Origin of the sequence: Massilia agilis (genome assembly GCF_024756255.1) — a bacterium.
GTDB classification, from domain to species: domain Bacteria; phylum Pseudomonadota; class Gammaproteobacteria; order Burkholderiales; family Burkholderiaceae_D; genus Telluria; species Telluria agilis.
This window is the reverse complement of the sequence record NZ_JANUHB010000009.1, coordinates 1-51,389: the sequence shown is the minus strand read 5'-3', so window position 1 is coordinate 51,389 and position 51,389 is coordinate 1. Positions and strand designations below refer to the sequence as shown.

General features: G+C 67.5%; 36 protein-coding genes and 2 tRNA genes. 18 read left to right on the top strand and 20 right to left on the bottom strand.

The features are described 5' to 3' along the window. From NX774_RS23125 to NX774_RS23115, 3 genes are all read left to right on the top strand, one after another. The coding region (locus NX774_RS23125; protein ID WP_258824654.1) for a tandem-95 repeat protein at positions 1–2,904 on the top strand (2,904 nt) is incomplete at its 5' end. 6 nt (positions 2,905–2,910) lie between these two features. Continuing rightward, positions 2,911–4,281: an efflux RND transporter periplasmic adaptor subunit gene (locus tag NX774_RS23120; RefSeq protein ID WP_258824653.1), complete on the top strand. Its 1,371-nt coding sequence runs from the start codon at positions 2,911–2,913 to the stop codon at positions 4,279–4,281. A 2-nt stretch (positions 4,282–4,283) separates the two neighbouring features. After that, a complete protein-coding gene (locus tag NX774_RS23115; RefSeq protein ID WP_258824652.1) occupies positions 4,284–6,398 on the top strand; it encodes a site-2 protease family protein in 2,115 nt (704 codons plus the stop codon). A gap of 19 nt (positions 6,399–6,417) precedes the next feature. Here NX774_RS23115 and NX774_RS23110 read toward each other — a convergent pair whose 3' ends face one another. Further along, positions 6,418–6,816: a group III truncated hemoglobin gene (locus NX774_RS23110; RefSeq protein ID WP_258824651.1), complete on the bottom strand. Its 399-nt coding sequence runs from the start codon at positions 6,814–6,816 to the stop codon at positions 6,418–6,420. Between the two features lie 235 nt (positions 6,817–7,051). On the opposite strand from NX774_RS23110, the gene NX774_RS23105 reads away from it, so the two are divergent. Next, complete coding sequence (locus tag NX774_RS23105) at positions 7,052–9,583, top strand: bifunctional diguanylate cyclase/phosphodiesterase (protein ID WP_258824650.1); 2,532 nt, start codon at positions 7,052–7,054, stop codon at positions 9,581–9,583. An 89-nt stretch (positions 9,584–9,672) separates the two neighbouring features. Here the strand turns inward: NX774_RS23105 and scpC are convergent, their stop codons facing one another. The 8 genes from scpC to NX774_RS23065 all read right to left on the bottom strand — a co-directional run bounded on the left by scpC (position 9,673) and on the right by NX774_RS23065 (position 21,887). After that, a complete protein-coding gene (gene scpC / locus NX774_RS23100; RefSeq protein ID WP_258824649.1) occupies positions 9,673–11,178 on the bottom strand; it encodes a succinyl-CoA:acetate CoA-transferase ScpC in 1,506 nt (501 codons plus the stop codon). A 34-nt stretch (positions 11,179–11,212) separates the two neighbouring features. Further along, complete coding sequence (locus tag NX774_RS23095) at positions 11,213–12,148, bottom strand: bestrophin family protein (RefSeq protein ID WP_258824648.1); 936 nt, start codon at positions 12,146–12,148, stop codon at positions 11,213–11,215. Positions 12,149–12,365: 217 nt separating this feature from the next. Beyond that, positions 12,366–13,466 (bottom strand): alkene reductase, encoded by a 1,101-nt coding sequence (locus tag NX774_RS23090; protein WP_258824647.1) that lies wholly within the window; start codon positions 13,464–13,466, stop codon positions 12,366–12,368. 86 nt (positions 13,467–13,552) lie between these two features. Next, positions 13,553–15,265, bottom strand: coding sequence for a ClcB-like voltage-gated chloride channel protein (locus tag NX774_RS23085; RefSeq protein ID WP_258824646.1), 1,713 nt, complete (start codon positions 15,263–15,265; stop codon positions 13,553–13,555). Between the two features lie 64 nt (positions 15,266–15,329). After that, a complete protein-coding gene (locus NX774_RS23080; protein ID WP_258824645.1) occupies positions 15,330–16,565 on the bottom strand; it encodes a glycosyltransferase in 1,236 nt (411 codons plus the stop codon). 124 nt (positions 16,566–16,689) lie between these two features. After that, positions 16,690–18,156, bottom strand: a complete 1,467-nt coding sequence (locus NX774_RS23075) for an amidohydrolase family protein (RefSeq protein ID WP_258824644.1) — start codon at positions 18,154–18,156, stop codon at positions 16,690–16,692. Between the two features lie 83 nt (positions 18,157–18,239). Then, positions 18,240–20,675, bottom strand: a complete 2,436-nt coding sequence (locus NX774_RS23070; RefSeq protein ID WP_258824643.1) for a sensor histidine kinase — start codon at positions 20,673–20,675, stop codon at positions 18,240–18,242. 3 nt (positions 20,676–20,678) lie between these two features. Beyond that, positions 20,679–21,887, bottom strand: coding sequence for an ABC transporter substrate-binding protein (locus NX774_RS23065; protein WP_258824642.1), 1,209 nt, complete (start codon positions 21,885–21,887; stop codon positions 20,679–20,681). Between the two features lie 166 nt (positions 21,888–22,053). On the opposite strand from NX774_RS23065, the gene NX774_RS23060 reads away from it, so the two are divergent. Next, positions 22,054–22,254 carry a DUF2905 domain-containing protein gene (locus NX774_RS23060; RefSeq protein WP_258824641.1) on the top strand — a complete coding sequence of 67 codons (201 nt, stop codon included), beginning with the start codon at positions 22,054–22,056 and terminating at the stop codon, positions 22,252–22,254. A gap of 4 nt (positions 22,255–22,258) precedes the next feature. Here NX774_RS23060 and NX774_RS23055 read toward each other — a convergent pair whose 3' ends face one another. Beyond that, positions 22,259–23,140, bottom strand: a complete 882-nt coding sequence (locus NX774_RS23055) for a CAP domain-containing protein (protein WP_258824640.1) — start codon at positions 23,138–23,140, stop codon at positions 22,259–22,261. An 11-nt stretch (positions 23,141–23,151) separates the two neighbouring features. Beyond that, positions 23,152–24,045, bottom strand: a complete 894-nt coding sequence (gene uvsE, locus NX774_RS23050) for a UV DNA damage repair endonuclease UvsE (protein WP_258824639.1) — start codon at positions 24,043–24,045, stop codon at positions 23,152–23,154. A gap of 157 nt (positions 24,046–24,202) precedes the next feature. Between uvsE and NX774_RS23045 the strand changes: the two genes are divergently transcribed. Next, positions 24,203–25,780 (top strand): EAL domain-containing protein, encoded by a 1,578-nt coding sequence (locus NX774_RS23045; RefSeq protein WP_258824638.1) that lies wholly within the window; start codon positions 24,203–24,205, stop codon positions 25,778–25,780. 270 nt (positions 25,781–26,050) lie between these two features. Here the strand turns inward: NX774_RS23045 and NX774_RS23040 are convergent, their stop codons facing one another. Both NX774_RS23040 and NX774_RS23035 read right to left on the bottom strand, forming a co-directional pair. After that, positions 26,051–26,395, bottom strand: a complete 345-nt coding sequence (locus tag NX774_RS23040) for a zinc ribbon domain-containing protein YjdM (RefSeq protein ID WP_258824637.1) — start codon at positions 26,393–26,395, stop codon at positions 26,051–26,053. Between the two features lie 79 nt (positions 26,396–26,474). Continuing rightward, positions 26,475–26,550 (bottom strand) — tRNA-Phe (locus NX774_RS23035). Positions 26,551–27,048: 498 nt separating this feature from the next. On the opposite strand from NX774_RS23035, the gene NX774_RS23030 reads away from it, so the two are divergent. From NX774_RS23030 to NX774_RS23020, 3 genes are all read left to right on the top strand, one after another. Next, a complete protein-coding gene (locus NX774_RS23030) occupies positions 27,049–28,707 on the top strand; it encodes a methyl-accepting chemotaxis protein (protein ID WP_307731430.1) in 1,659 nt (552 codons plus the stop codon). An 85-nt stretch (positions 28,708–28,792) separates the two neighbouring features. Further along, positions 28,793–32,524 (top strand): bifunctional diguanylate cyclase/phosphodiesterase, encoded by a 3,732-nt coding sequence (locus tag NX774_RS23025; RefSeq protein WP_258824636.1) that lies wholly within the window; start codon positions 28,793–28,795, stop codon positions 32,522–32,524. Positions 32,525–32,675: 151 nt separating this feature from the next. Then, positions 32,676–33,857 carry a hypothetical protein gene (locus NX774_RS23020; protein ID WP_258824635.1) on the top strand — a complete coding sequence of 394 codons (1,182 nt, stop codon included), beginning with the start codon at positions 32,676–32,678 and terminating at the stop codon, positions 33,855–33,857. Positions 33,858–33,890: 33 nt separating this feature from the next. On the opposite strand, the gene kefC is transcribed toward NX774_RS23020, so the two are convergent. The 3 genes from kefC to NX774_RS23005 form a co-directional block, all read right to left on the bottom strand. Continuing rightward, positions 33,891–35,672: a glutathione-regulated potassium-efflux system protein KefC gene (gene kefC / locus NX774_RS23015; protein WP_258824634.1), complete on the bottom strand. Its 1,782-nt coding sequence runs from the start codon at positions 35,670–35,672 to the stop codon at positions 33,891–33,893. A 110-nt stretch (positions 35,673–35,782) separates the two neighbouring features. After that, positions 35,783–36,154 (bottom strand): carboxymuconolactone decarboxylase family protein, encoded by a 372-nt coding sequence (locus NX774_RS23010; protein WP_258824633.1) that lies wholly within the window; start codon positions 36,152–36,154, stop codon positions 35,783–35,785. Then, positions 36,093–36,545, bottom strand: a complete 453-nt coding sequence (locus tag NX774_RS23005; protein ID WP_258824632.1) for a MerR family transcriptional regulator — start codon at positions 36,543–36,545, stop codon at positions 36,093–36,095. Before NX774_RS23005 ends, NX774_RS23010 begins: the two co-directional genes overlap by 62 nt. A gap of 139 nt (positions 36,546–36,684) precedes the next feature. On the opposite strand from NX774_RS23005, the gene NX774_RS23000 reads away from it, so the two are divergent. After that, the gene (locus tag NX774_RS23000) at positions 36,685–38,757 is read left to right on the top strand and encodes a M13 family metallopeptidase (RefSeq protein WP_258824631.1); all 2,073 of its coding nucleotides are present in this window, start codon (positions 36,685–36,687) and stop codon (positions 38,755–38,757) included. A gap of 60 nt (positions 38,758–38,817) precedes the next feature. On the opposite strand, the gene NX774_RS22995 is transcribed toward NX774_RS23000, so the two are convergent. Then, a complete protein-coding gene (locus NX774_RS22995; protein ID WP_258824630.1) occupies positions 38,818–39,558 on the bottom strand; it encodes a hypothetical protein in 741 nt (246 codons plus the stop codon). Positions 39,559–39,798: 240 nt separating this feature from the next. Between NX774_RS22995 and NX774_RS22990 the strand changes: the two genes are divergently transcribed. Continuing rightward, positions 39,799–40,359, top strand: a complete 561-nt coding sequence (locus tag NX774_RS22990) for a hypothetical protein (protein ID WP_258824629.1) — start codon at positions 39,799–39,801, stop codon at positions 40,357–40,359. Between the two features lies 1 nt (position 40,360). Here the strand turns inward: NX774_RS22990 and NX774_RS22985 are convergent, their stop codons facing one another. After that, a complete protein-coding gene (locus tag NX774_RS22985) occupies positions 40,361–41,158 on the bottom strand; it encodes a mechanosensitive ion channel family protein (RefSeq protein ID WP_258824628.1) in 798 nt (265 codons plus the stop codon). A gap of 114 nt (positions 41,159–41,272) precedes the next feature. After that, complete coding sequence (locus NX774_RS22980) at positions 41,273–42,793, bottom strand: M48 family metallopeptidase (protein WP_258824627.1); 1,521 nt, start codon at positions 42,791–42,793, stop codon at positions 41,273–41,275. Between the two features lie 122 nt (positions 42,794–42,915). Between NX774_RS22980 and NX774_RS22975 the strand changes: the two genes are divergently transcribed. Continuing rightward, positions 42,916–43,911, top strand: coding sequence for an extracellular catalytic domain type 1 short-chain-length polyhydroxyalkanoate depolymerase (locus NX774_RS22975; RefSeq protein ID WP_258824626.1), 996 nt, complete (start codon positions 42,916–42,918; stop codon positions 43,909–43,911). A 49-nt stretch (positions 43,912–43,960) separates the two neighbouring features. Here the strand turns inward: NX774_RS22975 and NX774_RS22970 are convergent. Then, positions 43,961–44,036 (bottom strand) — tRNA-Phe (locus NX774_RS22970). Between the two features lie 110 nt (positions 44,037–44,146). Between NX774_RS22970 and NX774_RS22965 the strand changes: the two genes are divergently transcribed. From NX774_RS22965 to NX774_RS22940, 6 genes are all read left to right on the top strand, one after another. After that, positions 44,147–45,379: a UbiH/UbiF family hydroxylase gene (locus NX774_RS22965; RefSeq protein ID WP_258824625.1), complete on the top strand. Its 1,233-nt coding sequence runs from the start codon at positions 44,147–44,149 to the stop codon at positions 45,377–45,379. 21 nt (positions 45,380–45,400) lie between these two features. Beyond that, on the top strand, positions 45,401–46,120 hold the full coding sequence (locus NX774_RS22960; protein WP_258824624.1) for a DsbC family protein: 720 nt from the start codon (positions 45,401–45,403) through the stop codon (positions 46,118–46,120). Positions 46,121–46,148: 28 nt separating this feature from the next. Then, complete coding sequence (locus NX774_RS22955) at positions 46,149–46,607, top strand: (2Fe-2S)-binding protein (RefSeq protein ID WP_258824623.1); 459 nt, start codon at positions 46,149–46,151, stop codon at positions 46,605–46,607. Between the two features lie 9 nt (positions 46,608–46,616). Continuing rightward, the gene (locus NX774_RS22950) at positions 46,617–48,830 is read left to right on the top strand and encodes a xanthine dehydrogenase family protein molybdopterin-binding subunit (RefSeq protein WP_258824622.1); all 2,214 of its coding nucleotides are present in this window, start codon (positions 46,617–46,619) and stop codon (positions 48,828–48,830) included. A gap of 10 nt (positions 48,831–48,840) precedes the next feature. Continuing rightward, positions 48,841–49,431, top strand: coding sequence for a nucleotidyltransferase family protein (locus tag NX774_RS22945; RefSeq protein ID WP_258824621.1), 591 nt, complete (start codon positions 48,841–48,843; stop codon positions 49,429–49,431). An 84-nt stretch (positions 49,432–49,515) separates the two neighbouring features. Beyond that, complete coding sequence (locus NX774_RS22940; RefSeq protein ID WP_258824620.1) at positions 49,516–51,336, top strand: M61 family metallopeptidase; 1,821 nt, start codon at positions 49,516–49,518, stop codon at positions 51,334–51,336. The last annotated feature ends 53 nt before the right edge of the window (positions 51,337–51,389 follow it).

Below are 51,389 nucleotides of genomic sequence, written 5' to 3'. Positions count from 1 at the left end.
GTGGGCACCGGCCCGACGCACGGCACGCTGGTCTTGAATGCGAACGGCAGCTACGAGTACACGCCTGCAGCGAATTACAACGGCCCGGACAGCTTCACCTACACGGTCAGCGACGGCTCGGGCAGCAATACCTACAACGTCAGCATCACGGTCAATCCGGTGAACGATGCACCGGTGCTGGCGGTTTCGCCCGTCACCGTGGGCCAGGGCGCGACTATTACGCTTAGCACGAGCTACCTGAACGCGACCGATGTCGACACAGGCAACGGCAGCCTGACGTACACCGTCACCAGCGCGCCGGGCAAGGGCACCATCACGGTCAACGGCACGGCTGCGACCACGTTCACCCAGCAGGACGTCATCGACGGCAAGGTGAGCTACACGGCCAACAGCTACGGCAGCGATCAGAGCGACAGCTTCAGTGTGTCGGTTTCGGACGGTGCCCTGACGGATGCGAAGCCGGTCGCCGTGACGATCACCTCGGCCAACGTGGCGCCCACCAGCACTGGCGGCGCGGTCACCACGGCCGAGGATACCAACTACGTCTTCAGCGCGTCGGACTTCAACTTCAGCGACTTCAACACCGGCGATGCGATGACCAAGGTCAGCATCTCGGCCGCGCCAGGTGCCGGCAAGCTGCAGGCATTCGTCAGTGGTGCATGGCAGGACGTCGGCGCCAGCGCCAGCGTCACCACAGCGGAGATCAATCTCGGCCATCTGCGCTTCGTGCCGGTCGCGGATGCCAACGGTGACCCGTACACCACCTTCACCTACAAGGTGTATGACAACGCCAGCGCCGCATCCAGCGATGCGACGATGACGGTGAAGGTCACCCCGGTCAATGACCTGCCAGTGGCCGCTGACGGAACGATCACGACCAACGAAGACACCAGGGCGACTGGCAACCTGCCGGCAGCCACCGACGTCGATCACGATGTGGTCACCTACGCCAGCGCGACCGGCCCGTCGCACGGCACGCTGGTCGTGCATGCCGACGGCAGCTACGAATACACGCCGGCCGCAGACTACAACGGCCCGGACAGCTTCACCTACACGGTCAGCGACGGCTCGGGCAGCAATACCTACAACGTCAGCATCACGGTCAATCCGGTGAACGACGCGCCGGTAGCCCACGGCGGCGCGAGCGGGACTGGCACCGTCGGCGAACCGCTGACGCCAGTGTCGGTACCGGCCTTCACGGACATCGATAGCCCGACCATCACCTACAGCGCGACCATGGCCGACGGCAGCCCGCTGCCGGGATGGCTCAGCTTCGACCCCGCCACGCGAACGTTCTCTGGAACGCCGCCTGCGGACGCCATCGGCGCGCTGCAGTTGAAAGTGCTGGGCAGCGACGGACAGTTGTCGGCCAGTGCGGCGGTCACGCTGACCGTGCTGAACCCGGCTGCACCGCAGCAAACGGTGAGCATCGCGACGATGACGAAGGACACCGGCGCATCCGCCACCGACTTCATCACCGCCGACGGTTCGGCCAACCGGACCGTGAGCGGCACCTTGAGTGCGCCCCTCGGCACCAACCAGGTCGTCCAGGTGTCGTTCGACGGCGGCGCAACCTGGACGAACGCCACGACGGACGGCACCAGCTGGAGCGCGGTCGATGGTGGCGCCCATACGGCCGGCTGGAAGATCGTGGCCCGGGTCACCAATACCGCAGCGAACCTGCACGGCGCCGCGGACAATCGCGACGTTGTCCTCGACACGACCGTACCCGCAGCGCCGACCGTCAATGACGTGGTCACCGAATCGACCAGGCCAGTGTTGACCGGATCGGCCGACGTGGGGCAGGGCGAAACCTTGCGCATCACCATCAATGGCGCAAGCTATGACGTGGTGGCGCAAAACGGCAAGTGGACACTCGACCTGTCCGCTGTGTCGGCGCAGCCGCTCAATGTGGGCCAGTCCTACGACGTTACTGCGACCGTGACCGACCTCGCGGGCAACCATCGCGATGGCAGCGGCAAGGTCATCGTGAACGAGAAGCCGCAACCGACACAGGCACCGACACAGGCGCCGACGTCGGCACCGACGCAGGCGCCGACACCGGCACCGACCGAAGCGCCGACGCAGGCGCCGACCCCGGCGCCGACCGAAGCGCCGACGCAGGCACCTACCCAGGCACCTACGCAAGCGCCTACCCAGGCCCCGACCCCGGCGCCGACGCCGGCCCCGACGGCGCCACCGCCGCCAGTTGTCGAGCCGGTGCCCTCGGCGCCCCAGCCCACTGCCGCGCCCACGCCAGTGGAAGCGCCGTCGGCTCCGCCGGTGGCTACGACGCCGTCGCAGACCACGACCGTTCCGCTGGACCAGCCGGCGCCCGGCAGTGTGGTCGGCGCGGACGCGCAGCACCTCACCTCCGGCCAGGGGACCCGCGCGCTCGAGACCAGCAGCGAATTGCAGATCACTCGCAGCGCAGAGCTGAGCGACGTGTACACCCGTTCCGAAGGTTTCCGGACCGTGGTGGCCAAGGCGGACGAACCGGCGCTGGTGCTGTTCCAGGGCGTGCCCGACCAGTACGTGGAAAGCGGGACGCACCTGTCGCTGACGGTGCCGGCCGACGCGTTTGCGCACACCCAGCCCAAGGCCATCGTGCGGCTCGCCGCCCAGATGCAGGACGGCCGCCCGCTGCCAACCTGGGTGCAATTCAACGGTCAGACCGGCCAGTTCACAGGCGACGCGCCGCCGGGCATGCGCGGCGAGCTGCGCATCAAGATCATCGCGCGCGACATGGACGGGCGCGAGGCAGTGGCGCTGTTCCGCGTGAACGTGGGCCAGGGCCGCGTGGCCGGACAGGTCGAAAATGCCCCGGTGGGCAAGCCCGGCTTGTCGCAGCAGCTGCGAGCCGCCGGTTCGCGCCCGGCCGCGACACCGCCGCAATCACGATAGGTTTGGATGGACAGGCAAAATAACGCCGTCGCGAATCCGTTCGCGACACTGGTCGACATGGCGCACCGCGCGCGCCACGTCGAGTCGGCTGTGGAACTCGATTTCCTCGCCGTGAACGGAACGCATGCGCTTGCGCCATACCGGCAGGCTGCGCTGTGGTTCGAGGACCGCCACGTATGCGCGCTGTCGGGCGTGGTACAGATCGAGGCCAATGCGCCGTACGCGCAGTGGATCGGACGCCTGTGCGGCGAGCTGCGCCGGGCCGGACCGGTCGGCGCATTCGACGTGCCCGAGCCGTTCGCCCAGGAATGGGGCGAGTGGCTGCCGGCATACGGCTTGTGGCTGCCGCTGCCGGTGCCCGGCGAGACTGGCGAGGAGCTGCGCGGCGGCTTGCTGCTGGCGCGCGACATCCCGTGGATGGACCACGAGGTGGCGCTCTTGAGCGAATGGGCCGATATCCTGCGCCATGCGATTGCGGCGCGCCGGCGCCCGGTGCGCTGGACGCCGACGGCGATCCGCAGCCGCATCCGCCAGCGGATTGCTGCCGACAAGGCCGCCGGACTGCCGTGGTGGCGCCGCCGGGCGGTGCAGGCTTCGCTCGCGCTGGCCGCGGTCCTGTGCATCCCGGTGCGGCTGACCGTGCTGGCGCCGGGCGAGCTGGTGCCTGCCAATCCGGCCGCGATCCGCTCTCCGCTCGAAGGCGTGATCGCGCGCTTTGATGTCAAGCCGAACGACTTCGTGAAAAAGGGCCAGCCGCTGTTCGAGTTCGACGAAGCCGAGCTCCTGTCACGCGCGGCCGTCGCGGCACAGGCGCTCGCCACCGCCGAGGCGGAATACCGGCAGGCGCTGCAGCAGGCGCTCACCGACGGAAAGTCGAAGGCGCAGCTGGCCACCTTGCAGGGCAAGATCGAGGAACGGCGCGCCGAAACCGACTACCTGCAGGGCCAGGCCGCGCGCGCCCGCGTGACCGCGCCGCGCGACGGCATCGCCTTGTTCGACGAGCCGAGCGAGTGGGTAGGCCGCCCAGTGCTGACGGGCGAGCGCATCATGCGCATCGCCGAACCGCGCGACGTGGAGGTCGAGGCGTGGCTTGCGGTGGGCGACGCGATCCCGCTTGAACCTGGCGCGCCGGTGAGCCTGTACCTGGCCTCCGGCCCGCTCGACGCAGTCGATGCGCGTGTGCGCTACGTGGGCTACGAGGCGGTGGCCCGACCCGACGGCAGCTACGCCTACCGCGTGCGCGCCACGCTCGACGCGCCGAGTGGCCAAAGGGTGGGGCTGAAAGGCACGGCCAAGCTGTCCGGCGGCCGCGTGCCGGTGGTGTACTGGATCTTGCGCCGTCCGCTGGCGACGGTCCGCCAGGCGCTGGGATGGTAGCGATGGAACAAGCGTTGCGGCTGCCGCCGCTGCGCGAGGAACTCAGCCTGCATGCCGGGCCCACGCTTGCCAGCGGGGAGCCGAGCCACACGCTCGAGGACCCGGTGCGCAACCAGTTCTTCCGCATCGACTGGGTCACTTTCGAGATCCTCAAGCGCTGGTCGCTCGGCAACCCCGATGACATTCTGCTGTCGCTGCGCGCCGCCACGCCGCTGGACCTTGGCGTGGCCCAGGTCGAATCGGTGCTGCGCTTCCTGGTCGACAACCAGCTGGTGCAGCCGGACCCGCTCGGCTCGGTCAAGGCCATGGCCGCGCGCCACAAGGCCGCGCAGGGCAAGTGGACCACCCAGCTGCTGCATCATTACCTGTTCTTCCGCATCCCGCTGGTCAAGCCGGACCGCTGGCTCACCCGCGTGGCGCCGTCGTTTGCATGGCTGTTCTCGGGGGCCTTCATGCGCCTGACGCTGCTCGCATTCCTGGTTGGCGGCACGCTCGTGTGGCGCAGGTGGGACGAATTCGCCAGCACCCTTGCCGGTTCGTTCACCACCAGCGGCCTGCTGGCCTATGCGCTGGCGGTTGTGTTCGTGAAGTGCGCGCACGAGATGGGACACGCGCTGACCGCCAAGCGTTACGGCTGCCGCGTGCCGGCGATGGGCGTGGCCTTCTTGGTGCTGTGGCCCGTGCCGTACACCGATACCAATGACGTGTGGCGCCTGTCGAACAAGCGCCAGCGCTTGCGGGTTGCGGCGGCCGGGGTGGCGACCGAACTGACGGTCGCGGTGTGGGCCACGCTGGCGTGGGCCGTGCTGCCCGATGGCGTGCTGCGCTCGATCGCGTTCCCGCTGGCCACCACCACCTGGATCGCCACGCTCGCGATCAATGCCAGCCCGTTCATGCGTTTCGACGGCTATTTCGTCGTCTCGGACTGGCTGGACATGCCGAACCTGCATGGGCGCGCGTTCGCGCTGGCGCGCTGGCAGCTACGCGAGTGGCTGTTCGCGCTGGGCGGGCCGCCGCCTGAATTTTTCCCGAAGCGGCGGCATTGGGGCCTGGTGCTGTTCGCATGGGCGATCTGGCTGTACCGCCTGGTCCTGTTCCTCGGCATCGCGGTGCTGGTGTATCACTTCTTTATCAAGCTGGTTGGCATTTTCCTTTTTTGCGTCGAGATGAGCTGGTTCGTACTGCGCCCGATTTTTACCGAACTGCGCGAGTGGTCGGCACTCTGGCCCGCCCTCAAACGCAGCCCGCGCGCGCGCCGCAGCGCCGCGCTGGCCGCCCTGGTTGCGCTGCTGTTCGTGGTGCCGTGGCCCACGCGCGTGCAGTCCGGCGCCGTGCTGCGCCCGGCCGACGTGTACCCGATCCACGCGCCCGAGCATGCCCAGGTGGTCGTGCTGCCGTTTCATGAAGGAGCCCAGATCAAGGCCGGGCAGGTGATGGTGCAGTTCGCCGCGCCCGAAACCAGCAGCCGGCGCGAGGCACTGCAGGCGCAGGCCGAGCGGCTGCGCTGGCAGCTGGGCGCGTCCGGTTTCGATGCCGAGCAGCGCGCGCAGAGCGGCGTGCTGCGCGAGCAGCTGGCCACGGTCGAGGCCCAGCTCGAGGTGCTCGATGACGAAACCGCGCGCTACACGCCGGTAGCCCCGTTCGACGGTACGTTGCGCGACGTGCAACCGGAGCTGGCGAGCGGCGTCTGGGTCGGCAAGCGCGAGCGCGTTGCGGTGCTGGTGAGCGACCGCGCGCACGAAGCGAGCAGCTACCTGGACGAGGATACGGTGCGGCGCGTGGCGGTGGGCGACAGCGCGCGCTTCTACGCCGACGGCCTGGCCGGCCCGGCACTGCGGCTGACCGTGACCAGCATCGACCGCGACGCCAGCCGCACCCTGCCCAGCGGGCTGTGGTCCGCGCAGCAGGGCGGAACGGTGCCGGCGCGCGAAAAGCAGGGCGAGTGGTATCCCGAGCACGCGGTGTACCGCGTCACCTACCGGGTGGACGAGCCGGCGCAGGAACTGGCCGGGCATGCGTGGCGCGGCAAGGCCGTGATCGACGCGAAATGGGAAGCGCCGGGCGCACGCTTCGTGCGCGCACTCGCGGCGCTGGTGTGGCGCGAAGCCGGGTTCTGAGCGGCGGGCCGCTGGCGAATCAAGCGGTGGCCGGCGGCGCGTCCGGCACGATCACCTTGCCGAAGTAGCCGTACTGGAGGCTGGCCGCGATGCGCTTGCCGACCAGCTGGAACTCATGCGCCACCGGCGGCTCGAACAGTCGCTCGGTGGTCTTGAAGAACATGCCCAGCCACAGGCGGAAGTGGTCCGGCTCCACGCCCGACAGCGCCATGTGGGTGCCGAACACGTTGCCCTGGAAGTTGTGGGTGCCCAGCATCACGGTTGACCAGAACTCGACCATGCGCTCGAGGTGCGCATCCCAGCGATCGCCAATGGCTTTGTCGAACACCGGGCCGAGCACGGCATCGGCGCGCACGTCGTCATAAAACTCGTGGACCAGGGTATGGATGGAAGAGCGGTTCAGCGGCAGCGAGGACATGGTGCAGTGCAGTAAAAGATGATCACCGAATGCTACTCCTCGGGCACGCTTAAATCAACAAAGCGAATGTATGTTTTATGCGAGGATGCGGAACAAACGGCTGCTCGCTCATCATTTCTGTGCGACAATCCATGTTTCCCGGCGGATACATTGATCCGCACACTGCGACACACGAGATGGACAGCTTTCGAATACCGCGGCCACACCGGGGACGAGCCCGGCCGCGTCGCTTCACATGAGTACTTCGTTCGGCGCATTCAGCAAGCGCGCCGCGGCGTCCCGTGGCGTGCGCCAGCGCAGCCCAAGGAACGAGCGCGAGCAGGTCGATCGCCTGCGGGCGCGCTTTGACCTCATCTGCCAGGCCACCTCGGATGGCCTGTGGGACGCCGAGGTCGATCCCGACCCCGCGCGCCTGACCGATCCGGCCGCACCGTTCTGGTGGTCGCAACAGTTCAGGAGCCTGCTCGGGTTTCGCGACGAGCGCGAATTCCCCAACGTGCTGGGCAGCTTCCTCGCGCGGCTTCACCCCGAGGACCTGGAACCCACGCTCAACGCCTTCCGCGCGCACGTGCAGGACCGCAGCGGGCAAACGCCCTACGACGTGGCGTGCCGGCTGCGCTGCCGCAGCGGCGAATACCGCTGGTTCCGCGCGCGCGGCCACACCCGGCGTGCGGCGGACGGGCGCGCGCTGCGCGTCGCCGGCGCAATGACCGACATCACCGACCGCAACACCCTGGTGACGGTGCGCCGCAACGCCGAAACCATCATCGCCAGCCTGCCGGCAGGACTGCTGATCCTGGACGAACTGCTGCGCGTCGTGGGCTCCAATGACGTCATCCACCAGATTCTGGGCCTGGTCGGCGCGGACGACATCCGCGGCCTGCCGATTGGCACCGTGCTGCCACAGGAAGCGGTGGCGCGGCGCGCGCGCGACATGCTCGAACGCGGCGGCACCTCGCATGGCATCGAGCTGCGGCTCGGCGACAAGTGGCTGCGGCTCGCGATGACGGGCGTCGCGCTGGACGACGGCCGGCGGGTGCTGATCGTGGCCGAGGACGTGACGGCCGAGCAGCGACTGCGCAAGCAGGCACGCGAGCACGCAACGCGCCACCGCGACCAGGCGGCGCTGCTGGACAAGGCGCGCGACGCGATTGTGGTGCGCGGCATGGACGGGACCATCCAGTTCTGGAACAAGGGCGCGGAGCGCATGTACGGCTGGAGCGCAGACGAAGTGCTGGGGCGCCAGTCCGACCCCTTGCTCTACCCGACCCCGGGCGCCGGCTCGGCGCTGGCGGCCGACGCGGCGCTCGCATCGGGCGAATGGAGCGGCGAGCTGGAACAGCGGCGCAAGGATGGCAGCGTGCTCACGGTCGAGGGCCACTGGACGCTGGTGCGCGGCGAGGACAACGAGCCGAAGTCCTTCCTGGTCATCAATACCGACGTCACCCAGCGCAAAGCCAGCGACGAGCGCATTCGCACGCTGGCCCTGTACGACACGCTGACCGGCCTGCCGAACCGCTCGCTGTTCGCCGACCGGCTGAGCCAAGGGCTGGCCGCGGCGGCACGGGAAGGCGGCGAGCTGGCGGTGCTGTTCATCGACCTGAACCGCTTCAAGGAAATCAACGACACCCAGGGCCATGGGGTCGGCGACGAGGTGCTGGTCAAGGTGGCGCGCCGCTTCCAGGGCGCGCTGCGCGAGCACGAAACGCTGGCGCGCCTGGCCGGCGACGAGTTCGTGGTGATCGCGCAGGCGGCAGGCCGCCACGCCGCAGCCGCGATCGCGGGCCGGCTCGAACAGGCGCTGGCCGAGCCGGTCGGCGCGCGCGGGCACACCTTCTCGGTCGGCCTGTCGATCGGCATCTCGATCTATCCCGAGGACGGGGCCAGCATCGACGACTTGCTGCGTTGCGCCGACATTGCGATGTACCGCGCCAAGGCCGGCGGCGGCGGCCACTTGTTCTACCAGCCGCAGATGAGCGTGGGCCTGGCCGAGCGTATGGAACTGGCGCGCGACCTGATGCGGGCGTTTAACCAGGGCGAGCTGCAGTTGTACTACCAGCCGCAGGTGAGCCTGGACAGCGGCGAGCTGGTGGGCGCAGAGGCGCTGGTGCGCTGGCAGGACCGCGAGCGCGGCTGGGTCAGCCCGTCGGTGTTCATCCCGATCGCCGAGGCGCGCGGCATGATCGGCGCGCTCGGCAGCTGGGTGCTGCGCGAGGCGTGCCGCCAACTGGGCAGCTGGCGCCAGCGCGGCCTGCGCTTTCCGGGACGGCTGTCGGTCAACCTGGCGGCACAGCAGCTGGAGCAGGCCGGCATTGCCGAGCGCATCCAGCAGATCGCCGGCGAAGCCGGGGTCGAGCCGGACTGCCTGGAGCTGGAGCTCACCGAAAGCGGCCTGATGGCCAACGTCGAGCGCGCGATCGGCATCATGGGCACGCTCAAGGAGGCCGGCTTCTCGATCGCGATCGACGACTTTGGCACCGGCTACTCGTCGCTGGCCTATCTCAAGCGCCTGCCCGCGGACAAGCTCAAGATCGACATCTCGTTCGTGCGCGAGATGCTGACCGACCGCCACGACTACACCATCGTCAACACCATTATCGGCATGGCGCGCAACCTGCGGCTGAAGGTGATCGCGGAAGGGGTGGAGCAGCCGGCCCAGGCCGAAGCGCTGCTCGCGCTGGGCTGCGACGAGGCGCAGGGTTACTACTACGGCAAGCCGGTGCCGGCGGAGGAATTCGCGCGCCAGTGGCTGGCCGCGCACGCCTGATGGACGTAGGGTGGGCACTTGTGCCCACGCGGGCAAGCGTCGGCTGACGCGCCGCGTGGGCTCGAGAGCCCACCCTACGAAAAGCGCCGTTATCCGGCCTTCAGCATGCTGCCGCTCTCGCGGTAGCGGGTGTGCCAGTCGAATGCCTTCTCCAGCACGTGCGGGGTGTGGCCGCCGCGCTGTTTGGCTTCCGCCACGTACTCGCGCAGCATGTCCTGGTAGGGCGCGGCCACGCAGTTGGCGATGATGACGTCGGCGCGTTCGCGCGGCGCCAGCCCGCGCAGGTCGGCCAGCCCCAGTTCGGTGACGATGATGTCCACGTCATGCTCGGTGTGGTCCACGTGGGTCACCATCGGCACGATCGACGACACCTTGCCGCCCTTGGCAATGGACTTGGTGGCGAACACCGACAGGTAGGCGTTGCGCGCAAAGTCGCCCGAACCGCCGATGCCGTTCATCATGTGCGTGCCCAGCACGTGGGTCGAGTTGACGTTGCCGTAGATGTCCGCTTCCAGCGCGGTGTTGATTGCGATGATACCAAGGCGCCGGATCGCCTCAGGGTGGTTCGACACTTCCTGCGGGCGCAGCACCAGGCGGTCCTTGTAGCGGCCGAAGTCGCTGAACACCTGCTTGCTCTTGCTCGGGGAGAGCGTGATCGACGAGCCGGAAGCGAAGTCGAGCTTGCCCGCGTCGAACAGGTCGAAGGTCGAGTCCTGCAGCACCTCGGAGTACATCGTCAGGTGCTCGAACGGGCTGTTGGCAAAGCCGGCCATCACCGCGTTGGCGATGGTGCCGATTCCGGCCTGCAGCGGCAGCAGCTGGCGCGTCAGGCGGCCGGCCTCGATCTCGTTTTCAAAGAAGTTGACCAGGTGCCCGGCGATTGCAGCGGTCTCGCTGTCGGGCGGCTGGATCGACGAGGTGCTGTCGACCTGGTCGGTGATGACCACTGCAACGATTTTCTCGAACGGGATGTCGATATAGGGCACGCCCACGCGCTGGTTTACCGACACCACCGGCAGCGCTTCGCGCGTCGGGCGCGCTTTCGGAATCCAGATGTCGTGCAGGCCCTCGAGGTCGGGCGTCTGCGACAGGTTGATCTCGACGATCACCTTGTCGGCCAGGATCGCGAAGCTGGCGCTGTTGCCCACCGAGGTGGTGGGGATGATGGCGCCGGACTCGGTGATCGCGACCGCTTCGATGATCGCCACGTCCACCGGCTTCATCTGGCGCGAACGCAGGGTTTCCACCGTCTCCGACAGGTGCTGGTCGATGTACATCACTTCGCCGCGGTTGATCGCCGCGCGCAGCACGGGGTCGGCCTGGAACGGCATGCGGCGCGCCAGCGCGCCCGCTTCGGTGAGCAGCTTGTCCGTGTCGTTGCCGAGCGATGCCCCGGTCAACAACGTAATGCGCAAGGGCTCGTGGCGTGCGCGTTCGGCCAGTGCGGCGGGCAATGCTTTGGCATCGCCTGCACGGGTAAAGCCGCTCATTCCGACGGTCATGCCGTCCCGGATCCAGCTTGCTGCCTCCTGCGGGCTGGTCACGCGTTGCATCAGGCGCGGGCAACGGATGCGGTCTTCGTAGTTGTCTTTCATGGATGTCTCTAGTTGTGATAAATGGTTTGGTGCTTCAGTTCAGGCAGTAGCCCGTTGGCGCCAGTGGCGCCGGAATGTCGTCGTCCCCGAGCGATTCGCGCAGGTCGATCTCGATGGTGCGGCATAGCGCATCGAGCGGCAGGTCGTTGGCCGAGGTGCCGAACGGCTCCTCGATCTCGTCGCCCAATGCGTCCAGGCCGAAGAAGGTGTAGGCCACGATCGCCACCACGAACGGCGTCATGTAGCCGATCGAATCGACCAGGCCGAACGGCAGCAGGAAGCAGTACAGGTAGGCGGTACGGTGCAGCAGCAGCGTGTACGAGAACGGGATCGGGGTGTTGCGGATGCGCTCGCAGGCGGCGACCGTGCCGGCCATGTGCGCGAGCGTGGCGTCGAGCGCGGGGACGATGCAGTGTTCGAGCCGTCCCTCGCGCGCGGCGCGCGCAAGGTCGGCACCCATTTCGAGCATGAGCAGGTGCGGCAGGTTGGCGCCGCGCTGCAGGCGCTGCCATTCGGCCGGGTCGAGGAAGGGCGCAAGCTCGGCGTCGGCGCTGGAGCCGCGCAGCCGGTGCTTGAGCGCGTAGGCGAACGCGATCGCGCGGCGCACCATGCGCGCGCGCAGGTCGGCCGGGTCGCGCGCGTAAGGCAGGTGGGGGTCGATCAGGGTCAGGCACTGGCGCGCCAGGTTGCGCGACATGAGCACCAGCTCGCCCCACTGCTTGCGGCCTTCCCAGTAGCGGTCGTAGGCGGCGTTGTTACGAAAGCCGAGGAAGATCGCCAGCGGCAATCCCATCAGCGTGAACGGAATGCTGGTGAGGGTGATCTTGTGGTGCCACAGCGCGCCGTCAGTCCAGGTGACGACGACCGCGAGCAGGGTGGTGACGATCAGGCTGTTCCTGATGGACGGCAGGATCGAGCCGCGCATGACCAGGAACAGACGCAGGCCGGACGGGCGGTCGCGGACAATCATGCGCGGCCCCGCGCGGACACCCGTGCAAAATGTCTTCGATCGGTCATGCGTTCCAGTTGACGTAATTGCACGGAGCTGCCGTATCATGCGGCTGCTCCGGGCAAGACTTTGATTGTGCACGCAAGAACGGGAAGATTTCTAATTCAGAGTGCGAATGTCCGTCATCCTCGCGGTGAATCATGAACAAACATCAAGGCGCCTGGCGTAACAAAGCGCCTCAAGCTCCGGCCAGCGCCGGATAGTCGATGTAGCCGTGCGCGCCGCCGCCATAATAGGTTTGCCGGTCCGGCTGGTTCAGTGGCGCGTGGCGGCGAAAGCGCTCGGGCAGGTCGGGGTTGGCGATGAACAGTTGGCCGAACGCGACCAGGTCCGCCAGGCCCTCGCTGAGCACGGCGTTGGCGCGCTCCAGCGTGTAGCCGCCGGCCACGATCAGCGTGCCCGGGTACATTGGACGGAACAGGCGCGCCGACAGGTCGGGCATCGGATGCTCGCCCTGCGGCGGCATTGGCTCGATCAGGTGCAGGTATGACAGGCCCATCGGCGCCAGGCGCCTGACCACGTTGCTGAAGGTCTGCTCGGGATGGCAGTCGCACATGTCGTTGAAGGTGCCGCCGGGCGACAGCCGCACGCCCACGCGATCCTTGTCATAGACCGAGCAGGCCGCGTCGATCACCTCGAACAGCAGGCGCGCGCGGTTCTCGACGCTGCCGCCGTACTGGTCGGTGCGCTGGTTGGTGCCGTCTTCGAGGAACTGGTCGAGCAGGTAGCCGTTGGCGCCGTGCACCTCCACGCCATCGAAGCCGGCCCGCTTCGCATTCCCGGCCGCGCGCCGGAACTCTTCCACAATGCCGGGAATCTCGCCGGTTTCGAGCGCGCGCGGGGTGGGAATGTCCTTCAGCCCGGTGGCGGTGTAGGTCTGCACGCCGCGCGGCGCAATGGCCGAGGGCGCAACGGGCAGCTGCCCATCGAGGAAATCCGGGTGCGAGATGCGTCCCACGTGCCACAGCTGCATGAAGATCACGCCGCCTTGCGCGTGCACCGCGTCGGTGACCTGCTTCCAGCCAGCCACCTGCGCGTCGCTGTGGATACCGGGCGTGGCGATGTAGCCCTGGCCGTGCGGGGCGGCCTGGGTCGCCTCGGTGATGATCAGCCCTGCGCCGGCGCGCTGGCTGTAGTAGGTGGCCGCCATGTCGGACGGTACGTTGCCGGCGCCGGCGCGGCTCCTGGTCAGCGCCGGCATCACCATGCGGTTCTTCAGTTGCAAACTGCCGAGCCGGTAGGGGCTCAGCAGGTCGATCTGCTCTGCGGTTGCGTTCATGATCCGTGCCTCCCTGACGCTGGCTCCCCAGTCTAGGAAAACACGTTAAGTGCGTCAAATGCCGATGTAACAGTGCGCGGGCCGCGCTAATCGCGGCCGAGCCGCGCGTAGGCGTCCAGCAGCGCCGTCTTGTACACCACCCCCAGCAGCAGCGGGTCGGCCAGGCTCTGCACCACGGGCAGCCGCTCGCCGTGGTGCGCGAGGAACTGCTCGAACGCGTCCGCCAGCGTCATCTCGGGCGTCACCAGGGGCAGCGCGTCGCGCCGCAGCAGGTCGGCGGCAAGCTTGTCGCGGGCGCTATCGTCTTCCAGCGCGGCGGCCAGGTCGCGCAGCGCCACCACGCCCTGGTAGCGCCCGTTCGCGTCAACGATATAGACGTACTTGACCGGGTGAGCGCGGAACATGGCGGACAGCTTGGCCAGCGGCGCGTCCAGCGGCAGCACCGTCTCGGCTGGCTTTACCAGCTCGCGCATCTGGGTGCCGCGCAGGCGCAGCCGTTCCTGCTCCTCGCGCTGGCGGCGCACCGTGATCTCGTACATCGACGGCCCGCCCACGCCGCGCGCCACGAACCACGCCAGCACGCAGGCCAGCATCAGCGGCAGCATGGCCTGGTAGCTGAGCGTCATCTCGAAGATCATCAGGATCGCCATCAGCGGCGCGCCGGTGGCGGCGGCGAGGAAGGAGCCCATGCCGACGATGGCATAGGCCGGGGCGGCGGTGACCAGGCCCGGCCACAGGGCGTGGCCGGCGAGCCCGAACAGGTAGCCGAGCGCGGCGCCGACGAACAGCGTGGGCGTGAAGATGCCGCCCACCGCGCCCGAGCCCGCGGTGAGCAGCGTGGCGAGCACCTTGAACACGAGGATGGCCAGCACCGCCGACCACACCCACGGCTCGTGCAGCAGCGAGTTGACCACGCTGTAGCCGTTGCCCCAGACCTGCGGCACCCACACCGAGATGATGCCCACGCCCAGTCCCGCCACGCCCAGCCGCAGCGGCAGCGGCAGCGCGCTCTTGGCAAAGCGGCGCCGGGCAAAGCCCAACAGGCGCAGGAACTGCGGCGCGGCCAGCCCCGCCAGGATCCCGAGCGCGGCGAACAGCGGCACCTCGAGGTTGGCGATGTCGGGGAAGGCCGGCATCTCGTAGGTCGGGTGGTAGCCGGGCAGGCGGCGCATGGTGATGTTGGCCACCACCGAGGCGATCATCATCGGCGCCAGGCTTTCCATCAGCAGGGGCCCGAGCACGATTTCGCCGACGAAGAAGGCGGCTGCGATCGGCGCGTTGTAGGCGGAGGTGATGCCGGCCGCCGCGCCGCACGCCACCAAGAGGCGCAAGCGTTCGGGATCGAAGCGCGTCACGCGCCCGATCAGCGAGGCGCCCATCGCCGCCAGCTGCACCATCGAGCCTTCACGGCCGATCGAGCCGCCGGAGGCGATCGTGCACAGCGAGGAGGCGCTGCGCAGCAGGGTTTGCGGCACCGAGACCGCGCCGCTGCCGGCCGCGATGGCCTCCATGTAGTCCGGCACCGCGCTGTCGCGGTAGCGCCGCGCCAGCACCAGGAACAGGCCGGCCGCAATGCCGCCGGCGGCCGGCAGCACCACGCGCAGGTACCACGGCAGGGCCGCTGCCATTTCGACCAGCGAACCGCTGTGCCCCGAGATCAGCCACTGCATCGCCGCCAGCCCGTCCCGAAACGCGATCGTGGCCAGCGCTCCCACCAGCCCGGCCAGCGCGGCCCACAGCAGCATGGCGTGGGCGGGCGGCAGGCGGCGCGGCAGCGAAGTCAGGAAGGCAAACGGCATAAGGCGTCAGGCGTGCGAAAAATGCCATGATCGCACGAGCCCGGGTTGCGGTCACGCGCGCGCCTCAGGCGAGCGCGAGCCCGGCGATGCGCGCCGCCGCGGCACCGTCTTCGGCCCGTATCCGGTTGCGCGCGTCGTGGGCAGCTGCGGTGGCGCGCCCGGAACACACCTGATCGAGCGCGCGCAGCCAGTCGCCACTGCCGCTGCCCGGCCCCAGCTGCAGTCCGGCGCCCAGAAGCTCGAGCCGCGCGGCGTTGTCATGCTGGTCGTGGGCGCACGGCACCGCGATCTGCGGCACGCCGGCGCGCAGGGCTTCGGCGATGGTGCCGATCCCGCCATGGTGGACCAGCAGCCGGGCGCGGGGCAGCAGCAGGTCCAGCGGCACCCAGGGCACAGGCAGCACCTCGGGCTGGCGTTGCGCCTCGCGGTCGCGCGTGACCAGCAGCACGCGCATGCCCTCCGCGAGCGCCGCCGTGGTGGCGCGCTCGACCCAGGCCGGGCGCCTGGCCACTGCCGTGCCGGCCGTAATGACCGCCAGCGGACGCTCGCCATTGGCGAATGCCTCGACCTCCTCGCCCAGCCGCTGGCTTGTGCGCGGCGGCAGTATGAAACCGGCGAAACGGCCCTGGCGCGGCCAGTCGGGCGCGGCCGGGGCAAACCATTGCGGGAAGGCGTAGGCGACACGCGCGCCGTGGATGTAGCGGGAGAAGACCCGGTTCACCGGCGCCAGGCCAAGCTCGCGCCGCAGCGGGTTGAGCGCGCGCTTGAGGACCGGGTCCACGAAAGCGGTTTCCGCCAGCCGCATCGCCGCGCGCCGCAGCAAAGGCGGCCAGCCCGGGGGAATGCTGGCCGCGGGCCAGCGCGGCGGCCGCTCGGCCGACCACATGATCGACGGCGACAGGTGCACCGTCAGGTTGCGAAACCCGTCCAGCTCTTCGGCCAGGCGCGTGGCCAGCGCGAACGACGAGCCCACCAGCACCGTGTCGCCGCTATCCCAGCCGGAGCGGATCAGCGGCAGCGCCGAGCGCATCGCCGCGCCGTAGTAGCGCCACGATTCGGCCAGCCCGCGTTCGGCGGTCCAGACGTCCGGCTTGTCGAACACGTCGTCGAACACGTCGTCCGCGCCGATGCTGCGATAGTCGATGCCGGCCGCGTGCGCCTTGTATCGCGCCGGGCCGAGCATGGTGGTGTCCACGCCGCGCGCGGCCAGCGCGCGGGCGATGCCGATGAAGGGGAAGACGTCGCCGCCGCTTCCCACCGCGCACACGAGCGCGCGGCGTGCCATGAAGTTGTGAGCCAAGATGCATGTCCTTGCGAGGTTGAACCGCAGGACAGGATAGGCGGCTGGCCGCGCCGCGTCTTGAAAAAAGCCGACATCGGCGAACGACGCCAGGGGCGGGCGATCGCCCCCGGGCCGGCGGCGGTCAGCGCACCCCGACCATGCCCTTGACCGACGAGACCAATTTGGCCGGATCGTAGCCCAGGCCGTCCTTGAACACGATCTCCACGTTCTCGACGTCGGCGATGCGGCGCGTCGGGTCGCCCTTGAGCACGACCAGGTCCGCCTCCTTGCCCGGCTCGATCGTGCCGATGCGCTCCAGCTGGCCCAGGTAGCGCGCGCCGTTGGCGGTGGCGATGCGGATCGCCTCGACCGGGGTGAAGCCCGCCTCGACCAGCAGCTCGATCTCGCGCTGGTCGCCAAAGCCCGGCAGCACGCCGCCGTTGCCGGTCGGGTCGGGGCCGGCCAGCAGCAGGCCGCCGGCGCGCACGAACGCCAGCTCGAACGCCATCTCCTTTTTCAGCGCCGCCTCCAGCTTGGCGGCGCGCCCGGGGGCTGCCGCCGCCTGCGCACGCGCATTCAGGTGGCTGCGCAGCGACTCGGCCGACATCATCGCCATCTGCTGCTTCGACAGCACCGGGCGCGTGGCCACGAACTGCTCGAACACCGGCAGCGTCGAGGTGATGGCGACCTTGCGCGCGACCAGCTCGCGGATCAGGTCCGCTACCTGCTTGCTGTCCACCTCCAGCTTTTCCCAGGACGCCGCAATCTCCCCGCTCGACGGGCACTGGTCCTTCTTGCGGTTGGGGACGAATTCGGAATCGGTAAACACCGGGCCGTGCTCCAGGTCGTCGATGCCCAGCGCCGCGGCCTGGCGGTAGTCCACCGAGCACAGGTGGCCGGTCAGCTTGCGCCCGTGCTTGTGCGCTTCGTCGATCGCGGCGCCCAGCACATCGGCCTTGATGTTCATGTAGGCCTTGAACGAGGTTGCGCCTTCGCCCGACCAGAACGCGACCGTGCGGCGCGCGTGGTCCTGCGCGTCCAGCGACGACATCTGCGGGAACGCGCTGCCCTCGCCCTCGAGGTAGGGGCCGGTCACGTCGATGTGCGGTCCCGGCATCTGCAGCTTGTCGATCTTGCTGCGGATGTTCAGGTCGGTGTACGGCTCGATGCTGCCGGTGGTGCGCATGGTCGTCACGCCCGCCGCCAGGTACAGGCGCGGGGCCGAGAACGCCAGCTCGGTGACCAGAAAGCCCGGCTGCGGTATCTTGTCATCCTCGTCCAGGTTGATCGAGGCGGTGTACATCAGGTGGTTGTGCATGCCAACCAGGCCCGGGATCACGCTGCGGCCCTCGAGCGAGACCACGTGGGCGCCCGCGGGTGGCGGCGCGGCGCCATCGGTGATCGCCTCGATGCGGCCGTTGCGCAGCACGATGGTGCGGTCTTCCCTGGCCGGCTCGCCGGTGCCGTCGATCACGCGCACGTGGGTCAGCGCGATCAGCGGCTGGTCGAACTTGAGGAACTTGCGCACTTCCGCCGACGGGGTCTGCGCCTGCACCGCGCCGCACACGGCCAGCGCGATCAATACCAGTTTGCTGCGAATGCCAGCCATGTGACTCCTCCAACGTTGAGACGCACATGCTGGCATGGAAACTGTGGCAAGGCAACCGTGCGGCCCCCGCCGCGGCCTGGCGGTCAGGCTGCGCGCGCGGCCTCGTCCTGCGGCCGCGTGGCCGGCGTGGCCAGCGGCAGGCGGACCACGAACACGCTGCCGTAGCCCAGCCCGTCGCTGCGCGCCTCGACGCTGCCGCCATGCAGCTCGACCAGCTTCTTGACCAGCGCCAGGCCCAGCCCCAGGCCGCCCTGGGTGCGGTCGAGCGTGCGCGTGGCCTGCGTGAACAGCTCGAACACGGCCGGCAGCAGGTCCGGCCCGATGCCCACGCCGTTGTCGCGCACTTCCAGCTGCGCCATGCCGCCGGCGCAGGCCAGCGTGACGCCGATTGCGCCGCCATCCGGCGTGTACTTGGCCGCATTGTTGAGCAGGTTGGTCACCACCTGCACCAGCCGGGTATGGTCGCCGATGACCGTGACTGGCGCCGGCGCCAGGTCGAGCGTGAGCCGGTGCGAGCGCGCGTCCACCAGCGGGCGCGATTGCTCGACCGCTTCGCCGACCACACGCACCAGGTCGAGCCGCTCGCGCGCCACCGCGACCAGCCCGCGCGTGACGCGCGAGACATCCAGCAGGTCGTCCACCAGGTGCCGCATGTGGCCGACCTGGCGCGCGATGATCTCGCTGATCTGGCGCACGCGCGGCTCGGACGCGTAGGCCAGGCGCAGCATGTCGGCCGCGCTGCTGATCGGCGCCAGCGGGTTGCGCAGCTCGTGCGCCAGCATGGCCAGGAATTCGTCCTTGCGGCGGTCCGCCAGGCGCAGCGCTTCTTCGGCGCGCTTGCGCTCGGTGACGTCGATCGCGATCGAGTGCACCACCTGGTGCCTGCCGTCGGCGCCCACGCCCAGCTTGCCGCGCATCTCGACCCAGGCGGTGCTGCCGTCGTCGGCGCGCCTGATCCGGTGCACGCCGTTGAATTCGCCGCGTTCGGCCAACCCGCGCTCGACCTCGGCCATGATGGCCGGGCGCTCCTGGGCGTCGAGCAGCTCCCAGAACTGGTCGATGTTGTGCCACGACCGGCCGAACACGCTCTTGAGGTTGGCGGCGAAGGTGAGTTGGCCGCTGACCGGGTCGCGCTCCCACACGGCCATGTGCGCCGCGACCAGGCCTTGCCGCAGGCGTTCTTCGCTGTAGCGCGCGGCCTGCCGGGCCTCTTCGAGCTCGGTGATGTCGGTGCAGGTGCCGAACCACTGCACGATCCTGCCGGAGGCGTCGCGCAGCGGGGCCACCGAGGTGAAGAAGCTGCGAAAGCGGCCGTCGGCGCCGCGCATCGGGAAGGTCATCTGCGCCATCTGGCCCAGCGCGCGCGTTTCGTGCCAGCGCCGCAGCACCTCCGGCAGCACCTGCGGGTCGTGCAGCTCCTGCCAGTTGGTCGGGTCGAGCTCGCCCGGGCCCTTGCCGGTGAATTCGTACCAGCGGTCGTTGAACCAGCTGATGCGCCCGTCCGGCTCGGCGATGAACACCAGCTGCCGGATCGTGTTCGACAGCTGCAGGAAGCGGCCGCGTTCCGCTTCCAGGTGGCTGTGCTGGTGGTACAGGCGGTCGAGCATGCGGTTGATCGAGTTGGCCAGGCCGACCACTTCGCTCGATCCCGCGAGCGGCGCGCGCTGGGTGCTGATGCCTTCGTCGCCGATGCTGGCGGCAAATGCCTGCAGCCGGCGCAGGTCTTCGGTCAGGCCGAGCGCCAGGCGCGCGCCGAGCAGGAACACGGCCGCCGCCAGCGCCACCGCGATACCGACGATGAGCGCGTACTGCGGCGCCGGCGACGGCAGCGGCGCCGGCAGCTTGCGCATGTCCTCGCGCAGCGCCAGCCCGAGCGGGGCCAGGCTGGGCGGCAGTCCCTTCAGCTGCGCGCTGCCCGGCCCGGCCGCGCCGATGGCCAGCGCGGACCCCGGCACCGGCTGCAGGTCCGCCAGCCGCACCTTGTACATCAGCGCGCCCTCCGGGGTATGGGTGCGCGAGTAGCGCAGCAGGTACACGCCCAGCAGCTCGCCGCCGCCGGCGCCGGGGCGGATCGCGGCCAGTTCGCTGTCGCTGTCGATGCGCTGGCGCAGCCAGTCGCGGTCGTCCTGGCTGAAATCGCCGTTGCCGTTGCCGGCGATCGGCTTGCCTTCGAAATCGGTGAACAGCACCTGCACCGGGATGCCGTTAATCTGGCGCAGCCCGCGCAGGAAGGGCGTCAGGTAGGTTTCCTTGCCCGCACTGTCGACCAGCGCCGTGGCCAGGATCGGGCTGGCCGCCACGTCCGCCATGCGCGAGGCAAGCGCCTGCAGGTTGTTGCTGACCGTGGTCGCGTGGAACAGCACTTCGCGCTGCTGCAGCAGCGCGTTGGCCTCTTCGCGCTGGCGGTCGATCAGCCAGAACGAGGCCAGCGACCCGAGCAGCACCGCGGCCGCGGCCAGAATGGCGGCGGCGCGCGCAAAGCGGCGCGACAGGCTGCCGGACGGGAGGTGGCTGGCCATCGATCAGTCCCGGGACGGCACCAGCACGCCATCGGCGCGGTAGCGGGCCAGCAGCAGCTCGTGCGGGCCAAGCGCCTCGTGGCGGGTGGCGGTGAACGGCGGCGCATAGGTCTTGATCAGTCCCTCGTAGCGGCCGACGCGTTCGAGCGCGTCGCGCACCGCCTTGCGGTCGGTGCTGCCGGCCAGGTCGATCGCGCGGGCCAGGATGTGCGTCAGGTCGTAGGCGTGCGCCGCGCCCACCGGGCCCTTGATGTCCTCGATGCGGCGCACCTTGGACACCCGGGCCGCGCTGCGCAGGAATCGCTGCACGCGGGCGGGATCGGCGCGAAAGAAGCTGAAGGTCTGGATCACCGACAGGTCCACCTGCTGCAGCGCCGGCCCGGCCTGTGCGGCGAACTCGCCGCCTGTGATGCCCCAGTGGCTCAGCAGCGGCACCCGTTCGCGCTTGGGCAGCGCCGCCACCTCGCGCACCAGGATCGCCGCCTCGTCGTCGTTTGCCACCAGCACCACGGCCTGCGCACCGGCCGCCAGCAGCTCCTTGTACTTGTCCACCAGCGAGGTGTCGCGCCAGTTGTACCAGGCCGTCTGCACGATGCGCGGGCCCGCTTCGCTGGCGACGTAGCGTTCGGCCGCCACCTCGCTGCTGCGCCCCCACGAGGTGTTGGTCAGCAGCAGGCCCACGCGCGACAGGCCGCGCTGCTTGGCCGCAGCCAGCAGCTTGGGAATGGCCAGCGAATCGCGCAGCGACAGCCGGAATACGTAGTTGGGACGCATGTCGTTGTCCACGATCGCGTCGGCGGCCGACCACGGCGCCATGAACAGCGTGTGGGTCGCCTTGAGCGCCGGGAGCTCCTCGATCACCACCGGGCTGAACCTGCCGCCGAACACGGCGACCAGGTCCTTCATCTTCGCGAATTCCTCGATGTTGCGGATGCCGCGCGCCGGGATCGAGCGGTGGTCCTTGATCACCAGCTGCAGCGGGCGCCCGCCCAGCACGCCGCCGGCGTCGTTGATTTCCGTGATCGCCGCGCGCATGCCGAGTTCGACGGCCTGGGCCGATGTGGAATTGTCGAGCCCGAATTCGCCGTCGATTCCCAGCAGGACCGGCGTGCCGGTCGCGGGGGCGGGGAAGGCCGGCGCGGCCACCAGCGCCTGGAGCAAAAGCGCCGCGCCAAAGCCGCGTCGGGACAGCGCGCCAAATCTGTTGAGCATAAGCCTGGAATCCTCTGCCCGGGATACGGGAAAGAGTCAATTGTACCGTTCCCAGGGGAATCGAGTTCACATTTCCTGCCAAAAAAAACGGCAGCGTGGCATGCTATCAATACCTGCCTGGCGCTGGTAGCATGTTCGCTCTCGACGATTTGCCAATGGAGATGCGGTGCAGCGTGTATTGATTCTGTTGGGCCTGGTGCTGCTGGTGGCCGGCCTGGGATGGCCGTGGCTGCGCAAGCTGCCGCTGGGCCGGCTGCCGGGCGACATCCATATCGTGCGCGCTGGGTTCAGCTTCCATTTCCCGATCGTGAGCTGCCTGGTGGTCTCGGTGCTGCTGTCGCTGGTGCTGTGGCTCTTCCGCCGCTAGCGCGTCAGCGCGGCGTGGCGAACACCTGGGTCCAGTAGGCCCGCGCGGTCTTGCTGGAGGGGTTGACGAAGTGGGCCGCGCCCATCTCGGTGAACCCGGGATCCATCAGGTTGGCGCAATGGCCGGGGCTGTCCAGCCAGCCGGCCACCGCGGCTTGCGGCGTCGGTTGTCCGGCCGCGATGTTCTCGCCGACGCGCCGCCAGGCGTAGCCGGCCTGTTGCGCGCGCTCGGCCACCGTGCTGCCGTCGCTGCCGTGGTGGCTGAAGTAGCGGCGCATGGCCATGTCCTGGCTGTGCGCGAGCGCCGCGCTGGCCAGCGCCGCGTTCCACGTGACCGTCGGCGCGGCCTCGAAGTGGCGCGCGCCGCAGTTGCGGCTGGCCGCGCGCGCCTGGTTCACCAGCTGCAGGATCGCCTGCCCCGTCACCGGCCAGTCCGGCAGGCTGGCGCGCACCAGCGGCTGCGCCAGCACCACCTGCCACTCGTTGCCAACGTGCAGGGCGCCAATGGCACTGAAATCCGTCCCCAGCAGCACATCGCAGTAGGCCTCCCGCAGCGCGGCCAGCGCCGCTGCGGCGTCGGCCGGGCCTGTGACACTGACGGCCTGCGCGCGCACGACCGGGTAGCCGGCGTCTTCCAGCGCCTGTTCCAGGAAGGTGGCGGTGCGCACCCGCACCGCCGACAAGGCCAGCTGGGGCGACAGCGGACCGGCCGGTGCGGCCTTGTGCCCGTGGCAGCTGCCGGGCGCGGCGCGGTAGTCGTTGACGAGCTGGACCAGCTGGCCGGCGTCGCGCGCGGGTGGCGCGCCTGCGGCGGCGCAGCTCGCGCAAGCCAGCATCAGGCACAGGAGCCAGTTCCGGCCGCCGGCCAGCGCAGCAAGCGGGCGCATCAGCGTCTTCCTCATCGGTTGGCGGTGGTTCCCAGCCAGCCGCGTAGTTGCCGGATCGCCAGCTCCTTGTGCTTGGCCTCGATCTCGATCCACGGCGCGTGCGCGTAGCTCGATGGCATTACGCTGATGAGGTCGGCATGCTGGCGGTCGTTGAACCCGTCGCGGCCGTTGGAGATGTGCACCAGCTGGTGCCCGGGCACCGCCCAGGTCGAGCGCGCCTCCTGCAGCATGGCCGCCACGCTCGGGTCGTCATAGCTGGGCAGCTTGTCGTGGACGATGTGATGATGGGCATCGAATACCATCGGCACCCCGCTGCGGCGGCAGATCGCGACGATCTCGTCAGCGCCGTACGCATACTCGTCATTCTCAAGTGCAATGCGCGAGCGGATCGCCTCCGGCAGGCGCGCGATGGCGGCCACCAGCGCGTCCGCGCGCGCGGCCTTGCCGCCGTGAATCTCGACCAGCGCCCAGGGCGAACGCGGCTGCCCCAGCAGGTCGAGGATGTCGGCATGCATCTGCAAAATCTTGACGCTGTTGGCCACCACGTCGGCCGAATCCGAGCTGAGCACCACGAACTGGTCCGGATGCATCACCAGGCGGATGCCTTTTTCACTGGCACGCGCGCCGCAACGGGCGAGCGCGCCGGACAGCTGCCCGAGCAGCTCGCGGCCGATCGGTTCGTCGGCGAACGGGAAGATCGACGATGGAATCCGGTACAGCGCAATGCCTTCCTGCTCGCAAAAGCGCAAGGCAGCGTCGAAGGACTGGATGTTGTCGCGGTAGATGTCTTCCAGCAGCTTGCGCTGCGTGGCGATCGCCTGGTCGAGCAGGCGCTTGCGGGTGATGGTGCGGTAGCGCACCTGGGTGGAAGCGGTGATGCAGACGAGGCCGAGGCGGGGAGTCATGAGCAAGCCGTTGCGGTAAAGATGGCCAGTATATGTCGCCGGCCAAAGTGGCGCACGGGCACATTTGGACACGGCGGGCGTTGTCGGACACAATGCCAGTTTGAGTCGCGCGCGTCGGGCCTGGCTTGCCGCGCGGCATACCATGAACCAGCGGCGCATGAGACTTCTCGCCGTGCTGGGAATCCTGCTCGCGATCGCCTTGCCGGTTGCGCTCTCGATCTTTCTTGCGCGGCACCAGAGCATGGACCAGGAACAGCAACGGGCCATAGGCTACGCGCGCGAGGTGCTCCTCCGGTCCGAAACCACCGGCGACGAAATGGAGGCGGCGTTCAGGACGCTGGCGGCAAGCCCCTCGCTTGATCCGTGCAGCGACGCCAACATCGACCTGATGCGCAAGCTCGACGTCTCGTCCCCCTCGATCCAGGCCATCGGCGTGGTCAATGGCGACACCTTGCAGTGCTCGTCGCTGACCAGCCCGGCCGAGCCGGTATTCATCGGCGCGCCGGACGTGCGCCAGCCCGCCGGGCTGCTGGTCTGGACCAACGCCGAACTGCCGTTCGCGCGCGGCGTGCATTTCCTTGTGGTGGCGCGCAAGCCCTATGCGGCGATCATCCACAAGGGCCTGCCGATCGCGGTCAGCAATGCCGGGCAGGGGATGTCGGTGGCCCTGCTGTCCGAGCGCGGCGAGATCCTGACGGCGCGCGGCTACGTCGACGCGGCCTGGCTCGGCCGGCTGGACGGCAGCCTGCAGGCGAGCTTTCGCAACGGCGACTATGTGGTGGCGGTGGTCAAATCGCCGCGCTATTTTGTCGATGCGGTGGCGGCCCTGCCTGTCAGCGAACTGAACGAGCGCACCTGGGCCATCGCGCGCACCGTGGTGCCCTTCGGCATTGCGATGGGCCTGCTGCTGGCGTGGGCCGCCGTGGCGCTGGCGCGCTCGCAGCTGGCCATGCCCGCGGTGCTCAAGTCGGCGCTGCGGCGCAAGGAACTGTTCATGGTGTACCAGCCGGTGGTGGACCTGCGCACCGGCCGCTGGGTCGGGGCCGAGGCGCTGATCCGCTGGCACCGGCCAAAAGGCGAGGCAGTCCGGCCCGACGTGTTCATCGTGGCTGCCGAGGACAGTGGCCTGATCCGCCAGGTGACCAAGGAGGTGGTGCTGGAACAGGTGCGCGCGGACGCGGCCGTGCTGTTCCGCGACTTTCCGAACTTTCACATTGCGATCAACCTGGCCGCCGACGACCTGCAGTCCGAGGCGACGATCACGATGCTGCGCCAGCTGGTGGACGCAACCGGGGCGCGCTCGGGCAGCCTGATGGTCGAGGCGACCGAGCGCAGCTTTGCCGAGCCGCGGACCGTGCGCGGCATCGTCGATGCGCTGCGCGCGGCCGGCATCCGCATCGCCATCGACGATTTCGGCACCGGCTATTCGAGCCTGTCGTTCCTGGAAAGCCTGCAGTTCGACCTGCTCAAGATCGACAAGTCCTTCGTCGACACGCTCGACACCGGCGCGCCGACCAGCCAGGTGATCCACCACATCATCGAGATGGCCAAGGCGCTCAAGCTGGAAATGATCGCCGAGGGCGTGGAGACCGAAGCCCAGGCCGCTTTCCTGCGCGCACGCGGCGTGCATTACGCGCAAGGCTGGCTGTTCGCGCGGCCCATGTCGTTCAAGCATTTGCTGGAAGCGCTGCACGGCGAGCTGGACGTGACCCAGGGCGAGCCCGAGACCGGTTAGGCCAGCTGTCCCTTACTGTGCATCAGCGTACGGACGGCAAATGCGGCGGGTGGCATCCTGCAACCGTGACGACATTCATCAAGAGGGAGGCCATCATGGGTAAGTATTTCCTGGCGTGGATCATGGGTGTCCCAGCGATCGTGCTGGTCCTGATCTACCTGTTCATGCACTGACCAGTTTCCTGGCTGCGCAAACGAAAACGCCACCCCCCCGGGGTGGCGTTTTCTTGCAGGCCAGGGCGGCACGCATTGCGCGCTGCCACCGGGCGCGTCAGCTCTTGCGGACGAATTCCGACTTCAGGCTCATGGCGCCAAAGCCGTCGATCTTGCAGTCGATGTCGTGGTCGCCTTCGACCAGGCGGATGTTCTTGACCTTGGTGCCCTGCTTGACCACGCCGCCGCCGCCCTTGAGCTTGAGGTCCTTGATGACGGTGACCGAGTCGCCGTCCTGCAGCACGTTGCCGGCCGCATCGCGCCACACCCGCGCCGTCTCTTCCGCGGCCGCGTCGGCCTGGACCGGCCATTCGTGGGCGCATTCGGGGCAGATGTAGTTGCCCGAGCCGTCCTCATAAGTCAGGGCGGAGCCGCAGGCGGGGCAGGGTGGCAAGGTGGTCATGGCAGATATCCTGAAAAGTTAGAAGGATGAAAATGAGAACGCCAACCGCAGGGGTTGGCGTTTTTATTGTTCTTGTTCTTGGTGGCCCGGGGCGGAATCGAACCACCGACACAAGGATTTTCAATCCTCTGCTCTACCAACTGAGCTACCAGGCCAGAAGGGTGATTATAGCCGACGGTTAGCAACTGGCAAAATTGTTTGGGAGGGGACCGCCCTGGCGCGGGCTGCACGCCATGCAGTCGCGGCAGCTTTCCGGCAGTGCTTGCCCGACCTGTTGTCGTCACGCCGCGTCGATCAGAAATAGCCTTGCGGAAACATCGGCTATAACATATACTTTAAATGCATCTTTTAAGCGACGGCATCAAAGCCGTCCGCCGTAGCGTCGCGATCGACCGACGCACGCGTCGTCGCGGGTGGCAAGCACGCTGCCCATTATCGGCCGTTTGCAGGAAAACCAAAGACCCGCCCCGCTTTCGAATAGGTCCAAGCCCAGCTCGCCAACGCGTTGTTGCTCACATTGTTCGGCCCAGTGCTGCCTGATGAGTGGCTCGCGTCACGTCCTCCGACTGCCGGATGTGCGTCTGGACGAGGCTCGTCTTCAGGGAGCATTGCACGAGCGCGCCATTGGAACCAGAAAAGTTTTGAGAGGACATATGCGTATCAGCAATATGAAGATCAGAAGCCGCCTGGCACTTGGTTTCGGCATCGTGCTCAGCTTGTTGGTCATGCTGATCGTGGTTGGCGTCACGCGGCTTTCCGGCATCGAAGCGTCGACCACGAAAATGATCGACGTCGAGTGGGCGAAAGCCGATGCGGCAAACACGATTAACGCGACGATCCGCGCGCAGACGCGGCGCACGATGGAATTGTTCCTCGTCCCTGACAAGCAATACCGGGACAAGATCCATGAGCATATCGAGGCCAACAAGAAGATCATCGTTGCGGCGCTGGGGACGCTGGAACGCCTGGTGTACTCGCCAGAGGAAAAACAGCTGCTGGCTACCGTCAAATCCGAACGCGCGCAGTATGTCGCGTCATTCAGCAAAGTCAGCAAACTCGTCGACGACGGCAAGCCGGACGAAGCAAAGCAAGTGATGCTGCAAGAGACGCTTCCGATCCTCGACAAGCTGCAGGCATCGGTGCTTGAACTGAAGGATCTGCAGAAGAATCTGGCGATGGCGGCCGCGGACGGGGTGAGAAGCGCATCCGGGTCGGGCGTGCAGGCAATGCTGGCGCTGGGCGCCGGCGCGTTGCTTGGCGGGCTCGCGTTCGCATTCCTGATTGCGCACTCCATCACAGGCCCCATCAATCGCGCAGTCGGTGCCGCCAAGACGGTTGCGGCCGGCGACCTTACCAGCGTCGTCGAGGTTGCATCGGCAGACGAAGCCGGGCAGTTGCTGCACGCGCTGAACGATATGAGTGCCAGCTTGCTCGGCGTGGTCAGCGAAGTGCGCAACGGGACCGATACCGTCGCGGCTGCATCGGCACAGATTGCGGCAGGTACCCGCGATCTGTCGTCGCGCACCGAAGAACAGGCCAGCTCCCTCGAAGAAACGGCTGCCTCGATGGAAGAGCTGACATCGACCGTCAAGCAGAATGCGGACAGCGCGCGGCAGGCGAACGCGCTTGCCGCCTCGGCCTCCGACGTGGCACTCAGGGGCGGCGATATCGTGGGTGAAGTCGTGAAAACGATGGACGCGATCAACGAGTCCGCCAGGACCATCGCCGACATTATTGGCGTGATCGATGGCATCGCTTTCCAGACCAATATTCTCGCGCTCAACGCTGCTGTCGAAGCGGCGCGCGCCGGCGAGGACGGACGCGGCTTTGCGGTCGTAGCGGCGGAAGTGCGCGCCCTGGCGCAGCGTTCGGCTGGAGCGGCCAAGGAGATCAAGACGCTGATCGGCGATTCGGTCGAGCGGGTCGATGCCGGCTGCCGGCTGGTTGAACAGGCCGGCAGCACCATGGATGACATTGTCGTGAGCGTGCGACGGGTAACGGAAATCATGGCCGAGATTACCGCGGCAAGCGATCAGCAAACCGCGGGCATTGGGCAGATCAGCCAGGCGATCATTCAAATGGATCAGGTGACGCAGCAGAACGCCGCCCTTGTCGAGCAGTCGACCGCGGCCGCTGCATCGCTCGAGGAAAAAGCGCACAGCCTGGCCCGCGCGGTTGCGGTGTTCAAGATCAGCGCCGACGACGCAGGCGGCTCTTCCGCAGCAAGGCGCGTCGGGCCGCAGTCGAACCGCAGGCAACTTTCGGCAAGCCCGTCGCCGGCACTGCAGAGCGCCGCGCAGGGCGCCGCCTGATCGATGGCGACACGGGCCCAGCCCGCCAGGTCGTAAGCGCGACCTGGCCATGAGGTGATCATTTTCAGCAGATACGAGAATTCCGATGAAACAAGCAGATGCGAAATCGAGTCAGGCGCTGCGCCTTGCGCGGGTATTCCTGGTCGTGGGGCTGCTGGCATCTGCTGTGGTTTACTGGGCAGGTGTTCGGCTCGTCAACCAGGAACTCCAATCCCAGCTCGACATCCGCGCAAGAGACGCCAAGCACAACCTGGAACGCCAGCTTGGCGCCTATGCGGAAGCCTTACGCGGCCTGCAGGCCGAGTATCGCGCAACTGCGCATCCGACCCGGGCGTCGTTCCGGCAAAGTGTCACCTGGCTCAAGCTGAACGAGCGGCTGCCGGCCGTGCAAGCGGTCGGCTTCAGCGAGCGGCTTGCTCCGGCCGGCAAGACGCCATTCGAACAGGCGATTCGCAAGGAATATGCGCACGAGCTTGCGCAGCCGCCCGTCATCCACCCGCCGGCCCCATCGCCGACAGCGGATGCCTTCGTCGTCAAGGCGATCGAACCGCTGGCCCGGAATCGTTACGGGCTGGCCTTTGATCATGCAGCGGAACCGCGCAGAATCGAGGCGATCGAGCGTGCCCGCGATACCGGCGATTGGGCGGCGACCCGCCGGGTTCGCCTGTTTGTCGAGCCAGGCGACGTGGATGGTGTCGTTTTCTATACGCCGATGTATCACGGCGACATACCCGATACCCTCGCCGGCCGCCGCGACGCCTTGTCCGGCGTCTTCTTCCTTGCTATCCGGGTCGACGAAATGCTGCGCAATGTCTTTGGCGCCAAGCTGCTCGACGATCTGGACATTGCAATCCGCGACAAAGCGAACATGCCTGCCACGCGAGCGGGGAATGTCGGGCAGACGCTAATTTTCAGCAATAATCCAGATGATGTTGCCGCTCCGGGCACGACGCTCGCTGCCAATGGCCCGCTACGACGTACCTTCGACCTGACGTTCGGAGGTACCACGTGGGAGCTCAGCCTGACCATGCGGCCGACGTTCCAGACACGTTCGCAGTATTGGTTGCCTCCGCTCGCCGGATTGGCAGGTGTCCTGCTCAGCTTTCTCGCGTTCTTTTTCATGCGCTCGCTCAATGTCGCGCGGCAGGCTTCCGATGCCGGCATGCGCGAGGCGTACCTGAGCTTGCAGGCGAAAGAAGAGCAACTCAACGACATCGTGCAGTCCATTGACGAAGTGCTGTGGACGTTCGACACCTCGTCCGGCGAGGTGCGCTATGTCAGTGCCGCGGTTGAACGTCTCTACGGACGCAGCGTCCAGTCCTTTCTCGACAGGGCGCGCCTGTGGCTGCGCTGCGTGCACCCGGCCGACCGCAGGCAAGTGATCCGCGCCGTCAGGAAACTGGCTCGCAAGGGGCAGGACGAAATGCTCTACCGAATCGTCCGGCCCGATGGCGCGGTGCGGTGGATGCACTATGAGGCACACTATGTCGCAGGCACGTCGTCCAAGCCGGGGCGCGTGGATTGCCTCGGCAGGGATGTGACCGAGCAGCGGCAGATGGAAGAGTCGCTTCGTCGCAGTAACCGTGCGCTGCGTACCATCCACGCCTGCGAGAACGAATTGGCCAGCGCGGCGCATGAACACGCACTGTTGCAGGGTATTTGCGAAGTGGTCGTACGCGAGGGATATCGGTTGGCGTGGTCCGGCCTGCTGGCACGGGACGGCGGCGTCGAACCGGCGGGCATCGCCGGCGAACAAGATGGTTACCTGGCGTGTATCGACGGTGCGCTACGCGCCGGTGCCACGGGAGCGGGCACCATCGGCACGACACTGCGCACGGGCCGCCCGACGATCATCAACAACCTGCAATCCGACCCGCAATTCGGCCCGCGCCGAGAGCAAGCATTACGCCGTGGTTTCAATTCGAAGATCACGCTCCCGCTGGTGCATGATGGCCAGACTGTCGGCTTGCTGAACGTGTACGCAGCCGAGCCGGATGCATTCGATGCGGAAGAGGTGGACCTGCTCACCGGGCTGGCCAACTCGGTGGCGGTCGCGATGCAGTTCCTGCGCAATCGCAGCGCCAAGCTGGCCGCGGAGGCTGCCTTCCATCTGCGTCAACGTGCCATTGAAGCCAGTCCGAACGCCATCGTCATCACCAGCGCAGCAGCGCCACACTATCCGGTGGAATATGTGAACCCTGCCTTCGAACGCATGACAGGCTATTCGGCCCAGGAGATCGCCGGGAAAAGCCTCAGGGTGCTGCATCAAAATGACAAGGAACAGGCCGGATTGAAGGAACTGCGCAGGCTCCTTCGCGCCCAGCAGGAAGGCCACGTGACAATAAGGAATTATCGTCGCGACGGGGCGATGTTCTGGACGGACGTTCACATTGCCCCGGTACGGGATGAGACTGGCGAAGTGACGCACTTTGTCGGTGCCAAATATGACGTGACGACCACCAAACGTTATGAAGAGCAGCTCGAGCTCCAGGCCAATCACGATGCCCTCACCATGCTCGCCAACCGCAACCTGCTGCAGGAGCGGCTCAACCAGGCCATTGCAGCCGCAGCGCGCGACGATAAACCCGTCTGGGTGGTGTTCCTTGACCTCGATCGCTTCAAGTTCGTCAACGACACGCTCGGTCACCAGGCCGGGGATGTCCTGCTCAAACAGGTGGCGACTCGCCTGCGCAGCGTGGTTCGCCACAGCGACACTGTCGCCCGCCTCGGCGGCGACGAATTTGTCCTGGTATTGGCCGAGCAGGCCGACACATCGCTGGAGACGGCACTTGTGCAGCGAATCATGGACGTCGTTGCCCCACCCTTCATTGTTGGGGGCCACGAATTCTTCCTGACCTGTAGCATGGGCATCGCAGTCTATCCCGCAGATGGCAGGGACGCGGAGACCTTGATCAAGCATGCCGATATCGCCATGTACAGCGCCAAGGGCGCCGGACGCGACAGCTTCCAGTTTTACACGGCATCCTTGAATGAAAAGGCATTGGCGCGACTGCGCCTCGAAGGCGACCTGCGCAATGCGCTGGAACGCGGCGAATTCCTGCTGCACTATCAGCCGCAGCTCGATCTGCGTACGGGCAAGGTCGTCGGTATGGAGGCACTGATCCGCTGGCAGCACCCGGAACTTGGCATGGTCTCGCCGGCACGCTTTATCGGGCTGGCCGAGGAGATCGGATTGATCGGGCCGATCGGGGAGTGGGTGCTGCGTACCGCTTGCATGCAACATCGTCGTTGGCAGCTTGCCGGATTGCCTGCACTGCGCGTCGCAGTCAACTTGTCTGCCCGACAGTTTGCCGATCGCGGGCTGGCACAATCGATCGCCGCCATTTTGACTGACACGGGCATGTCTGCCCAGCATCTGGATATTGAGCTGACGGAGAGCATGGTGATGACCGATGTCGAGTTCGCCATTGGCGTCTTGCGTGAACTCAAGGCACTGGGCGTGCATCTCTCCGTGGACGATTTCGGCACTGGATACTCCAGCCTGTCGTACCTCAAACGCTTCCCCATCAATCTGCTGAAGATCGATCAATCGTTCGTGCGCGACATCACGCTCAACAGTGACGGCGCCGAACTGGTGCGTTCGATCATTTCGCTTGCGCATGGACTACGCCTGCAAGTGATTGCAGAGGGCGTCGAAACCGAGGAACAATTGACATACCTGCGACAGCACGGCTGTGATCAGATGCAAGGGTATTACTTCAGCCAGCCTCTCGCTGCGGACGCGTTCGAACAGCTTCTCCGCGAAGAGCGCGCATTGCCTGTGCACGATATGGCGGTGATGGCGTTGCCGGACTAGGGATCGGGATGGCCAAACCGGCTTGACTGTGCGTCCAGCCGCGCAGTTCACGCGCACACGTCTATCGGGATCAAACAGACGAGCAGGCTGGGTGGTAGCGTGGAATCCATGCGGGCTGCGGTCGCCGGCCCGATTTCATGGACGATAGACCGTGAACAGCTTGTTCCTCTCCAGGGTTGCAACGCTGCGCTGGCTCGCCGCCTTGATCGCCGTGAGCTACCACGTCCGGTTCTTGCTGTTCGCCAATTATGGGCATGTCGCGCACAAGGGCATCCTGACACGGCTGTTCTACTTCGTCACCAGCCTGGGCCACGAATCCTTCATCGCCTACATGGTCCTGAGTGGGCTGCTGCTCGGCGGCCTGCCGCTGTCGCGGTGGCGGCGCGGCGCCGATCCCCGGCCCGACCTGTGGCGCAACGGGCGCAAGGTGTACTTGCTGCTTGTGCCGGCGCTGGCGGCGGGCGGCCTGCTCGACGTGGCGGGCGGCGCGCTGTTCGCCGAGTCCGGCGTGTATGCGGCGCTGCCCCAGTCGGCGCCCACCCACCTGACGCCGTTTGTCTTGTTCGGCAACCTGCTGCTGTTGCAGGACATCGTTGTCCCGGGCTTTGGTAGCAACGCCATGCTGTTCCTGCTTGCCTACGAGGCCTGGGCTTATGTTGTGCTGGCCACCGCGTTCTCGCTCGGACCGTCCGGGCTGCGCCGCGGCTGTGCGGTGGCGGCGCTGCTCGCGGCCGCGCTGGTGCTGGTCGCACCGCGCTACCTGGGCTACCTGGCCGCGTGGCTGCTTGGCCTTGCGGTGGCGGCGTGGGCGCCGCGCTGGCGCCGCCGCGTGCCAGGCTGGGCCGGCGCCGCGGTATTGTTTGCCGTCCTCCTCGCTTCGCGGGTGGCTGGGGCACGCCTTGCGGCGCTGCCGCTGCCCTACGTTTCGCTGCTGCGCCTGCTGCTCGACCTGATGGTGGCAGGCGGGCTTGCCGTGTTCCTGGCCGCGCTGTACGGGATCCGCGGGCGGCGCGCGCGGCCCGGCACGGTGGCGCGGCTGCGGCGCAGGCTGGCCGGGCTCGGGCTGCCCCTGTATGCGACGCAATTCCCGCTCATGGCGTTCGCGGTCGCGCTGGCCAACGCGTGGCTGGGCTTGCCGCTGGCGGCGCAGCCATCGGCAGGCGGCTTGCTGGCGTTCGCGCTCGTGATCGGCGCGATCTACCTGTTCGCGCTGCTGGCCGCGCGCGCGTCGGCGGCGCTGGCGGCCATGCTTCCCAGCGGGGCCGCAGCAAGGTGGAGCAGGCAATGGTCCAACGCCTATGCCTCGCTCGGGCGCTTGTCGCGCAGGCCATGATGCACCGGGCGGGCGCGCACGCCGCCCTGCCGGTCAGGCCCGGCCGTCCTCGCCCTCGCGCAGGCGCAACCGGTCCTGCTCGAACGAGCGCGCCAGCTCGTCGCGCGCGGCCTGGGTGATCGAGATCATCGCCGATTCGTCCTGGTAGTGCGGGTAGATGGCCTCGACGGTCGCCAGGTTGTGGTCGCGGAACTTCAGTCGGGCACGCTCGGCCGTTGTCGGCTCCACGCCCATCTGTTCCAGCGCCCACTGCCCCAGCATCAGGGCCGATTCGAAGGTTTCGCGCTCGACCAGTTCGACGCCGCGGTTGCGCAGCTCGTACACGTGGGTCACGTTGCGCGCCCGCGCGATCAGCTTCAGATGCGGAAAATACTGGCGGACGATGTCGGTCAACGCCAGGTTCGCCTCCATGTCGTCGATCGCGTTGATCAAGAGGCGCGCCTGGCCGGCGCCGGCAGCGCGCAGCAGGTCGAGCCGGGTGGCGTCGCCGTAGAACACCCGGTAACCGAAGCGGCGCACGGTCTCGATCATGTCCGGGTCGTTGTCCAGCACCGTGACCTTGATGCCGGACGCCATCAACAGGCGCCCCGCGATTTGGCCCACCCGGCCAAAGCCGGCCACGATCACGCGCGCTCCCTCCGGCTCGATGGTGTCGGGTGGCGGTGTGGCGGGCGAGTGCAGGGTCTTGCCGAGCGCGTTGCCGGCCGTGACGGCCAGCGGCGTGAGCGCCATCGACACCGCCACCATCAGCACCAGCAGCTCGCCCCAGCGCGCCGGTATCACGCCGGCAGCGTGCGCCACGCCAAACACGACGAAGGCGAATTCGCTGCCCTGGGACAGCAGGGCGGCGAACGGCCAGTGCTGGGCCGGCGCAATCGGCATGGGCCGCGCCACCAGGCCCAGCACGGCCATCTTGACCAGCATGAAGCCCACCGACAAGAGCAGCACCTGCCCCGGCACCTCGGCCAGCAAGCCCAGGTTGGCCGACATGCCGACCGAGGTGAAGAACAGTCCGAGCAGCAGTCCCTTGAACGGCTCGAGGTCGGTCTCGAGCGCCTTGCGGTATTCCGAACTGGCCAGCAGCACCCCGGCCAGGAAGGCGCCCAGGCCCATCGACAGGTGCGCCAGCGTCATCAGCTGGGCGATGCCCAGCACCAGCAGCAGCGCGAACGCGGTGAAGATCTCGCGCAGCCGGGTGCGCGCGATCAGGCGCAGGGCCGCCGGCATCGCGTAGCGGCCCGCCACCAGGATGCCCGCGATGGTGGCCGCCGCCAGCGGCGCATTGAACGCGGTCTGCGCCGCGCCGTCACCCAGCAGCGGCGTGATCACCAGCAGCGGAATGGCGGCCATGTCCTGGAACAGCAGGATCGCGAACGCGGCGGTGCCGGCCGGGGTGTGGTCGAGGTGGCGCTCCTGCATGTTCTGCACCGCGATCGCGGTCGAGGACAAGGCCAGCGTGGCCCCGGCAATCACCGCGGCCGTGCCCGGCATGCCGAGCAGCCAGGCGCCGAGCGCCAGCGGCAGGCCGCAGGCCACCAGTTGCAGCGTGCCGCCGGCCAGCACCAGGGTGCGCATGGCCAGCAGCTTTTCCGGCTGCAGCTCCAGGCCGATCAGGAACAGCATCATCACCACGCCGATCTCGGCCACATGGCTGATCAAGTCCACGCCCTTGACCAGGGCCAGGCCCCACGGCCCGATGAGGCAGCCGCCGACCAGGTAGCCCAGCACCGAGCCCAGCCTCAGGCGCTGCGCGAGCGGCACCAGCAGCACGGCGGTGAGCAGGAACACGATCGGGGTGAGCAGCAATTGGGGCATGATCTGGCTGTGAGCAGGGGTGTCCGCCGCCCGGCTTGCTGCCCGAGCTGACCGGCCGGTTGGCCTTGCCACGATTATATCGAAGCGCCCGGCCCGGCACGCTCGCGCTGTCAGTCGTGGGCGGCAAACACCTCGCGCGCCGCGAATACCCCGTTCAGGGCCGCCGGGAAGCCCGCGTACAGGCTCATCTGCAAGATCGCTTCGATGATCTCCGCGCGCGACAGTCCCACGTGCAGGCCGGCGGCGATGTGCACCTTGAGCTGGGGTGTGGCCGTGCCGAGCGCGGTCAGTGCCGCGATGGTGGCCAATTCGCGCTGCTGCAGGGTGAGGCCCGGGCGCGAGTAGATGTCGCCAAAGCCGAACTCGACGATGTAGCGGCCCAGGTCCGGGCAGCAATCGGCCAGTGCCGCGACCACCTGTTCACCGGCCTTGCCGTCCACTTCCTTCAGGCGTTTCCAGCCCCGTTCGTAGCGTGTTTCCATTTTCTTCCCTTTCTGTGAGTTGGTGCTCCATGTCGCCGTACAGGGAAATCTTCTGGTGGAGATAGCCGAGCGTCTCGGCCAGCGCATCGAGCTCGGCCTGCACGGCCGCCGCATGCTCCTCGAGCATATGGCGGCGTTCGCGGATGCTGCCCAGCTCCTGGCCTGCTTCGCGCAGGCGTGCATAGCGCTGCATTTTCTCCACCGGCATCCCGGTTGCACGCAGCCGCAGCAGGAACGCGATCCAGCCCATGTCCTCGCTGCGGTAGCGCCGGTGCCCGTTGGCGCGGCGCGCCACCGGCCGGATCAGGCCGATGCGCTCGTAGTAACGCAAGGTGTGCACGGAAAGGCCGCAGGCTGCGGCCGCTTGCTGGATGGTCAGTGCGGCGGTCATGGTGGGAATCGTAGAAGTTGGAGTGCGCTCGAAGTCAAGCAAGTGTACCGAAGCTGTCATACATACCGATGTTTCCTTGGCACACCTTTGCTTTTGCATTAGCATCCAGCCAGTTCAAAAGCTTAACCAGGAGACAGACATGAAGCGCACCTTGTGCAGTACCTTGATCGTGGGCTTGTTCGCCGGCGCCGCGCATGCCGCCGGCCCGGCAAGCGTTGCCGCCTCAACCGCTCCGGCGGCGGTGGCGGCGGCCCAGCGCGCCGGCGTGGACGTGGCTGCCTTCGACAGCACGGTGCGCCCGCAGGACGATTTCTTCCGCTACACCCAGGGCAAGTGGCTCAAGGATGTCGAGATCCCGTCCGACCGCTCGAGCTGGGGCGCGTTCAATGTTGCGCAGGACAATGTCGAGCAGCAGATCCGCACCCTGGTGGAGCAGGCGGCGCAGGACAAGCACGCCAAGCCCGGCTCGCCGGCGCAGAAGATGGGGGATTTCTACAACAGCTACGTGGACCAGAAGCACCGCAACGAACTGGGTCTGGCCCCGGTCCAGCGCGAGCTCGACGCCATCGCCGCGCTGCGCGACAAGCGCCGGTTCGCGGCGCTGGTGGCGCAGCTGGAGATCGCCGGCGCCGGCGGCCCGCTGCACCTGTCGGTCCACCAGGACAACAAGGATTCGGCCCACTACCTGGCCGACATCAACCAGTCCGGCCTGGGCATGCCCAACCGCGACTATTACCTGGCCCAGGACGACAAGCGCCTGGCCGAGGTGCGCGCCAAGTACCAGCAGCACATCGAGCACATGCTGGCGCTGGCCGGCCACGCCAACGCTGCCAGCGAGGCGGCCGGCATCGTCGCGCTGGAAACCGAGATCGCGCGCGTGCAGTGGAGTGCAGTCGAGAACCGCGACCCGGTCAAGGGTTACAACAAGATGACGGTCGCCCAGCTGAAAACGCTGATGCCGAACTTTGACTGGAACGGCTACCTGAAGGCAAGCGGCGTGGGCGGCAAGGCCGTGGCGGTGAACGTGAGCCAGCCGAGTTACCTTTCCGGCCTGTCGGCGATCATCGACAAGACCCCGGTCGAGACCTGGAAGGCCTACTTCCAGTTCCGCCTGCTCTCCGCGTATGCGCCCTACCTGTCGCAGGCCTTCGTGGACGAGAGCTTTGCCTTCCGCGGCGCCGTGCTGTCCGGCGCCAAGGTCAACCGCCCGCTGGAAAAACTGGCGATCGCCGAGATCAACCGCGACATGGGCTTTTTGGTTGGCAAGGCCTACGTGGACGCGTACTTCCCGGCCGAGCGCAAGCGCCAGGTCGAGGACATGGTGAAGAATTTCCTGGCTGCGTTCAAAGAGCGCATCGATACGCTCGAATGGATGACGCCGGAAACGAAAAAGCAGGCCCAGGCCAAGCTGGCCAAGATCAACGTCAAGGTCGGCTACCCCGAGAAGTGGCGCGATTACACGGCGCTGGTGGTCAAGCCGGGTGACCTGGTGGGCAACGTGCGGCGCGCCCGCGCCTTCGCGCACCAGTTCCAGGTGAGCAAGCTGGGCAAGCCGGTGGACCGCAGCGAATGGGAAATGACGCCGCAGACCGTCAACGCTTACTACAGCCCGGAGATGAACGAGGTGGTGTTCCCGGCAGCGCGCCTGCAGTCGCCGCTGTACGATGCCGACGCCGAACCGGCCGTCAACTATGGCGCGGTCGGCATCTCGATCGGCCACGAGATCAGCCACGCCTTCGACGATCAGGGCGCCCAGTACGACGGCGACGGCAACCTGCGCAACTGGTGGACCAGCGAAGACAGCGAGAAATTTGCCGCCAAGGGCAAGCTGCTGGCCGAGCAGTACGGCAGCTACAGCCCGGTCCCCGGCTACCACCTGAATGGCCAGCTCACGCTGGGCGAGAACATCGCCGACAACGCCGGCGCGATCATGGCCAGCCGCGCCTACCAGATCTACCTGGCGGGCCGGCCGGCGCCGGTGATCGACGGCATGACCGCGGAGCAGCGCCTGTTCATGGGCCTGGCCCAGGCACGGCGCGGCAAGGCGCGCGACGCGGCGCTGATCGCGCAGGTCAAGTCCGACCCGCACTCGCCGTCAGAATTCCGCGTCAACGGCAGCCTGCGCAACCATCCGGGCTTCTACGAAGCGTTTGACGTCAAGCCGGGTGACAAGATGTACCTCGCGCCGGAACAGCGCGTGATCTTCTGGTAAGGACGCCGCGCCCCGGGCGGGGCGCGCGGATGTGAGGCCGGAGCGGAAAAGCTCCGGCGTTCACAGAATCTCGTGCCACTTGGCAGTGGTCGAATACTCTTCCTTGTATTCGCAGAACATGCCCTCGCGCTCGGCGACCTGGGCACCGGACTTGTCCTTGAGGATCCAGTGGAACTGCTTGCACGGGAAGCCGGCCACCGGCTGTTCGCCGCTCAGCAGCACCTGGCCCTGGAATTTGGCGCCTTTCCAGTCGATGTGCTGGCCAGGCTTGAGCGCCACCAGCATCGCGTCGAATTTGTCCTTGCTGATGCCGCCCTTGCCCATCGAGAAGTGCGCCCACGCGTCGAAACTGTAGCCGCCCTCGCAATCGCTGCACGGCACCTTGCTCGCATTCTCGAACTTCTTCTTCATCTCGCGCGCCGCGTCGAACTTCAGGTCGGCGAATTTGTAATAGCTGCACTGGGTCTCTTCGGGCCACAGCACCTCGGGCTTGAACCCGGCCGGACGCTCGCCAACCGGCGGCAGGACATTGCCTTTCAGCTTGCGGCAACCTGGCGCCGCGCCCGCTTCGGCAGCGCGTTGCGCGGCGGGGGCAGCCGGGGTATCGGCATTGCGTGTCGCGGGCGCGGCCGCGGGACTGCGCTCCTGCGGTTCGGCTGCCGGCTTGTCCACCACCTTCTGCACCGCGCCCACGGCGGCCTGGGCGGCGGCGTTCTTCAAGGTGTCGAGCCACTGCGCATGGGCGCCGAGCGGCGCCAGGGCGATGCCGCACAGGGCGGCAATGAGGGTCTTCCTGATCATGGCGATATTCCGTAAATACATGGCAAAACCACCATTATTGCAGGCCAGGCTTGGCAGGTTGTCGTAAATGTTTCTCCGTTTTCGCGGACAGTCGGAGACGCCGCTGATGGTGACGAAAGTTGCCGTTTGAGCAAGCTCAAGCGTCCTGCCCGAGGGCGAAAACTTTCCGCTACAACTGGCTAGACTGGGATGGCGCCGTCCCGTGCGACGGTTCACGTCTCTTCGTCAGGAGGAAGCCACATGAAGAAAGTACTGGGGATCGGCGCCGCGTTGTGCCTGGCCCTGAGCGCCGCGTTCGCCTGGTCGGCCAATGACATGCGCAAGGACGACTACCTCGAGCACCAGATCAGGCGCGGCTACGAGATCGTGCCGCCGGGCGTCAAGCTCAACCTGCAAGACAAGAATCGCGCCCTGGTCGGGCTGGGCAGCTACATCGTCAACACCAGCGGCTGCATCGATTGTCACAGCCATCCCTCGTACCTGCCGGGCGGCGACCCGTTCCAGGGCCAGCGCGAGATCATCAATGCGTCCGAGTACCTGTCCGGCGGGCGCACCTTTGGTCCCGAGATCACCGCGCCGAACCTGACGCCCGACCACGCCGGCAAGCCGGCCGGCCTGACGCGGCGCGAGTTCATCGAGACCCTGCGCAGCGGCCACAACCCCAAGGACCCGGCCGGGCAGATCCTGCAGGTCATGCCGTGGCCAACGTTCGGCAAGAAGACCGAGGCCGACCTGGCCGCGATGTACGAATACCTGCGCGCGATCCCGTCGCTGCCGGACAATTCGCACCCGGGCCCGTAGTTCAGGTTGCCGCGCGGCGGCCGTTGCCGCTGCGCCGGTCCACCAGCCCGTGCCGGTGCTCGACGCCGCTGTATGGCAACTCGTTGGCCGCGCTGATCGATTGCCGCACGCGCCCGGTCGCGCCCTGGTTGCGTTCGTAGAAATTGCGCACGATGGTCCCGGCGGTGTCGCGCGCGCCCAGCCCGAACGACAATCCAATGGCCAGCGCGATCGCCCCGACCAGCGCCATGAACAGGATATCCACCAGCGTGCTGGCCACCCCGATCTGGTACACCGCGACCAGGATCGCAAAGCCCCAGACCGCCCACCGGGCCGCCGTGGCCACCAGTTCCGGACGCTCCAGCCGGGCCTTGGCGGCGGTCTCGCGCACGATGCCGGACACGGCATTGGCGGCCATGCCGCCGATCACCAGCACGATCACGGCGACCGCCAGGTTGGGCAGCCACATCAGCAACTGGTGCAGCACCTGCGACACCGCCGGCACGCCCAGCGCGTCGAACGCGACCACCAGCGCGATCAGCCGCACGAACCACTTGGCGATGCCGGCCAGCACGCCCGACGGCGAGCGCTTCAGCGCCTGGGCCATCGGCCCCATGCCCGCGCGGTCGGCAAAGCCATCGAAATGGACGGCGCGCAGCAGCGCCACGATCGCCTTTTCGATCAGCGAGGCGATCAGCCAGCCGATTCCCAGGATGATGAGAAAGCCGATGATGCGCGGAACGGCCGCAAACAGCAGCGACATGGCTGCGGACAGCGAGGCCATCAGCGATGCGCCCCAACTGGTGATCTGCGAGTTCATGACGTCCTCCGTGAGCTCGATGGTGACGGTCATCGTTCGACCGGCCGAGCGTGGCGTGGTTCGGCGGCGTCGACCGTGCTCGCCATCAAGCCCGAGGAGCGCCAGGCCCAGCGCTCAGGCCGCCTGCGCCTGCTGGACCTGACCCACCCACTGGTGCGCGCGCGCCTCGCCCTCGTGCGCGAGCAGGAACTGGAAGCCGGCGTGCAGGGCCTCGTCGGCCAGCCTGCGGTCATGGCGCGCCGCCTCGGCCAGGTAGTCGAGTCCTTCGCGGCGGCGCTCGTCCAGCAGGATCTGGCCGTACATGCAGGACGCCTTCGGGAACGGCCCGCCGCGCTGGCGCAGCAAATGCGCCAGCACCGGCTTGGCCGCCTGCGCCGAGTCGAATTCCACCTTCAGCACCGCCAGCTCCTGCAGCTCGTGCAGGGGCAGGCCGGACAGCGGGGCGGCATCGAGCTCGCGCAGGCGCGCCTGCGACCGGGTCACGCGGCGGTAACGCTCGCCCCAGTCCTTGCCATGGTCGCGCCACCATGCCTGGTCGAATTCCTCGGCCAGCTGGTTGGCCAGCTCGCCCAGCAGCGACACGGCGGCGCTGCGCGCCAGCGGCTGCGGCAACGCCGGGTGCTGGCCGAGCGCCTCCACGCGTTCGCGCAGGCAGGGATGGGTGTCGTCGTAGCCCGACTCGTACTGCCAGGCGGTCTTCAGGCGCTCTTGTGTCGCCCATTCGTCGTGGCTGATCCGCAGCGCCGTGGCCAGCGACTTGTACGGCATGAAGCCCGGGCGTTCGCGGGTGTCGGCCTGGCGGTACAGGGTGGACCAGAACTGCGTGTGGAACCAGGTGGCAAGCAGTTCGCTGCGCACCAGGCTGGCGGCGGCCACGTCCGCGCCGGCGAGCTTGGCCGAGGTGCGGTCCGCCTCGTATTCGTGCTGGCGGCGCAGCACAAAGCAGCAGGCGTCGAAGTAGGGCATGAAGGCATCCAGTGGCTTGAGCAGCATGCCATACCAGACCGACGCTTCCGCGGCCGCGTCCACCCGCTCGTGCACCTTGTGCAGGATCAGGCGCTGGCGCCATACCCAGTTGCCCAGCCGCCCATGCGCGCCGCACAGGTGGCCGTATTCGTGCGCGACCACCGACTGCATGCCGGAGGTGCTGTGGCCGAGCAGGAAGGGCAGGCCGAGAACGAGGTAATTCACGCTCGGCCCGACCAGGCCCCAGCTCGGCAACTGCACGATACCGGCGTTGTAGTCGGTATCGACCAGCACATGGTGGATGGCGGGACCCTTGAGCCGGGCCTGCATCTTGTCGAGCAGTTCGAACAGCACCGGCGCTTGTGCGCGCGTGATCGCCCGGCCCTGCGGCGGCTGCAGGCGCATCGCCAGCGTGCGCAGCGTGACGTACAGGATCGGCACCGACATCAGCCCAAGGATGCCGGCGGCGATGGCGACACGGTTCACGCCGTGCTCGCGCGACCACACAACGGCGCCATACAGGAGCGCCGCATTGAGGAACAGGACGCAGAACAGGGCCACATAGGCGGCCATGCTCATCAACAGAACCCGGGCCCGGAACGCCTGCGGCGAGTTCGCCGACTGCGCTTCCAGGCGCTTGACCAGCCAGCCAAATTCTTCCTCGTTCACGGCACGCCCCGTTATTGAACAGAGCTTGATTGTATTGTGAAAAACTTGCTTCTTGGTAATATTTCTGCGAGGACCCTCTACCGCCGTATCATTGCTCGATAACACACTCAAGGAGCCCGCCCATGAAGCTTCGCTACCATCTCGTGTCGTGCTGCCTGGTCGCATCTGCGCTGCTGGCGTCCGCCGCCGCGCCGGCGGAGCAACTGGGCGAGAACATCCGGCATCGCCTCGAACAGCGGCGCGCCGACCGCAGTGCCGCGACCGGGCTGCAGGAACTCCAGGTGCAGGGCCGCAAGGTGCTGGTGCATGTGCCGGCCGGGTACGATCCCGCCCGCCCGGCGCCGCTGGTACTGGCCTTCCATGGAGGTGGCGGTAGTGCCGACTTCATGGCCGACGACGCCCGGTACGGCCTGCAGCGCCAGTCCGACCAAAGCGGCTTTCTCGTTGCCTTTCCGAATGGCGCCAGCAGGCTGCCCGGCGGCCGGCTGGCAACCTGGAACGCGGGTGCCTGCTGCGGCTACGCGCGCGACCAGGGCAGCGACGACGTCGGTTTTGCGCGCGCGGTCGTGGGCGCGCTCAAGGCGCGCTATGCCATCGACGAGCGCCGTGTGTTCGCCACCGGAATGAGCAACGGCGGCATGCTGGCCCACCGGCTGGCGTGCGAGGCGGCGGACGTGTTCCGTGCCGTCGCATCGGTTGCCGGGCCGGATGCTACCCTGCGTTGCGTCCCGTCGCGGCCGGTCTCGGTACTGCACATCCATGCCCGCGACGACGACCACGTTCTGTTCGACGGCGGCGCCGGGCCTGGCGCATTCCGCGACCAGCGCAGTGTGATGGATTTCGTGTCGGTGCCGCAGACCATTGCGCGCTGGGTGCAGCGCGACCAGTGCAGCGGCAAGGTGCAGCGGGTGCTGCAGGTCCCCGGCGCCTACTGCGAGGCGTATCAGGATTGCGCCGGCGGGGCACAGGTCCAGATGTGCGTGACGGACACCGGCGGCCATTCATGGCCGGGCGCGGACCGTGTACGGCAGGGGAAGGAAGCGGCATCGACCGCACTGGACGCGAGCGCTACGATCTGGCGCTTCTTCGACAGCCAGCCGCCGCGCCGCGGAAATTGACGAAAAAAAACGCCAACCTGAGTCAGGTCGGCGTTTTTCTTTGAATCTTTGGTGGCCCGGGGCGGAATCGAACCACCGACACAAGGATTTTCAATCCTCTGCTCTACCAACTGAGCTACCAGGCCAAGAGAGGCATGATTATAGCCAGCAGATTTGCACTCTGCAAGTCCCGCTTGAAACTTTCTCATCGCCCGGGACGCGCCCGCGGACGGCCGCGCGAGGCCGAGTCGCTATAATGAACGCTATGACTACCTCGACCTCTTCCTCCGCACAGTACCGCAGCGACGTCTGCATCGTTGGCAACGGCGCCATCGCCAAAACCACGGCCCTCGGGCTCGCCCAGGCCGGTCACAGCGTGACCTTGCTGGTCCCGCCCGCGCGCTCGGGGCCGAAGGAAGAGACCAGCGGCGCCCAGCCGGCGTGGGACGTGCGGGTGTACGCGCTCAACCACACCGCGCACAACCTGCTCTCGTCCCTGAAGGTGTGGGGCGCGCTCGACCTGTCGCGCGTGGCGCCGGTCGATTCGATGATCGTGAACGGCGACGGCGAGAACGCCGGCGGCCTGTCGTTCGACGCCTTCAGCGCGCACACTGGCACGCTGGCCTGGATCGTCGAGGACAGCAACCTGGCGCAGGCGCTGGACGCGGCGCTCAAGTTTGCGCCCAACGTGCAGATCGTCAGCGGCCGCGCGGCCAGCCTCACCGCCCGCCACGATGGCGCCAGCGTGCGCCTGGACGATGGCACGGTCATCGAGGCCGAGCTGGTGCTGGGCGCGGACGGGCGCGAATCGTGGGTGCGCGGCCAGTGCGGCATCGGCATCGATTACCGCTCGTACCACCAGCGCGGCGTGGTCGCCAACTTCTCCTGCGAAAAGCCGCACCACGGCGTGGCCTACCAGTGGTTCACCTGCGATGAAGGCATCGTCGCGCTGCTGCCGTTGCCTGGCAACCGCGTCTCGCTGGTCTGGTCCGCGCCTGACACCCTGGCCGATACCTTGATGAGCGAATCGCAGGGCGAGCTGGCGATCCGCCTGGGCGAGTTTGCCGAGGACAAGCTCGGTTGCCTGAAGCCGCTGCAGCCCGAGATGGTCAAGGCCGTCCCGCTGGTCATCATCCGCCCGCACTCGATCGTGGCGCCGCGCGTGGCGCTGCTGGGCGACGCCGCGCACGCGGTGCATCCGCTGGCCGGCCACGGCATGAACCTGGGCTTTGGCGACGTGGTCGACCTGCTTGAAGTGCTGGCCGGCCGCGAGGAGCACCGCAGCCTCGGCGACGAGCGCGTGCTGGCCCGCTATGCCCGCGCCCGCAAGGAAGATGTGCTGTTGATGCAGCTGGCGACCGACGGCCTGGAACGCCTCTTCGGCGCGAATCTTGAGCCAGTGCGAGTGATCCGCAATTTGGGGTTAAACTTGCTCGATAAATTGCCGATGGTAAAGCGCCGGCTGATTGCCCACGCGATGGGCAGGTAACTCATTCATTAAGGAATACATATGTTGAAGCGAAAGCTCGCCGTATTGATGGCGACGGGCCTGATTGCCTCCTGCGTTGGCGCCGAAAATACGACCGAAGCGAGCATCCGCAAAGCGGTCGAGCCGCGCCTGGGTGGCGCCAAGATCGAATCGGTCAAGGAGACCCCGTACGCCGGGCTGTACGAGCTGCGCGTCAATGGCGACATCCTGTACACCGACAAGACCGGCCAGTACCTGGTCATCGGCCACATCTACGACGTGAAGACCTCGCAGGACCTGACCCGCGCCCGCATCGAGGACATCCAGAAGATCAAGTTCTCCGACCTGCCGCTGGACCTGGCGATCAAGCAGGTCAAGGGTGACGGCAAGCGCGTGATCGCGGTGTTCGAGGACCCGAACTGCGGCTACTGCAAGCGCCTGCGCCAGACCACGCTCAAGAACACCGACAACATCACCATCTACACCTTCCTGTACAACATCCTGTCCGACGATTCGGTCGCCAAGTCGAAGAACATCTGGTGCTCGGCCGACCGCGCCAAGGCCTGGGACGACTGGATGATCAACGGGAAGCAGGCCCCGGCCGCGCCGGAAAACTGCCAGACGCCGAACGACAAGGTGCTGGCGCTGGGGCAGAAGCTGCATATCCAGGGCACGCCTGCGATCTTCTTTGCCGACGGCAGCCGCATCCCGGGCGCCGTGGACCAGAAAGCGCTGGAAGCCAAGCTGGCAACGCTGAAGTAACTAGAACAACCACAACTGGGGGAGAAGCATGGTTCAACTGAACGTCAACGGGCGCGACGTACAGGTCGACGCCGACCCGTCCACGCCCATCCTGTGGGCGCTGCGCGACAACCTCAACATGACCGGCACCAAGTTCGGTTGCGGCGCGGCGCTGTGCGGCGCCTGCACCGTGCACCTGAACGGCAACCCGGTCCGTTCCTGCGTCACGCCGATCTCGGCGGCGGTGGGCCAGAAGATCACCACGATCGAGGCCATCGAGCAGGACAAGGTCGGCAAGGCGGTGCAGGACGCGTGGGTCAAGCATGACGTTCCCCAGTGCGGCTACTGCCAGAGCGGCCAGGTGATGAGCGCGACCGCGCTGCTGCGCACCAACAAGGCGCCCACCGACGCCGACATCGACAGCGCCATGAGCGGCAACATCTGCCGCTGCGGCACCTACCAGCGAATCCGCGCGGCCATCAAGGACGCGGCCAAGACCCTGGCATAAGGAGGCCACATGCGTACCGAATGGATGAACCAGGAGGCGCCCGTGCGCCCCGAGGGCGGCCTCTCGCGCCGCGGCTTCATGAAGGCCGGCGCGGCGCTTGGCAGCGGCCTGGTGCTCGGCTTCGTTATTCCCTCCGCCGGCCGCTTCGCGCGTGCCGCGGGCGCGGTCCCGGCGCCGTCTGCGCCCAACGCCTTCCTGCACATCGCCCCGGACAACACGGTCACCGTGATGGTCAACCGCCTGGAATTCGGCCAGGGTGTGCACACCGCGCTGCCGATGCTGATGGCCGAAGAGCTGGACGCCGACTGGTCGCAGGTGCGCGGCGAGCTGGCCCCGGCCGGCGACGCCTTCAAGGACCCCCTGATGGGCATGCAGATGACCGGCGGCTCGGGCAGCGTGGCGCACTCGTTCACGCAATACCGCGAGATCGGCGCGCGTGCCCGCGCCATGCTGGTGGCGGCCGCGGCCCAGAAATGGAACGTGCAGCCGGCGCAGTGCCGGACCGCGAACGGCGTGGTGTTTGGCCCGGCCGGGCAGAAAGCCAGCTACGGCGAACTGGCCGACGCGGCGATGGCGCAGCCGGTGCCGGCCACCGTCACGCTCAAGGACCCCAAGGATTTCCGCTTCATCGGCAAGCCCATGAAGCGCATCGACGCGCGCGCCAAGTCGAGCGGGCGCCAGCAGTTCGGCCTGGACTTCAAGCCCGAGAACTGCAAGGTGGCGCTGGTCGCACGCCCGCCGGTGTTCGGCGCCAAGGTGACGCGCTTCGATGCCGCCAAGGCGATGGCGATCAATGGCGTGCGCGCCGTGGTCGAAGTGCCGACGGACCGCGGTGGTCGCGGCGTGGCCGTGATCGCCGACGGCTACTGGCCCGCCAAGCAGGGCCGCGACGCGCTGGCCATCGACTGGGACACCAGCGCGGTCGGCAAGGTCGATACCGCTAAGCAGATGCAGGAGTACGCCGCGCTGGCCAAGACGCCCGGCACGGTGGCCAAGAAGGCCGACATCTCGCCGCTGGCAAGCGCGCCGAAGAAGATTTCGGCCGTCTATGAATTCCCCTACCTGGCGCACGCGCCGATGGAGCCGCTCAACTGCGTGGTGGAACTGCGCGCCGACCACTGCACCGTGTGGGCCGGCACCCAGTTCCAGACCCAGGACCAGGCGGCGGTGGCCGCAACTGCCGGCCTGAAGCCCGAGCAGGTCACGGTCAACACCATGATGGCGGGCGGCGGTTTCGGGCGCCGCGCGGTGCCCACCTCGGACTACATCGTCGAGGCGGTGGGCGTGGCCAAGGCCTGGCGCGCCGCCGGCCACAGCGAGCCGGTCAAGGTGATGTGGAGCCGCGAGGACGACATCAAGGGCGGCTATTACCGCCCGGCCTACGTGCACCGCGCCGATATCGGCCTGGACGCCAAGGGCAACATCGTCGCATGGGACCACGCCATCGTCGGGCAGTCGATCATCTCCGGCACGCCGTTCGAGCCTTTCATGGTCAAGAATGGCGTGGATGCAACGAGCGTGGAAGGCATGGGCGAACCGTACGCCGTGCCGCTGAACCTGACCGTCCATAACACCAAGGCCAACGTGCCCGTGCTGTGGTGGCGTTCGGTCGGTTCCACCCACACCGCGTTCGTGATGGAGACCCTGATCGACGAAGCGGCGCACCTGGCGAACATGGACCCGGTGGCATATCGTAAAAAGCTGATGGGGCCGGAGCACAAGCGCCACCTGGCCGCGCTCGACCTCGCGGTAGCCAAGTCCGGCTACGGCAAGAAGGCGCTGCCGAAGGGGCATGCCTGGGGCGTGGCGCTGCACGAGTCGTTCAATTCGGTGGTGGCCTACGTGGTCGAGGCCTCGCTCGACAAAGGCGCGCCCAAGCTGCACCGCGTGACCGCCGGCGTGCACTGCAACCTGGCAGTCAATCCGCTGACGGTCGAGGCGCAGGTGCAGGGCGCGGCGCTCATGGCGCTGGGCACCACGCTGCCCGGCGCGGCCATCACGCTCAAGGACGGCGTGGTGCAGCAGCAGAACTTCAACGACTACCGCGTGGCGCGCATGAACGAAATGCCGCATGTGGGCGTGTTCATCGTTCCGTCGGCGGAGCCGCCCACCGGCATGGGCGAGCCGGGCCTGCCGCCGCTGGCGCCGGCCTTTGCCAACGCACTGTATCGCCTCACCGGCAAGCGGCTGCGCAAGCTGCCGTTCGACCTTACCGCCGCCTGAGGATGCGGCCGTGACCCCTGTCGGCATTTTGCTGGCCGCCGGCAGGGGCAGCCGCTTCGACCCCTCCGGCGCGCGCAACAAACTCCTTGAGCTTCTGCCCTGTGGCGAGCCTGTCGTGGCCCGCAGCGCGCGCCATCTGCTCGCGGCCATGCCGCGCGTGGTGGCCGTCGTGGGGCCGCATTCCGGCGACGTCGTCCATGTGCTGCGCACGCTGGGCTGCGAAGTAATCATCTGCGACGAGGCCGGGCAAGGCATGGCAGCCTCGCTTGTCCACGCCATTCGTCATTCGCTGCCCGATGCGCAGGCCTGGATCGTGGCGCTGGGCGACATGCCGTTCGTTCGCCCGGCCACCATCGAAGCACTGGGCGCGGCGCTGTCATCGGGCGCGGACATTGCGGCGCCGGTATTCAAGGGCCGGCGTGGCAACCCGGTCGGCTTCAGCCAGACGCACCTGGCTGCGCTGCTGGCGCTGCAAGGCGACCAGGGCGCGCGCGCCATCCTGCAAGCGAATCCGGTCACGCAAGTCGAGGTGGACGATCCCGGCGTGGTCGAGGACATCGACGAGCAGGCCGACCTTTCGCGCGGACGCGACAGCCGCTGACGCAATCGTCGCTTCGTGTTCATGGCGAGTGGCCGCTGCCGGGCTCTTGCGATTACACTACAAAAAACCATTCCATCGCTGACCATGAAAAAACCAACCCAGAAGAAGGCGCCGCCCGCGGTCCAGTACACGATTCTGCCACGCGACCTGTCCGGTCACCTGTTCGACGTCACCGTCACCGTGGCCGAACCGGATCCGCAGGGGCAGGTGTTCGCGCTGCCGGCGTGGATCCCCGGCAGCTACATGATCCGCGAGTTCGCGCGCAATATCGTGCGCATCCGGGCCGAGTCGAACGGCCAGGCCGTCGCGCTGGAAAAGGTGGACAAGCACACCTGGAAGGCGGCGCCGTGCAGCGGCCCGCTCATGGTCTGGTACGAGGTGTACGCGTGGGACCTGTCCGTGCGCGCCGCGCACCTGGACCAGACCCACGGCTTCTTCAACGGCACCAGCGTGTACCTGCGGGTGCTCGGCAAGGAAGAGGCGGCGCACCAGGTGGACATCCAGGCGCCGCAGGACCCGGCCGCCGCCAACTGGCGCGTGGCCACCTCGCTGCCGGAGCTGGGCGCCAGGCGCTACGGCTTCGGCACCTACATCGCCGCCAACTACGACGAGCTGATCGACCACCCGGTCGAGATGGGCGAATTCGCGCTGGCCACCTTCAAGGCGCACGGCGTCCCGCACGACATCGTGATCACGGGCCGCGTGCCGAACCTGGACATGGCGCGCCTGCAGGCCGACCTGAAGGCGATCTGCGAGGCGCAAATCGCTTTCTTCGAGCCGAAGACCAAACGCGCGCCCATGAGCCGCTACGTGTTCCTGACGATGGTGGTCGGCGATGGCTACGGCGGCCTCGAACACCGCGCATCCACGGCGCTCATCTGCTCGCGCGCCGACCTGCCCAGCACCGCCGCGCCCAAGGGCAGCGAGCCGGGCGAGGGCTACCTGAAGTTCCTGGGCCTGTGCAGCCATGAGTACTTCCACACCTGGAACGTCAAGCGCATCAAGCCGGCCGTGTTCGCGCCGTACGACCTGCAGGTCGAGAACTACACGCCGCTGCTGTGGCTCTTCGAAGGCTTCACCAGCTACTACGACGACCTGATGCTGGTGCGCGCCGGGATCATCGACGAGCCGACCTACTTCAAGTTGCTGGCCAAGACGGTGGGCAGCGTCCTGCGCGGCAGCGGGCGCACCAAGCAGAGCGTGGCCGAATCGAGCTTCGACGCCTGGAGCAAGTACTACCGGCAGGACGAGAACGCGGCCAACGCCATCATCAGCTACTACACCAAGGGCTCGCTGATCGCGCTCGCGTTCGACCTGACGATCCGGGCCAAAACCGGCGGCGCAAAGTCGCTGGACGACGTGATGCTGGCGCTGTGGCAGCGTTACGGGCACGATTTCTACCCGTCCGTCGGCCGCGGTGTGACCGAGGGCGAGGTCGAGGCGCTGTTCGACGAAGTGTCGGGCGTGAAGCTGCGCAGCATGTTCGAGCGCTACGTGCGTGGCACCGAGGACCTGCCGCTGGCCAAGCTGTACGCGCCGTTCGGCGTCAAGCTCGTGGATGAGCGCAAGGGCACCAAGCCTTCGCTGGACGCGAACGTTGGCCGCGACACGGGCGGCGCCAGGCTCACCGGCGTGCACGAGGGCGGGCCGGCGCACCGGGCAGGGCTGTCCGCGGGGGACATCCTCATCGCGCTGGACGGCATTCGGGTGACGGGCAATCCGTCCAACCTGGACACGCTGCTGGCGCGCTACAAAGTTGGCGACAAGGTCACCGTGCACGCCTTCCGCCGCGATGAGCTGATGAGCTTCGAAGTGAGCTTGCAGGGTGATCGGGTGCCGGGCATTTCGCTGTCCCACGCGCCCTCGGCCAAGAAGGTCGCCGTGCTGACCCGACCGAGCGAATAAAGGGTAGATACTGTTATGTCCGTCAAGCGGTGTGCAGGGCCGGATTGAATTTT

Bases quoted from the DNA above. Each gene is read 5' to 3' on its own strand.
- NX774_RS23120 (WP_258824653.1), top strand. From the start codon at position 2,911: ATGGACAGGCAAAATAACGCCGTCGCGAATCCGTTCGCGACACTGGTC.
- NX774_RS23115 (WP_258824652.1), top strand. From the start codon at position 4,284: ATGGAACAAGCGTTGCGGCTGCCGCCGCTGCGCGAGGAACTCAGCCTG.
- NX774_RS23110 (WP_258824651.1), bottom strand. From the start codon at position 6,816: ATGTCCTCGCTGCCGCTGAACCGCTCTTCCATCCATACCCTGGTCCAC.
- NX774_RS23105 (WP_258824650.1), top strand. From the start codon at position 7,052: ATGAGTACTTCGTTCGGCGCATTCAGCAAGCGCGCCGCGGCGTCCCGT.
- scpC (WP_258824649.1), bottom strand. From the start codon at position 11,178: ATGAAAGACAACTACGAAGACCGCATCCGTTGCCCGCGCCTGATGCAA.
- NX774_RS23095 (WP_258824648.1), bottom strand. From the start codon at position 12,148: ATGATTGTCCGCGACCGCCCGTCCGGCCTGCGTCTGTTCCTGGTCATG.
- NX774_RS23090 (WP_258824647.1), bottom strand. From the start codon at position 13,466: ATGAACGCAACCGCAGAGCAGATCGACCTGCTGAGCCCCTACCGGCTC.
- NX774_RS23085 (WP_258824646.1), bottom strand. From the start codon at position 15,265: ATGCCGTTTGCCTTCCTGACTTCGCTGCCGCGCCGCCTGCCGCCCGCC.
- NX774_RS23075 (WP_258824644.1), bottom strand. From the start codon at position 18,156: ATGGCTGGCATTCGCAGCAAACTGGTATTGATCGCGCTGGCCGTGTGC.
- NX774_RS23070 (WP_258824643.1), bottom strand. From the start codon at position 20,675: ATGGCCAGCCACCTCCCGTCCGGCAGCCTGTCGCGCCGCTTTGCGCGC.
- NX774_RS23065 (WP_258824642.1), bottom strand. From the start codon at position 21,887: ATGCTCAACAGATTTGGCGCGCTGTCCCGACGCGGCTTTGGCGCGGCG.
- NX774_RS23055 (WP_258824640.1), bottom strand. From the start codon at position 23,140: ATGCGCCCGCTTGCTGCGCTGGCCGGCGGCCGGAACTGGCTCCTGTGC.
- uvsE (WP_258824639.1), bottom strand. From the start codon at position 24,045: ATGACTCCCCGCCTCGGCCTCGTCTGCATCACCGCTTCCACCCAGGTG.
- NX774_RS23045 (WP_258824638.1), top strand. From the start codon at position 24,203: ATGAGACTTCTCGCCGTGCTGGGAATCCTGCTCGCGATCGCCTTGCCG.
- NX774_RS23040 (WP_258824637.1), bottom strand. From the start codon at position 26,395: ATGACCACCTTGCCACCCTGCCCCGCCTGCGGCTCCGCCCTGACTTAT.
- NX774_RS23030 (WP_307731430.1), top strand. From the start codon at position 27,049: ATGCGTATCAGCAATATGAAGATCAGAAGCCGCCTGGCACTTGGTTTC.
- NX774_RS23025 (WP_258824636.1), top strand. From the start codon at position 28,793: ATGAAACAAGCAGATGCGAAATCGAGTCAGGCGCTGCGCCTTGCGCGG.
- kefC (WP_258824634.1), bottom strand. From the start codon at position 35,672: ATGCCCCAATTGCTGCTCACCCCGATCGTGTTCCTGCTCACCGCCGTG.
- NX774_RS23010 (WP_258824633.1), bottom strand. From the start codon at position 36,154: ATGGAAACACGCTACGAACGGGGCTGGAAACGCCTGAAGGAAGTGGAC.
- NX774_RS23005 (WP_258824632.1), bottom strand. From the start codon at position 36,545: ATGACCGCCGCACTGACCATCCAGCAAGCGGCCGCAGCCTGCGGCCTT.
- NX774_RS23000 (WP_258824631.1), top strand. From the start codon at position 36,685: ATGAAGCGCACCTTGTGCAGTACCTTGATCGTGGGCTTGTTCGCCGGC.
- NX774_RS22995 (WP_258824630.1), bottom strand. From the start codon at position 39,558: ATGATCAGGAAGACCCTCATTGCCGCCCTGTGCGGCATCGCCCTGGCG.
- NX774_RS22990 (WP_258824629.1), top strand. From the start codon at position 39,799: ATGAAGAAAGTACTGGGGATCGGCGCCGCGTTGTGCCTGGCCCTGAGC.
- NX774_RS22985 (WP_258824628.1), bottom strand. From the start codon at position 41,158: ATGAACTCGCAGATCACCAGTTGGGGCGCATCGCTGATGGCCTCGCTG.
- NX774_RS22975 (WP_258824626.1), top strand. From the start codon at position 42,916: ATGAAGCTTCGCTACCATCTCGTGTCGTGCTGCCTGGTCGCATCTGCG.
- NX774_RS22965 (WP_258824625.1), top strand. From the start codon at position 44,147: ATGAACGCTATGACTACCTCGACCTCTTCCTCCGCACAGTACCGCAGC.
- NX774_RS22960 (WP_258824624.1), top strand. From the start codon at position 45,401: ATGTTGAAGCGAAAGCTCGCCGTATTGATGGCGACGGGCCTGATTGCC.
- NX774_RS22955 (WP_258824623.1), top strand. From the start codon at position 46,149: ATGGTTCAACTGAACGTCAACGGGCGCGACGTACAGGTCGACGCCGAC.
- NX774_RS22950 (WP_258824622.1), top strand. From the start codon at position 46,617: ATGCGTACCGAATGGATGAACCAGGAGGCGCCCGTGCGCCCCGAGGGC.
- NX774_RS22940 (WP_258824620.1), top strand. From the start codon at position 49,516: ATGAAAAAACCAACCCAGAAGAAGGCGCCGCCCGCGGTCCAGTACACG.